General features: G+C 44.1%; 42 protein-coding genes (2 of these 42 running past the window's edge). 27 read left to right on the top strand and 15 right to left on the bottom strand.

Annotated elements, in window-relative coordinates; translation table 11 throughout:
* The 13 genes from nosZ to G9Q97_RS09935 form a co-directional block, all read left to right on the top strand.
* Positions 1–299: the 3' portion of a Sec-dependent nitrous-oxide reductase gene (nosZ, locus tag G9Q97_RS09995; RefSeq protein ID WP_222851968.1), read on the top strand. 1,687 nt of this gene lie to the left of the window's left edge; only the last 299 of its 1,986 coding nucleotides appear in the window; its start codon lies beyond the left edge, outside the window; it ends in the stop codon at positions 297–299.
* Positions 300–379: 80 nt separating this feature from the next.
* Positions 380–964 carry a hypothetical protein gene (locus tag G9Q97_RS09990; RefSeq protein WP_222851961.1) on the top strand — a complete coding sequence of 195 codons (585 nt, stop codon included), beginning with the start codon at positions 380–382 and terminating at the stop codon, positions 962–964.
* 17 nt (positions 965–981) lie between these two features.
* Positions 982–1,434: a nitrous oxide reductase accessory protein NosL gene (locus tag G9Q97_RS09985; protein WP_166146365.1), complete on the top strand. Its 453-nt coding sequence runs from the start codon at positions 982–984 to the stop codon at positions 1,432–1,434.
* The gene (gene nosD / locus G9Q97_RS09980; RefSeq protein ID WP_166146363.1) at positions 1,431–2,681 is read left to right on the top strand and encodes a nitrous oxide reductase family maturation protein NosD; all 1,251 of its coding nucleotides are present in this window, start codon (positions 1,431–1,433) and stop codon (positions 2,679–2,681) included. Before G9Q97_RS09985 ends, nosD begins: the two co-directional genes overlap by 4 nt.
* Positions 2,674–3,390 (top strand): ABC transporter ATP-binding protein, encoded by a 717-nt coding sequence (locus tag G9Q97_RS09975; protein ID WP_166146361.1) that lies wholly within the window; start codon positions 2,674–2,676, stop codon positions 3,388–3,390. The genes nosD and G9Q97_RS09975 overlap by 8 nt, the downstream gene beginning before the upstream one ends.
* Positions 3,383–4,150, top strand: coding sequence for an ABC transporter permease subunit (locus G9Q97_RS09970; protein ID WP_166146359.1), 768 nt, complete (start codon positions 3,383–3,385; stop codon positions 4,148–4,150). The genes G9Q97_RS09975 and G9Q97_RS09970 overlap by 8 nt, the downstream gene beginning before the upstream one ends.
* Positions 4,151–4,900: 750 nt before the next feature.
* Positions 4,901–5,311, top strand: a complete 411-nt coding sequence (locus G9Q97_RS09965) for an HYC_CC_PP family protein (protein ID WP_166146357.1) — start codon at positions 4,901–4,903, stop codon at positions 5,309–5,311.
* A gap of 124 nt (positions 5,312–5,435) precedes the next feature.
* Positions 5,436–9,260, top strand: a complete 3,825-nt coding sequence (locus G9Q97_RS09960; RefSeq protein ID WP_166146355.1) for an efflux RND transporter permease subunit — start codon at positions 5,436–5,438, stop codon at positions 9,258–9,260.
* A 31-nt stretch (positions 9,261–9,291) separates the two neighbouring features.
* A complete protein-coding gene (locus G9Q97_RS09955) occupies positions 9,292–10,692 on the top strand; it encodes a TolC family protein (RefSeq protein WP_166146353.1) in 1,401 nt (466 codons plus the stop codon).
* A gap of 130 nt (positions 10,693–10,822) precedes the next feature.
* The gene (locus G9Q97_RS09950) at positions 10,823–11,176 is read left to right on the top strand and encodes a four helix bundle protein (protein WP_166146351.1); all 354 of its coding nucleotides are present in this window, start codon (positions 10,823–10,825) and stop codon (positions 11,174–11,176) included.
* Complete coding sequence (locus G9Q97_RS09945; RefSeq protein WP_166146349.1) at positions 11,173–12,963, top strand: efflux RND transporter periplasmic adaptor subunit; 1,791 nt, start codon at positions 11,173–11,175, stop codon at positions 12,961–12,963. The genes G9Q97_RS09950 and G9Q97_RS09945 overlap by 4 nt, the downstream gene beginning before the upstream one ends.
* 51 nt (positions 12,964–13,014) lie before the next feature.
* Entirely contained in the window at positions 13,015–15,063 is a 2,049-nt protein-coding gene (locus G9Q97_RS09940) for a copper-translocating P-type ATPase (protein ID WP_166146347.1), read from the top strand.
* Positions 15,064–15,075: 12 nt separating this feature from the next.
* The gene (locus G9Q97_RS09935) at positions 15,076–15,516 is read left to right on the top strand and encodes a DoxX family protein (RefSeq protein ID WP_187357719.1); all 441 of its coding nucleotides are present in this window, start codon (positions 15,076–15,078) and stop codon (positions 15,514–15,516) included.
* A gap of 9 nt (positions 15,517–15,525) precedes the next feature.
* Here the strand turns inward: G9Q97_RS09935 and G9Q97_RS09930 are convergent, their stop codons facing one another.
* The 6 genes from G9Q97_RS09930 to G9Q97_RS09905 form a co-directional block, all read right to left on the bottom strand.
* Entirely contained in the window at positions 15,526–16,593 is a 1,068-nt protein-coding gene (locus G9Q97_RS09930) for a DUF6340 family protein (RefSeq protein WP_166146345.1), read from the bottom strand.
* Positions 16,594–16,732: 139 nt separating this feature from the next.
* Positions 16,733–18,391, bottom strand: a complete 1,659-nt coding sequence (locus tag G9Q97_RS09925; protein ID WP_166146343.1) for a SusD/RagB family nutrient-binding outer membrane lipoprotein — start codon at positions 18,389–18,391, stop codon at positions 16,733–16,735.
* A gap of 31 nt (positions 18,392–18,422) precedes the next feature.
* Positions 18,423–21,854 (bottom strand): SusC/RagA family TonB-linked outer membrane protein, encoded by a 3,432-nt coding sequence (locus tag G9Q97_RS09920; RefSeq protein WP_166146341.1) that lies wholly within the window; start codon positions 21,852–21,854, stop codon positions 18,423–18,425.
* 239 nt (positions 21,855–22,093) lie between these two features.
* Positions 22,094–23,110 (bottom strand): DUF4421 domain-containing protein, encoded by a 1,017-nt coding sequence (locus G9Q97_RS09915; protein ID WP_166146339.1) that lies wholly within the window; start codon positions 23,108–23,110, stop codon positions 22,094–22,096.
* 659 nt (positions 23,111–23,769) lie between these two features.
* On the bottom strand, positions 23,770–24,486 hold the full coding sequence (locus G9Q97_RS09910; RefSeq protein WP_317168745.1) for a glycosyltransferase: 717 nt from the start codon (positions 24,484–24,486) through the stop codon (positions 23,770–23,772).
* A gap of 165 nt (positions 24,487–24,651) precedes the next feature.
* Entirely contained in the window at positions 24,652–25,854 is a 1,203-nt protein-coding gene (locus tag G9Q97_RS09905) for a pyridoxal phosphate-dependent aminotransferase (protein WP_166146337.1), read from the bottom strand.
* A 239-nt stretch (positions 25,855–26,093) separates the two neighbouring features.
* Between G9Q97_RS09905 and G9Q97_RS09900 the strand changes: the two genes are divergently transcribed.
* The gene (locus G9Q97_RS09900) at positions 26,094–26,945 is read left to right on the top strand and encodes a toxin-antitoxin system YwqK family antitoxin (protein WP_166146335.1); all 852 of its coding nucleotides are present in this window, start codon (positions 26,094–26,096) and stop codon (positions 26,943–26,945) included.
* Here the strand turns inward: G9Q97_RS09900 and G9Q97_RS09895 are convergent, their stop codons facing one another.
* Entirely contained in the window at positions 26,946–27,302 is a 357-nt protein-coding gene (locus G9Q97_RS09895) for a YraN family protein (protein WP_166146333.1), read from the bottom strand.
* A 40-nt stretch (positions 27,303–27,342) separates the two neighbouring features.
* Here G9Q97_RS09895 and lipB point away from each other — a divergent pair, with 40 nt between their 5' ends.
* From lipB to G9Q97_RS09870, 5 genes are all read left to right on the top strand, one after another.
* A complete protein-coding gene (gene lipB / locus G9Q97_RS09890; RefSeq protein WP_166146518.1) occupies positions 27,343–28,089 on the top strand; it encodes a lipoyl(octanoyl) transferase LipB in 747 nt (248 codons plus the stop codon).
* A gap of 128 nt (positions 28,090–28,217) precedes the next feature.
* Positions 28,218–28,955 carry a 3'-5' exonuclease gene (locus tag G9Q97_RS09885; RefSeq protein ID WP_166146330.1) on the top strand — a complete coding sequence of 246 codons (738 nt, stop codon included), beginning with the start codon at positions 28,218–28,220 and terminating at the stop codon, positions 28,953–28,955.
* A gap of 58 nt (positions 28,956–29,013) precedes the next feature.
* Positions 29,014–31,191, top strand: coding sequence for a ribonuclease R (gene rnr, locus G9Q97_RS09880; protein WP_166146327.1), 2,178 nt, complete (start codon positions 29,014–29,016; stop codon positions 31,189–31,191).
* Positions 31,181–32,167 carry a polyprenyl synthetase family protein gene (locus G9Q97_RS09875; RefSeq protein ID WP_166146324.1) on the top strand — a complete coding sequence of 329 codons (987 nt, stop codon included), beginning with the start codon at positions 31,181–31,183 and terminating at the stop codon, positions 32,165–32,167. Before rnr ends, G9Q97_RS09875 begins: the two co-directional genes overlap by 11 nt.
* 6 nt (positions 32,168–32,173) lie before the next feature.
* Positions 32,174–32,803 carry a rhomboid family intramembrane serine protease gene (locus tag G9Q97_RS09870; protein WP_166146321.1) on the top strand — a complete coding sequence of 210 codons (630 nt, stop codon included), beginning with the start codon at positions 32,174–32,176 and terminating at the stop codon, positions 32,801–32,803.
* 25 nt (positions 32,804–32,828) lie between these two features.
* Here G9Q97_RS09870 and G9Q97_RS09865 read toward each other — a convergent pair whose 3' ends face one another.
* The 3 genes from G9Q97_RS09865 to rplU all read right to left on the bottom strand — a co-directional run bounded on the left by G9Q97_RS09865 (position 32,829) and on the right by rplU (position 33,886).
* Positions 32,829–33,137, bottom strand: a complete 309-nt coding sequence (locus G9Q97_RS09865; protein WP_166146318.1) for an HPF/RaiA family ribosome-associated protein — start codon at positions 33,135–33,137, stop codon at positions 32,829–32,831.
* A gap of 142 nt (positions 33,138–33,279) precedes the next feature.
* The gene (gene rpmA / locus G9Q97_RS09860) at positions 33,280–33,540 is read right to left on the bottom strand and encodes a 50S ribosomal protein L27 (RefSeq protein WP_166146315.1); all 261 of its coding nucleotides are present in this window, start codon (positions 33,538–33,540) and stop codon (positions 33,280–33,282) included.
* Between the two features lie 34 nt (positions 33,541–33,574).
* Complete coding sequence (rplU, locus tag G9Q97_RS09855) at positions 33,575–33,886, bottom strand: 50S ribosomal protein L21 (RefSeq protein WP_163377741.1); 312 nt, start codon at positions 33,884–33,886, stop codon at positions 33,575–33,577.
* 573 nt (positions 33,887–34,459) lie between these two features.
* Between rplU and G9Q97_RS09850 the strand changes: the two genes are divergently transcribed.
* The 3 genes from G9Q97_RS09850 (at position 34,460) to katG (ending at position 40,733) form a co-directional block, all read left to right on the top strand.
* Positions 34,460–35,446: a ribonucleotide-diphosphate reductase subunit beta gene (locus G9Q97_RS09850; protein WP_166146516.1), complete on the top strand. Its 987-nt coding sequence runs from the start codon at positions 34,460–34,462 to the stop codon at positions 35,444–35,446.
* 32 nt (positions 35,447–35,478) lie between these two features.
* Positions 35,479–37,875, top strand: coding sequence for a ribonucleoside-diphosphate reductase subunit alpha (locus G9Q97_RS09845; RefSeq protein ID WP_166146312.1), 2,397 nt, complete (start codon positions 35,479–35,481; stop codon positions 37,873–37,875).
* 614 nt (positions 37,876–38,489) lie between these two features.
* Positions 38,490–40,733 carry a catalase/peroxidase HPI gene (katG, locus tag G9Q97_RS09840; protein ID WP_166146309.1) on the top strand — a complete coding sequence of 748 codons (2,244 nt, stop codon included), beginning with the start codon at positions 38,490–38,492 and terminating at the stop codon, positions 40,731–40,733.
* A 961-nt stretch (positions 40,734–41,694) separates the two neighbouring features.
* On the opposite strand, the gene G9Q97_RS09835 is transcribed toward katG, so the two are convergent.
* On the bottom strand, positions 41,695–42,699 hold the full coding sequence (locus tag G9Q97_RS09835; RefSeq protein WP_166146306.1) for a glycosyltransferase family 4 protein: 1,005 nt from the start codon (positions 42,697–42,699) through the stop codon (positions 41,695–41,697).
* 10 nt (positions 42,700–42,709) lie between these two features.
* Positions 42,710–43,840, bottom strand: coding sequence for a glycosyltransferase (locus G9Q97_RS09830; protein ID WP_166146303.1), 1,131 nt, complete (start codon positions 43,838–43,840; stop codon positions 42,710–42,712).
* 511 nt (positions 43,841–44,351) lie between these two features.
* Between G9Q97_RS09830 and G9Q97_RS09825 the strand changes: the two genes are divergently transcribed.
* The 3 genes from G9Q97_RS09825 to G9Q97_RS09815 all read left to right on the top strand — a co-directional run bounded on the left by G9Q97_RS09825 (position 44,352) and on the right by G9Q97_RS09815 (position 48,605).
* The gene (locus tag G9Q97_RS09825; RefSeq protein WP_166146300.1) at positions 44,352–45,266 is read left to right on the top strand and encodes a heparin lyase I family protein; all 915 of its coding nucleotides are present in this window, start codon (positions 44,352–44,354) and stop codon (positions 45,264–45,266) included.
* 431 nt (positions 45,267–45,697) lie between these two features.
* A complete protein-coding gene (gene asnB, locus G9Q97_RS09820; RefSeq protein ID WP_166146297.1) occupies positions 45,698–47,530 on the top strand; it encodes an asparagine synthase (glutamine-hydrolyzing) in 1,833 nt (610 codons plus the stop codon).
* 64 nt (positions 47,531–47,594) lie between these two features.
* The gene (locus G9Q97_RS09815) at positions 47,595–48,605 is read left to right on the top strand and encodes a DUF354 domain-containing protein (RefSeq protein WP_166146294.1); all 1,011 of its coding nucleotides are present in this window, start codon (positions 47,595–47,597) and stop codon (positions 48,603–48,605) included.
* A 442-nt stretch (positions 48,606–49,047) separates the two neighbouring features.
* On the opposite strand, the gene G9Q97_RS09810 is transcribed toward G9Q97_RS09815, so the two are convergent.
* The gene (locus G9Q97_RS09810) at positions 49,048–51,525 is read right to left on the bottom strand and encodes a YbcC family protein (RefSeq protein ID WP_166146291.1); all 2,478 of its coding nucleotides are present in this window, start codon (positions 51,523–51,525) and stop codon (positions 49,048–49,050) included.
* Positions 51,526–51,614: 89 nt separating this feature from the next.
* Positions 51,615–53,222 (bottom strand): proton-conducting transporter transmembrane domain-containing protein, encoded by a 1,608-nt coding sequence (locus tag G9Q97_RS09805; RefSeq protein ID WP_166146288.1) that lies wholly within the window; start codon positions 53,220–53,222, stop codon positions 51,615–51,617.
* A gap of 486 nt (positions 53,223–53,708) precedes the next feature.
* Here G9Q97_RS09805 and G9Q97_RS09800 point away from each other — a divergent pair, with 486 nt between their 5' ends.
* Positions 53,709–53,870, top strand: coding sequence for a hypothetical protein (locus G9Q97_RS09800; RefSeq protein WP_166146285.1), 162 nt, complete (start codon positions 53,709–53,711; stop codon positions 53,868–53,870).
* Positions 53,871–54,043: 173 nt separating this feature from the next.
* Here the strand turns inward: G9Q97_RS09800 and G9Q97_RS09795 are convergent, their stop codons facing one another.
* Entirely contained in the window at positions 54,044–55,270 is a 1,227-nt protein-coding gene (locus tag G9Q97_RS09795; protein ID WP_166146282.1) for a glycoside hydrolase family 18 protein, read from the bottom strand.
* 514 nt (positions 55,271–55,784) lie between these two features.
* Between G9Q97_RS09795 and G9Q97_RS09790 the strand changes: the two genes are divergently transcribed.
* Positions 55,785–57,671, top strand: the beginning of a protein-coding gene (locus tag G9Q97_RS09790; protein ID WP_166146279.1) for a non-ribosomal peptide synthetase. The gene runs 7,317 nt beyond the window's last position; only the first 1,887 of its 9,204 coding nucleotides appear in the window; the start codon lies at positions 55,785–55,787; its stop codon lies off the right edge, out of view.

The raw sequence follows: 57,671 nt of genomic DNA, 5'->3' as shown, positions 1-57,671 counted from the left end.
TAGAGCAGGACTGGGATGTGCCCCATGGTTTTGCCATGCAGGGAGCTACCAATGCTGAGCTCCTGGTCATGCCCGGGCAAACCAGGACCTTGCTTTGGGAACCTAAAAAACCAGGGGTTTTTGCCTTCTACTGCACCGACTTCTGTTCCGCCCTGCACCAGGAGATGTCGGGATATGCAAGGGTTTCCGCCGAGGGCTCCAATGTTCCGCTAAAATGGGGGCTGAACGAAGAATTAAGAGAAAACCAGGAAGCGGCAAATTCCTTCTATGAGCAGGCCAAAACCCGGGCATCAAAGTAATTTTCAGGCTGCTGCCGGTACAACACCCTGGCAGCAGCCTTTTCTAAATTCAGCCTTCAGGCCAGAAAAACTGTTTCTCTATGAAAAAATTACCCAGTCCCAAAATCCTAATGCTTCTGGCGGTAGTCAGTCTGGCAGCATTGTTCTTTTTCCCTTTATGGCAAATACGCCTGGATGCAGCTCAATTCCCGGGAGGATTACAATTGCACATCTGGATCAATAAAGTCTCCGGAACTGACAAGAACATCATCCAGAACATCAATATCCTGAACCACTATATTGGGATGCAGGCCATTCATCCGGATTCCATTCCGGAATTGAAATACTTCCCCCTGATCAATTACCTCATGATCACCCTGGGGCTGATCTTTGCCTGGATTAATAAAAGTGCGGGATTCTTAAGCTGGACCATCATCCTGCTACTATTGGGGATTTTGGGGCTTTACGATTTTTACCTCTGGCTCTATGATTATGGTCATAACCTGGATCCCAAAGCACCCATCAAAGTGGAAGGCATGACCTATATGCCTCCTTTATTGGGAAAAAAGGATTTGCTAAACTTTAAGGTACAATCCTATCCCCATTGGGGTGGGCTGTTTTTGGGTTTGGCAACGCTTTTAGGAGGACTGGCATTTATAAAAAGTAAATTTGGTAAAGAAAAATAGCTTCAAAAGTCCGGTAAATGATGCATACCAATTCAATCGTAGATATCCACATGGCCTTTATCCTGCTGCTAATACCGGTTTTACTCTCGGCTTGCAGCACAGATCCTGAACCCATTGCATTTGGAAAGGACCAATGCAGCTATTGCAAAATGACCATATCAGACCCCAGGTTCGGAGGAGAACTGGTAACCACCAAGGGAAAAGTATATAAATTTGATGCCATGGAATGCCTAATACCTTACAAGAAAGAAAATGAGGAACATGATTTTGCCCACATTTTAGGCATTGCCTATGATGAGCCAGGCAAATTGATTGCCGTTCAACAGCTCAATTTTATCATTTCGGAGCAATACCAAAGCCCTATGGGAGCCCATCTGGCAGGGTTTGGGGATAAGCCCTCCGGCACCATTGAATCCCTGACCTGGAAAACGCTGCAAAATCAACTTTCCTCATTCAATCCGGGAAAATGAGAATACGCTTATACTTCCTTTTTCTGGTACCATTGGTTTCAGTGCTTCACTTCGGCCTTGAAGCAGGTTCCTTGCATGTAAGAAAAGGAACGCAGTTGGATACCATTAAGGAGGCCATTGCCCTGGCAGGTAAAGGGGACACCATTTTCGTACACGAAGGCACTTACCTGGAAAACCAAATGGAAATCAACAAACCCATGGCAATCATAGGGGTAAATAAGCCGGTGATCGATAGCCAGGGGGGCGATGAAATCTTCATTGTAAAGGCGGATCAGGTTCTGATTCAGGGATTGACCCTTCAGAACATAGGTGTAAGCCATTTGAAGGACAGGGCAGCCATAAGGGTGGTTGAAGCAAGGAATGTCATCATCGACAACAATTTGCTACTCAACACCTTTTTTGGAATTTACCTGCAAAATGCCTCCCGCTGCAGGGTACTGAATAATACCATTCGGGGAGAAGCCTATGATGAAATGAATGCAGGCAATGCCATCCATATCTGGAAAGGTAGCCAAATGGAAGTAATCAACAATCACCTGAGCCAACACCGGGACGGGATTTATTTTGAGTTTGTCGATCAAAGCCTGATCCGGGGCAACACCAGCCAGGACAATATGCGCTATGGTCTGCATTTTATGTTCTCCAATTACGATACTTATGAAAAAAACATCTTCCGGAGAAATGGAGCAGGCGTGGCTGTGATGTTCAGCAAGCAGATCAGAATGATAAAAAACACCTTTGAAGAGAATTGGGGTGGTTCTTCCTATGGCATTTTGCTTAAGGAAATCAGCGATGGCCTCATGGTCCAAAACACCTTTATTCGCAATACAATAGGCGTATACGCCGAAGGAGCCAATAGGATAAAAATTGAAAAAAATGATTTCATCAATAATGGGAAAGCCATGGACATCAAGGGAAACTGTATTGACAATGAAATCCTGTCCAATAATTTCATCGGAAACACTTTTGAGGTGCTGACCAATTCACGATCCAACTTGAATCATTTTGAAGGAAACTACTGGGCACAATACAAGGGTTATGACTTGAATAAGGACGGAATAGGTGATTTTCCCCATCGACCGGTCAACCTCTTTGCCCTGATCACGGACAAAATCCCGGCTGCCAACATGCTCCTGCACAGTTTTCTGGTCGATGCATTGGACATGGCCGAACGGATGTTTCCTGAAATCATTCCCGAGCACCTGTCTGATGAGCGTCCCCGAATAAAGCCATATACCTATGATTAAACTAGACCATATTTACAAATCCTTTGGCAGGATCCCAGTCCTGAAAGACATTTTCCTGGACTATGGACAAAACCAGGCCATTGGCTTAATCGGCCCAAACGGCTCTGGTAAATCCACCCTGATCAAGATCATCCTGGGAATGGTTTTACCTCAAAAGGGAGAAGTCACCTTTGATGGCAAGCCAATAACCGGTCAAAGCCAATACCGGCGGCATATAGGATACATGCCACAAATGAGCCGTTTTCCTGCCAACATGACCGTCAGCCAGCTCTTCCACATGATGAAGAAGTTGCGGAAGGATGAAAAGCAGAGAGACCTGGACCTTTATCATGCTTTCGAAATAGAACAAATGGGATCCAAACGATTGGAAATTCTGTCCGGGGGCATGAAACAAAAAGTGAGTGCCGCCCTGGCTTTCCTTTTTGACCCTAAGGTATTGGTATTGGATGAGCCCACGGCGGGCCTGGACCCCATTGCCAATGAAATCCTTAAAGAGAAGCTACAGAAATCCCTGGGAAACGACCGCCTGATATTGATCAGTTCACATATTTTGAATGACCTGGACGACATCATTACCCATGTCTGCTATCTGATGGAAGGAGAAGTAAAATTCTTTAAGCCTTTGGAACAACTCAGGGCCGAGACGGCAGAAAACCGGTTGAACCGGATCATTGCCCAGGTATTAAAACAGGAAAAAAACCATGTTTAAAATTGCGAAATTTATTATTTCAGACCTGATCAAAAACTGGATCATTTTGCTTTATGCGTTTTTTCTGCTACTGGCCACCATTGGCTTTTTTTTACTGCAGGGACAGGGAGATAAAGCCATTCTGGGCGTATTAAACCTTACACTGATGCTGGTGCCCATGATCACGGTGATTTTTTCTACCATTTATTATTACAATATGTATGAATTCATGGTCCTTCTGATGGCACAACCGCTAAAGCGAGGCAGTATCATAGGAAGCTTTTATTTGGGCCTGTTGGTTTCCCTCGGCCTGGCCATAGTGGCAGGTTTGGGATTGCCTTTATGGCTGATGCATCCTCACTGGGTATCCCTGGTACTATCGGGCGTTGCCCTGTTGCTGAGCGGAATTTTCATTGGCCTTGCCCTTCTTGTAGCCGTATGGGTGAGGGACAAGGCCAGAGGAATGGGTTTTGCCTTGTTCCTTTGGGTCTATTTTGTACTGATTTTCGATGGCTTGGTACTTTTGATGATGTACAATTTTAGTGATTACCCCATTGAAAAAGTGGTGCTTTACATTACTTTTCTCAATCCTGTGGACCTGGGCAGAATCATGGTGCTCATGCAGACCGAAGCCGCTGCACTGATGGGTTACAGTGGGGCAATATTCCAGCAGTTTTTCAGCGAATGGTGGGGACTTATCGCTAGCCTGCTCATCATGCTGGCCTGGGCTTTCATTCCGGTAGCTTTTTCCTTTCGGATGTTTCGAGACAAGGACTTATAAAATGGAATACTTCCTCTCCCTGAAAAATCAATGGTACTGAGGATTTGTGTTAACCTTTTAAAACAACCTGCCCATAGGAAAATACAAACCAGAAACGCTCCTGTCAACCTCAGAAATACAAAATCCCCCTTTAAAAATAGTTTTTTTTGCCATAAAAAGATCAGTGCTGGGTGAAGTATGCCATTTCACCTCGTTATTTTCGGAATCATAAACAAGTAAGATCCGCCAAAAAGCCATTTGTAATGGCATAACGGGAGCGTTTGAAAGATCGATTTTCTTTATGGTTGGTCTTTGGTTTCCGGCATTACAAATGCCTCGTCTACGTTACTCATCGGATAAAAGGGATGTAGTTGCAAACCCAGAGAGGGTGTCGGACAGTTTTAGGGATTACAAATCCCCCTTATCTGAACCACGGAATTACAAATTCCGAGGAGCATGGCTGTTCGACATTTGCAATGTCGAACTCCCGATGAAAAGGATTTGCAATCCTGGTTTCTTAAACAAATAGATAATTTGTGTTTTTCAAACTCACCTGATACGAGTCAAAAAAGTCTGTTATGAAGTAAACGAGTAAACCCCTGCTAGCGCAAACCATCTCAAGTTATAAATATTGATAAAAATTATATAAAACCTTTGAAAGTGAATTATTTACTTTTGTACACGCAGCCTTAAAGGGCTTTCCACCATAAAACCTGCTTTTGGTCAATAATCAGAAAAATATTGTAACTTTGTAATGCGTTTAATTACAGCATGAAGGCCTTTAAAAAAATAGCGACGCTTTTTCTTTCCCTGATCGTACTGCTCAGCTCGATGAGCTTTACCTTGAACAGGCACTTGTGCATGGGTGAAATTGAGAAAGTGTCCCTATTCAAGGAAGTGGAAGCCTGCAAGATGCACGCCAAATCCTGCCATGATGATACAAATGAAAGCAGCAAGGAAGATTGCTGTGAAAATGAACAACTTGTCGTTCAGGGTCAGGATGAGCTGACCAAAGCATCCATTTTTAAGCAGCCCCAGCCGGAGATGTCTGCAGTGCTTTACCTGCTTGTAGCCTATTTCACTGTCAATACTTTTCAGCCGGATGTAGTACCCCATCAACACTATGCGCCTCCCCTGATCCGACAGGATATACCTGTGCTCATTCAATCCTTTTTGATATAATAATTTGATGCTTTCGGTAGACACCATGGTAGATCCATGCTAAGCTGTCTGCAGGTCAATGCCTATGCCCTATCCACACAGGGCTTGCCCCGGTATTTGCTTTCCATCATCAAATTATTGAAAAATGCTCAATCGAATCATCAAATTCTTTTTAGAGAACAAGCTGGTCACTGTACTGCTATTGTTGCTCATTGTCACCTGGGGTATCGCTACTGCCCCATTTAATTGGGAACTGGATTTTATCCCCCGGGATCCGGTACCGGTGGATGCTATACCCGATATTGGTGAAAACCAGCAAATTGTTTTTACCGAATGGATGGGAAGGTCACCACAGGATGTGGAAGACCAGATTACCTATCCCCTCACTTCTGCTCTTTTGGGGCTGCCGGGTGTAAACAGTGTCCGAAGTAGCTCGGCTTTTGGTTTTTCCAGCATCTACATCATTTTTGATGAGGACGTGGAATTTTACTGGAGCCGATCCAGGGTTTTGGAAAAACTCAGCTCCCTACCCGCAGGATTGCTTCCTGATGATGTTCAGCCAAGGCTTGGGCCGGATGCCACTGCTTTGGGACAGGTATTTTGGTACACGCTGGAGGGAAGGGACCAGGATGGTGAGCCTGCCGGAGGATGGGACCTGCATGAATTGCGCTCCATCCAGGATTATTATGTACGCTATGCCTTAAGCAGTGTACCTGGCGTTGCAGAAGTGGCTTCTGTAGGTGGATATATCCAGGAATACCAAATCGACGTGGATCCTGTTGCCTTAAAAGCCCACGGGGTCAGCCTGATGAATGTGGTGGAAGCCATCAGAAACAGCAATATAGATGTGGGGGCCAATACCATTGAGATCAACAAGGTAGATTACTTTGTCAGGGGACTTGGTTATGTGGAAGAACTCAATGACCTGGACCGTGCCGTAGTAAAGGTAACCGACAATGTACCCCTTTTGGTCAAAGATGTAGCCAGGGTAAATATAGGTCCACAACCCAGGAATATGGGAGGCATCCTGGACAAGGCAGGTGCTGAAGCCGTTGGCGGAGTGGTCATTGCCCGCTATGGAGAAAATCCACTGGCCGTCATTGATGCCGTAAAGGAAGAAATTGAACAACTATCAGGAGGCTTACCCAGCAAAACCCTGGAAGACGGCAGGGTCTCCAAAGTGAGTATTGTTCCCTTCTATGATAGAACAGGCCTAATCTATGAAACCCTGGGCACCCTCTACCAGGCCATCAGCCTTCAGGTATTGATCACCATCATCGTGATCATGGTAATGGTGTTTAATTTACGTGCTTCATTATTGATTTCCTCCCTTTTGCCGCTGGCAGTACTGATGTGCTTTATTTTTATGAAGTACTTTGGGGTAGATGCCAATATCGTGGCCCTTTCGGGCATTGCCATTGCCATTGGCACCATGGTGGATTTGGGGATTATCCTGAATGAAAATATCCTCCGCCATCTGGAAGAGGCGCCAGCCGACAAACCCAGGATCAAAATCATCTTTGAAGCCACTACGGAAGTAGCTTCTGCTATTTTGACAGCTGTCAGCACCACCATTATCAGCTTTCTGCCTGTATTCACCCTTCAGGCTGCCGAGGGCAAACTCTTTGGCCCACTGGCTTATACCAAAACCTTTGCCCTGATAGCAGCGGTCATATTTACCCTGATCATCATGCCTACCTTTTCCCATTGGATATTTTCCATCAGGAAAAGTACTAAGCGAACAGGCTTGATCTGGAATTACATCCTGTTGGTATCAGGAATAATCATTTCCCTAACTGTCTGGACCTGGGCCGGCATTATACTCATAGGTTTTGGCCTGATCAACCTCTCCCTGCAATATTTTCCCGAAAGGATGGAACCAAACCGCAACCGCATGAAAGTAGGCTTTACGGTTGTAGCTGTGGCCTGGTTGCTGGCCATGGAATGGGTGCCTTTGGGTGTTGCCAACAGCCTGCTGGTCAATTTTCTTTTCATTGTGGTGATCATAGGCATGGTCCTGGGGATTTTTATTGCTTTCTACAGGAATTATTCCAAAATGTTGCTTTGGACCCTTGATCACAAAGGGGTGTTTTTAATAATTCCGGCTGTGATCATCCTCCTCGGACTTAACATTTGGTTAGGCTTCGCGCGGGTTTTTTCCTTTGTTCCCCAGGCTACCGAAAAAGTGGGATGGGATTTAAAAAACAATGGCGCCTGGACTGCCCTCTCCCAAACCTTTCCTGGCTTGGGTGAGGAGTTCATGCCCTCTCTGGACGAAGGTTCCTTTCTTTTGATGCCTACCTCCATGCCTCATTCGGGAGTGGAAGCCAACAGGGAAATCCTGCAAAAACTGGACATGCTGGTGTATGCCATCCCGGAGGTAGACCTGGTGGTGGGCAAAGCAGGAAGGGCTGAAACGGCCATTGACCCTGCACCCATGTCCATGTTTGAAAACACCATTCATTACAAAAGTGAATATGCATCGGATATGGATGGGAACAAGCTCAGGTTTAAAGTCAATGAGGATGGGCATTTCCTGCTGGCAAACGGAGAAAGCTATGATCCGGCATCCAATGAGCCTGAGAAAATCAGCAGGGAACAATTGGTCCCGGATCCCGGAGGGAATTATTTCCGGCAGTGGCGGGAGCATATCAAAAGTCCGGATGACATCTGGAATGAAATCATCGGACTGGTCAACCTGCCGGGAGTGACCTCCTCGCCAAAGTTACAACCCATAGAAACCCGTTTGGTCATGTTGCAAACCGGTATGCGGGCGCCCATGGGCATCAAGGTGTTTGGTCCGGACCTGAAATCCATTGAAGCCTTTGGCTTTGAATTGGAAAAATACCTGAAAGAGGTCCCCTCCGTCAAGGAGCAGGCGGTATTTGCGGACCGCATCGTAGGCAAGCCCTATTTGGAAATAGACATCGACAGGGATAAAATAAGCCGCTATGGTTTGAACATCCGGGATGTGCAGGATTTTGTGGAAACAGCTATCGGAGGCATGTCCGTCAGTACCACGGTGGAAGGAAGGGAACGCTTTCCCATCCGCGTGCGCTATGCCAGGGAATACCGGGATGACCCTGCCAGTATAGAAAACATGTTGGTCCCAATGCCGGGTGGAGAGTTTATTCCCCTGGGCCAATTGGCAGCCATTACCTACCGGCCCGGCCCGGACATGATCAAGTCTGAAGACAGCTTTCTGGTAGGCTATGTACTCCTGGATAAAATGCCGGGCTTTGCCGAAGTAACCGTGGTAGAAGATGCCCAACGCTACCTGAAAGAAAAAATCGAATCCGGAGAGCTGACCGTTCCTTCCGGTATACGCTACGAATTTTCAGGGAATTATGAAAATCAGGTAAGGGCAGAAAAAAGGCTGGCCGTAGTGGTACCTCTCTCCCTGATTGTCATATTTCTCATCCTGTACTTCCAGTTCCGATCGGCCTCGACTACTCTTTTTGTTTTCCTGGGTATTGCCATGGCCTTTGCCGGGGGCTTTCTGATGCTCTGGTTGTATGGTCAAAGCTGGTTTATGGATTTCTCTGTGATGGGTACCGAAATGCGGAATTTATTCCAGATGAAAACCTATAACCTGAGCGTGGCCGTTTGGGTGGGCTTTATTGCCTTGTTTGGTATTGCCACGGATGACGGGGTGGTGATGGCCACCTACCTGGGCCAGAGTTTTGAAAAGAACCGCCCTAAAAACAGGAAAGAAGTAAGAAATGCCGTATTGGCAGCAGGGCAAAAAAGAATACTACCCTGCCTGATGACCACTTCCACCACCATTTTAGCCCTCTTGCCCATACTGACTTCATCCGGAAGGGGTTCCGACATCATGATCCCCATGGCCATACCGGCTTTTGGAGGAATGGTCATCGCCCTGGTCACCCTTTTTCTGGTACCGGTAATGTATAGCTGGTGGGCGGAGCGTAAAGTGAAACGTGATGCTGAGGTATATCTGGATGCTTAATTGGAAAGATGATCACAAACTTGCATAAAGAATGGAAAAGCAATATTTAGAAAAGTCGGAAGCTGGAAGTCGTAGGGCGGAAGGCAAAATTTGGATACGGGAAGTCGGAAGTTGGAAGTTGGAAGTTAGCTATTGGAGGGGTATGGCTTCCCGGGTCCACTTGCTTAGTTGGATGTTATTGGTTGTGCTTTCTATCCTCCAATTTCCAACCTCTATTATCCAGGCCCAGACGCTGGATGACCATCTTCTGACTGCCACTGAAAACAATCCCGAAATTCAGGCCTATTTCAGTGATTACCTGGCGGCTCTGGAGCGGATTCCGCAAGCTGGTACTTTACCTGATCCTGAATTGAGCCTGGGTCTTTTTGTACGACCAATGGAACGTTTTATGGGAAACCAACATGCCGATCTGCAACTCATGCAAATGTTTCCCTGGTTTGGCAGCCTGGGCATCCGAAAAGATGAAGCCAGTAAAATGGCCCGGGCCAGGTATGAAGCTTTCAGAATGGTAAAAAATGAGCTGCTATTCCAGGTAAAAGTGGCCTGGTACGAACTCTCTCGCTTAAATGAAGAAATAAAAATCAGCAAGGCGCACCTCAATATCCTGGAAAAATACGAAAGATTGGCATTGGTCAGGTACCAAAGCAGCAACAGGGAGATGAATCGGTCAAACGCCTCGTCCAATCAGGGAATGGAGGATGTATTGCGGATCCGGATGGAAATGAATGAATTGGAAAATACCATCTCCCTTTTAGAAGATACGCAGGAAGCTTTGGTTGCTGAATTTAATGCGCTTTTGAACCGGAATCCTGAGGAGACCCTGGCCATCCCCGACAAGCTACCTGATGAACCCTTACCCATGAACCGACTGGAATTGCTGGACAGCATCAAAACATTCAACCCTCGTCTGAGAATGCTGGATGCTGAGGGTGCAGCCTATGCCTCCCAGAAAAAGATGGCAGAGCTGGAAGGCAGACCCATGATGGGAGCGGGGGTCAACTATATGGCTTTTAGTCCGAGAACAGAAAACGGCATGAACATGGGCGGCAACAACATGGTCATGCCCATGTTTAAAATCACCCTGCCCATTTACAGGAAAAAATTCAAATCCATGGAAAAAGCAGCTGCACTCAATCAGCAAGCCAGCTTACAGCGAATGGAAAATACAGTCAATCAACTTTCTACCCAGTGGCGCAATGCACTCAGGGATTGGGATGATGCCAATCGGAGGGTAGATCTGTACCAGAAACAAACCAAACTGGCGCAACAGACCCTGGATTTACTCATGACCGCCTATGCCAGTGATGGAAAAGCCTTTGAGGACCTGCTGAAAGTACAACAGCAGTTGCTGGACTACCAGCTGAAGCGCATCATGGCGATTGTGGACAAAAACAATAGCCTGGCCCAACTCGAAAACCTGGCGGGGATTTGATGATCTGATTATTTGATGATATGATGATGTGGTGATTTGGTGATTTGGTAATGTAATGTTTTAATGGCGTAATGATTAGATTAGATAATATAATAATTCAAAATTTATTATTAATTAAAAGAAAGTAATCATGGAAAAACGAAATGAAATTTTAGAGCTAAGTTTTGATTTTGCATTGAAAATCATAGAGTATACAGAGATTCTTGAAGAAAAAAGAAAGTATGTTATTGCCCGGCAATTATTAAAAAGCGGTACTTCCATAGGTTCCAACATCAGGGAAGCACAAAATGCACACAGCCGCAAAGATTTTGTTGCAAAATGCATTATTGCCATGAAAGAAGCAGATGAGACTGAATATTGGTTAATGTTATGCCTGAGAAGTAAAAGTTATCCTGATCCTGAATCACTATTACCAGAAGTATTATCTCTGAAAAAAATCCTTTCCAAGATCATTGCCTCCAACATCAAAAATATGAAATCATGAATAGGATCAATCGGTCAAATTTGACCATTCTGATAGGCACATTATTAATCGGTGGATTCTTAGGTTGGATCATCAAACCATCAAACCATGAAACCATTGGATCATCAGACCATCAAACCGTCGAATCATCAGACCATCAGCACAGCGAAACCTGGACCTGCTCCATGCACCCACAGGTAAGGCAACCCGAACCGGGGCAGTGCCCCATTTGTGGCATGGACCTGATTCCTGCAGCATCCAAAAGTGCCGGTTCATCCAATGATCCGATGGTTTTCGAAATGAGCAACAATGCTGTGGCCCTGGCCAATATCGCCACGTCCAGGGTAAAAGAAGGGTTTTCCAAAGGTGAATTGCTGCTCAGCGGAAAAGTGAAGCCCGATGAAGGCAATATCTCCTCCATCACGGCCAAATTCCCGGGAAGAATAGAAAAATTATTCATCAATTTTACCGGGCAGGCGATCAGTCGGGGAGAAAAACTCGCCACTGTTTATTCACCGGAACTGGTCAATGCCCAGCGGGAACTCAAGGAAGCCGCTGCCAGTAAGGCTGATTTCCCGGAAATATATGCTGCTGCCAAAGAAAAGTTAAGGCTGTGGAAATTAACGAATGAACAAATCAGGAATATTGAAAATCAGGAAGAAATATTGGAGCATTTCGAAGTACTGGCCGAACAGACCGGCATTGTCAGCCAAAGGAATGTTGCTGTGGGAGACTATATAGGTACTGGCTCCGTACTTTTTGAAGTCGTGGACCTGAGCAGTGTCTGGATCATGCTGGATGCCTACGAAACGGATTTATCCGCTATCAGCAAAGGGAATGCCCTCTCCTTCACCGTTGCAGGGATTCCCGGCGAGGTATTTGAAGCAAAAGTAGCCTACATAGACCCTATCCTCGATCCCCAAACCAGGACCGTTAAAATCCGGGCAGTAGCCAATAATGCAAAGGGCCTGCTCAGGCCGGAAATGTTTGTCAATGCAAAAATTACAACAAGCGGGCAGGGGGATCAGGCCAGTGTCCCTATCCCAAGGACCGCCCTGCTCTGGTCTGGCAGGCGGTCGGTAGTATATGTCAAGGTTCCAAATGCGGAATACCCTGCCTATGAAATGCGGGAAGTAACCGTTGGTTCCCGTGTAGGAGACGTGTACCCGGTGCTAGAAGGTCTGAAGGCAGGTGAAGAAATTGTAACCAACGGGGTATTTGCCATAGATGCAGCTGCCCAGCTCGCCGGAAATTACAGCATGATGTCACGTCCTGAATCCAAAACCATGGAGGTTTCCCAGGACTTTCGCAAACAATTGACAGCATTAGCAGAGGCCTATTTTGACCTGAAAAATGAATTGGTTGCGGATGACGCCCCAGGAGCGCGGGAGGCCGGCAAACAGGTAACAGCTGCATTGAATAAGGTGGACATGTCCCTGGTGGAAGGAGCCGCACACGACCAATGGATGGAATTGAAAAAAGAAATAGAAGAAGCCCTTCAGGGCATGCAGGAAGCGGAAAACATTGAATCGGTCAGAAAGCAATTCATGTGGCTATCGGAAAGCATGCTGGAAATCACGGAATCCTTTGGCCTTGAAAAGGACAAAGTCTACCGACAGTATTGCCCCATGGCCTTTGGTGATGAAGGTGCTTATTGGTTGAGTGAAAAGGAGGAAATATTCAATCCCTATTTTGGAGAAAGCATGCTCCGCTGTGGAGAAGTAAGGGAGACCTATCAAAAAGGAGAGGCGGTAATGCAAGATAAAAGCGATTCCGGCTCCCGGGATATGGCGGGGCATAATCACTAAAAGCGCCCACCGGTTTCCCCATATCAATACGTATAAAAACCCAGAGAAATCATGAAAGAAAAAGAAGAACATAAACAACTCCATGATCAGCATGAATCAGGTCATGACAAACATTCTCAGCACAAGAACCATGGTTCCGGTCATGAAAATCATTCCCACCATGATCACCATGCGGTGATGATACAGGATTTTAAAAAGCGGTTTTGGGTCTCCCTGGTATTAACCGTTCCCATCCTGGCCCTTTCTGAAATGATCCAGCAGTGGTTTGGATTTGAACTGACATTTAATGGGGATAAGTACCTTTTATTTGGCCTTGCTTCCATCTTGTTTTTTTATGGAGGGTGGCCCTTTCTCAAAGGTCTGGCAGATGAACTCAAGGAAAAAAATCCGGGGATGATGACCCTGATCGCCGTGGCCATTACCGTGGCTTATGCCTACAGTTCTGCCGTAGTCTTTGGATTGGAAGGAATGGACTTTTTCTGGGAGCTGGCCACGCTGATTGTGGTCATGCTACTGGGGCATTGGATCGAAATGAAATCCGTAATGGGTGCCTCCAGGTCCCTGGAACTGCTGGTAAAAATGATGCCTGCGGAAGCGCACCTGCTGGAAGGAGAGCAGGTGAAAGAAGTAAAGGTTTCAGCATTGAAAAAAGGGGATGTGATCCTGGTAAAAGCGAGTGAAAAAATCCCTGCAGATGGTATTATAGTGGAAGGGGAAAGTCACCTGGATGAAAGTATGATTTCAGGTGAAAGCAAGCCGGTGAGCAAAGCCAAAGGGGATGAGGTCATCGGTGGTGCGGTCAATGGCAACCATTCCCTTAAAGTGAAAGTTGAAAAGACAGGTGAAGAAAGTTACCTTAACAAGGTAATTGGCCTGGTGAAAGAAGCCCAGGAAGCAAAATCCAAAACCCAAAACCTGGCCAATTTGGCTGCTCGCTGGCTGACGTTTATCGCTTTGGGTGCCGGAACCATCACCCTGCTGGTATGGATCAGTTTAGGCAAACCCTGGGATTTTGCCCTGGAGCGGATGGTGACTGTAATGGTAATTTCCTGTCCCCATGCCCTGGGGCTTGCCATACCATTGGTTGTAGCCATATCCACCTCAGTTTCCGCAGGAAAAGGCTTGTTGATCCGAAACCGGACCGCCTTTGAAAATGCAAGAAAAATTACGGCCATGGTTTTTGACAAAACCGGAACCCTGACTGAGGGCAACTTCGGTGTTTCCCGGTATGAAAGTTTATCTGATGATTTGGATAAAAAAGAGCTGCTTGCTCACACGGCCTCCCTGGAACAGGAGTCCGAACATCCCATAGCCATGGGCATTGTAAAAAAAGCCAAAGAAAAGGAACTTGGTCTCCTTACTGTCAAAGCCTTTGAAGCCCTTACGGGAAAAGGAATACAAGGTAAAATTGATGGTGAATTGTGGAAAGTGGTGAGCCCGGGATATCTGGAGGAAAACAACATTTCTATTCCAGAAAAAAGCCAGGGGAATGAGGCCGAAACCATTGTATTTGTGCTCAGGGGAGAAGACCTTGTCGGATTCGTGGCCCTTTCGGACAAAATCAGGGAAGACAGCTATGCAGCCATCAAAACCCTTAGGGAAAAGGGGATGAAAATGTTTATGGCTACCGGGGACAATGAAAAAACCGCCAAAGCAGTCAGTGAAGCATTGGAACTGGACGGTTACTACAGTGGGGTGTTGCCGGATGCAAAGGTGGACATTGTAAAAAAATTGCAAAAGGATGGCTACTTTGTGGCCATGACCGGGGACGGGGTCAATGATGCCCCGGCACTGGCCCAGGCCGATGTAGGGATAGCGGTGGGTTCCGGAACCGATGTGGCAGCAGAAACGGCCGACATCATCCTGGTCAACAGCAACCCCAAAGACATCGCCAAACTGGTTCTTTTCGGCAGAGCTACTTACCAAAAGATGATCCAGAACCTGATATGGGCTACCGGATACAATGCCATTGCCCTGCCCCTGGCCACCGGTTTTATTCCGGGATTGATCATTAGCCCTGCAATAGGAGCTGTTTTTATGAGCCTGAGTACCGTCATTGTGGCTGCAAATGCCCAGCTTCTTAAAAGAAGCATGAAATAGAAACCCTTTATAATGAACTGGAAACAAAAATTACTGTCACCCACCCATGAAAAATCTACTTTCCTTATCCGATTGATGGTAGGTATGGTATTCCTCTCGGAAGGCATCCAAAAGTTCCTTTTTCCAGCAATTCGGGGTGCTGGGAGGTTTGCAAAAATCGGACTTCCCGAACCGGAATTTCTGGGCTATTTTGTGGGTGGGTTTGAAGTATTTTGCGGGCTTTTGATCCTTCTGGGCCTGCTTACCAGATTGGCAGCCATCCCCACATTGATCATCATGCTCGTCGCCATTTCAACCACGAAAACCCAGGTTTTAGCGGATGAGGGCTTTTGGGCCATGATGCATGGCAGCCGTACGGATTGGGCCATGTTGCTGGGCAGCATTTTTCTGATCATAAGGGGAAGTGGCAAATGGGCCTTGGACCATTTACTTTTTCCTAAAAAAAGGTATTGAACTAAGGTGTCATTCAACGGCAGGTGCCAGTTGCTGCCGGACCATTTCCTCTTCCAGCATCCTCTGGTCGAGTTCCCTGGCATAGGTTCGCCCTCCTTTAAATCCATAAAGGGTATAGGCTTTTCCTGCCCAATCTTTGGCACTGAGCAGATCTCCCAGGACCTCATGGCCCAAAGCCACATTGTAACACAGTTTCCCGGAAGTTTTGGCATCGGATGGCAGGGACAATCCTTCCTCCCAGGCTTGGATGGCATTTTCCCATTCATTGACTTCAGCATATCTTGCGCCTACGCCCAGGGCTGGGTTTTTCTTGGATTTGGCATAGAAGGAACGGTTGATGTTCAAATACATCGGTGCCACCCTTCTGGCATAGGCCGCTCCAGCCAGCTGCCCCACGTACCTGGTGGCTTGTACTTTATCAATCAACAAAGCCAGGGCCTGGGTTTTGGTCTCTGCTTCAGCCGACCAGAGGTTGGTCTTTCCAAAGTCACCCTGATCCACGATATTTCTGTTCTGGGGATCATAGAGCCTGAACCCAACCTGCACAGAAGCTACTCCTTCAGCCTGGATGCCGGGCACCTCTATTGTTCTGGCATCATTGCCACTTCCCACTTCCTTTTTGATAGTCACCTTTTTTTCGGTCACCACAAAATCCGAACTGAATTTTTCCAAAGTCAAAACCCCATCTGCCTCATAGTTTCGGCAAAGGGTTTCTATTTGCTCCCAACTCAGGGGCTGCGGGAAGGTCTGTGCAAAAAGTCCGCCCTTCAAACGCTCCCTGGCCCGGATCACCTCATACCTGGGAGAGGTGTTGAGTTCCTGCTGTATGGTGGCCAAGGTAGCATCTATGGCGTTCTTTACCTCGAAAGGAGCTTCTCCGGTTAAAATCCCCTCGATAATGGCTACTCCCTGGCTTTCCGGTTGTGTTCTGTCCACAATCAGGAGCCGTTGCACATGATTGGGCACATTGATCTCAGCAGGTACCAATCGGGTGAGGGATACATTTTTTGTACAGGAAAAAAGTAAACTGAAAAACCCTGATAATATGATAACAGTCAATAACTTACGTACATGCATATACAAGCGAAATAAAAACCGCTACAATTTAGTGAAATGTTTTCAAATCAAAATCAATGCTCCCTGAAAAGTCAAACAGCCCCTGAAGAAAAATGCCAGATACCCTGGATCGCATCTGGCATTCTATATCAGTTTTGCTTTACCAGGGCTTCCCTGTCCCTTGTATGACCCAGGGTTTGGACCAGGCACTATTTTCACCATCTACCTCGGAAAAATTGGTAGTTTCCAGCCTGGCCATGGCCGCTTCTGTTTCTTCGGGGTTCAGGTTTCTCTCGTCGATCATGTAGTAAAAGCGAACGGGAAGCGCCGCCCGAATGGCAAATGGTCCCGCCTGAAGCTGTGGGAAACCGGTCCTTCTGTAGTCAAACCAGGATTCAGCTGCCGCCGTCCAGGAGGCGATCCACTTTTGTTCCATTAGTTGTTCCAGGCTACCCTCAAACCGGACTTCTTCTTCCTGCAAATATGCTGCAGCCTGATCTGACAGGCCCCAGGTGGCAAATGAAGCCATGATCGCAGCCTGATAGTAATTTTCAGCAGTATTGCCTACGGACCAGCCTTTCAAGGCCGCTTCCGCCAGTATAAAGTTTACTTCCGATGCGGATATCAACCTGGCCCTTAACAAAGGACCATTGGGTTCCCGGTAAATATCATTCAGCCAGGAAACGTGAGGGTTGAAGGCCGCCTGGTTGGCATCAGGGCTCAGGTTATATACTTGTGGCCCCGGTATGGCCGGTGGAATGCCCACATAATCGGAATTCTGGCTGATATCCTCCAGGTCCACATTTCGCTCTTCCAATACATCGGGGGAAAGCAATCTTTGGTTGTTTTCTATTCTATCAGTTCCCGGAGGTAAATTTTCGTCCACCACCAGAGGAATTTGTACCCTGTTGGCCCAGACTCCCAATCTGGGGTCATTTTTGGAACGCATGGCTTCTACCAGGGTTTGACACATCTTTATGCGGCGGTAGTTGCTTTCATTGGCATCAAACCTGGTGTTGTTGGGCCAGCTGGTACTGCTTGAGTTATCAGCAAAAGGCATGGTGGCATCGTCTTCCGGATCAGTGATGATGGGGTATTGCTCCGGGTTTGCCAATAGGGTTTCAATGCCCTCTTTTGCAAAATCAGGAAGCTTTTCCGACACACGCATATAATACCTCAATTTTAAGGAATTGGCCATTTTTCGCCATTTGGAGGGATCCCCATTGAAGTAAACATCGGCTCCTTCTATCGTACTGTTGTATTCTGCCAGTGGTTTTGAAAGCAACTGATTGGCCGTTTCCAAATCCTGGATGACCCCTCTGTATATATTTTCCTGGGTATCAAAGGCAGGAAAGGTGGCTTCCGGCGTGCCCTCAGCACCCCTTAAGGCCTGGGTATAGGGAGCATCCCCCCACAAATCAGTGATCAGCCCAAACATCATGGACTTCATCACCAGTGTGACCCCCTGCTGCAACTCCTGGTCCAGTTCCACTGCCCGCTCATTAACAAACTGGTTGTTTCTCAGGATACCATAGTAACCAGCCCAACTGTTGTTCCTGTTCCATTCATACAAGTTGTGTCCACCGGACCAACCATCCTTCTGGGTATGCTGCATGACCCCTGCAATATCCTGATAACCCAGGTTGACAATGGTTTTACCTGCCTCTGTCAACACCGTGGAAAGTACCAGGTTTGGGTTTGCCGTTTCTGGATTGGCACCATTGGGATTCACATTCATGTCTATCAGGTCCTCCTGACAGGAGAAAACACCAAAAGCTATTGTACTGATCAGGGCGATGATTTTTATATTTCTTTTCATTTCAAGTCTGTTTTAAGTAACACAAGATTTCCTAAAAAGTGGCATTCACCTTGAAACCAATTGGCATCACCCAGGGCATCACATTCCACCTTTCTATCCCCTGTTTGAACTGGCTTCCCGCCTGAACGCCTCCCTGAGGTTGAAAAGCCATTTCAGGGTCAACATTGATCTTGGCGGCTGTCCATAAAATGATATTTCTGCTGTAAACAGAGAAATTGAGGTTTTGCATCTTCAGCCTATTGGCCAGCCTGATAGGTACATCATATCCGAATGACACCTCTCTGAGTTTCACAAAAGAAGCATCGTACAAAAAGGCCCTGGCAAAGCTCCATGCGGTACTTCCGGCATAGGGCAGGGTAATGGTCCCTCCGGGTTGCCCGATATTCTCTCCCAGATTTTCTGCAAACTCCGTGGGATTGCCATCAGCATCAAAAGCCGTGGCATATACTCCCGGAATAAACACCCCGCCATAAGGCAGGGTAAAAGGGCCGAAAGTAAAGGGGTAACCATTGTATTCCGGTGTAGGGCCTCCTACCAATGGAAAATTGTTTCCATTGATGAGAATCATAGATTCCTTATTTGCAAGCAGGTAATCCTTTAATTCCTGACCTTCCATTTCCCCCGGGTTGATCAATTTATCCAGAAAGATCTGCGATCTGCCGTGTTCCTCCCCAAAGCGATAGGTTTGGGAAACAAAGTCTCCTCCATTTCTCCAGTCAAAAGTCAGGTTAAGGTGAAAATTCCGGTAGGACAAGGAGGTTTGCATGCCCATGATAAATTTGGGATTGAAATTACCAATTTTATTTCTGCTGTTTACCGCATCCACATCCTGCCATTTTCCGGTTTGATTCAATATGGGGAATCCAAAATAAGGAGACTCCGGATCTTCCACCGTGACCACCTGTGCATCGTAAATATCACCAATTTCTTCTCCTACATAGGTCCATGCACCTCCCCTGGCATCTGTCCAGAGCGTGTAGTAGGGCAGGTCATCTGCCAATTCCAGAATCCTGGTCCTGTTTCTGGTCAGGTTGAAGCTGGTGGTAAGGTTCCAGTTTTGGTTCTTTACCAGATCAGCTCCAAGCGTAAGCTCGATCCCTTTGCTTTGCAATAATCCCGCATTGATATTTTTGGAAGTGTAGCCGGTTGAAGGTGGAAGTCCAGTGCTGAAAATCTGGTTCCTGTTTTCCATTATATAATAGGTCCCGCTAAAACGTACACGGTTATCCAACAAATTCAAGTCCAACCCTGCCTCATAGGAGGTTGCAATCTCAGGTTTCAGAGAAGGGTTCAGCAAGGTACCAGGCAGGGACAGCCTGGGTAAATTGCCCCAGTTTCCTGCATTGGAAAGTGCTGCGATCAGCTGGTAGGGATTGGCATCGTTTCCCACGGAAGCATATCCGCCCCTCAACTTTACCATGCTGAACTGCCTGGGCATATCAATCATGTTATTGAGCAAAAGACTCAAAGAAGCTGAAGGATAGAAATAAGGTTCGGCTTCTGGCAGGGTACTGGACCAATCCGCCCTTCCCGTCAAATCCAGGTAAATCATATCTTTAAACCCCAAATTGGCCAGGCTATAGAGGCTGTTGATTCCCCGTTCAAACCTGGAATTGTTATACTGGATATTGTCCGGGGAGATGTTTTGAATGGTATAAACCCCCGGGGTAATCAATCCACCTCCCGGAGTGGTACCGGCAAAAAGGCTGCTTCCATTTTGGTACCTCATGTTTCCGCCAGCGGAAAGTGTTATCCCAAAATCGTTGATGTCCTCGTTGTAAGTAAGCAGGAAATCCGCATTGGTCTCCATGCCATGCAATTCCGTTATTCCGTAGGCACCCTGCGGTTCTTCACTGTAGCTTCTTGCAATCTTACTTTCTCTGGTCTCATTATACAGGTCCAGGGCATACCGGGCAAAGAAACTTACAGAAGGGGAGATTTGCCAATCTGCCTTGATATTACCAAAAACCCGGTCCCTGGTAAAGCTATTATTGACTTCATTGGCGAGAAAATAAGGATTATTGGTCACACGGGTAGGTTGGTCCGCATCGACCGTTTTCTGCTCCAACCCTTCCTGTCCAGGTAGCCAATAATCTTTCAAGTCAAGAATATTGACATGCGGGGAGGTTTCATAGGCCCATTGCAAGGGGTTTGTTCCCCGTTCTCCGGCCGGCCGGTTGTCCGAATTGTTCCTGCTCACATCTATATTCGTGCTGACCGAAAATTCATCACTGACTTTCATGGTCGAGTTGATATTGAGGGTGTTTCTGAAAAGATCTGAATTGGGGATGATTCCCCTGTTCTGCATGTTGGAGTAGGATATCCTGTAATTCATGGAATTGTTGCTGTTGGAAATGGAAAAACCATTGGATGTGGTAATCCCCGTCTGCATAAAATTCCGGACATTATTGGGGTAGGAAACCAGGGGAATTGGAATTCTGTTTCCATTTTCATCCACTGGACTGTTCCACTGTACTGCTTCATACCCTTTATCCAGTTCAGCTCCAAAAGCAGCATTTACATTTTCCTGGACCAATTGGCCAAAGGGGTTGGATAGTGGGGTACCGCTGATGTCTGGCGGTATGGCTGAAAATTGACCCGAGCCAAACTTGCTGTGCCATTTCAGGTATTTGAAAGGTACATCGAATACGGTATTCGAGGTGACATTCACGGTAAGCCGGTCCACCTGACCAGTTTTGGTGGTGATCAAAACCACGCCATTACCAGCCCTGGATCCATATAATGCGGCTGCACTGGGCCCTTTCAGGATGGTAACATTGGCGATATCATCCGGATTTAATCCCGATATGGCATTTCCGTAATCCACCCTGTTTTCTGATCCAACCGAGGATACATTGTTAAGGGTATTGGCAATGGGTACTCCATCCACTACAAACAGAGGTTGGTTGTCCGAACTCAGTGAAGTAGCACCCCTGATTACCATGCTGACGGAGGAGCCTGTACCTCCGGTAGTACTGATTGTAGCTCCTGCCACCTTTCCCGACATGGCGTTCAGAAAACTTTCCTGGGCCACCCGGGTCATTTCCTCACCAGCTACCCTTTCTATGGAATACCCCAATGAAATTTCTTCTCGTTTAATTCCCAGGGCGGTAACCACCACCTCGCCCAAATCAGAAGCGTCCGGGTTCATTTCAAGGTCAATTACAGATCTGTTGCCCACCTCTTCCGATACCGCCTGGAAACCTATATAGGAAAATACCAAAACGGTATTGTCTCCGGGTACCTGAATGGCATAATCTCCATTGATATCGGTAGCTGTTCCTGTCTGGCTTCCCTGAATCAAAACATTTACCCCTGGAATACCCAGGCCATCTTCAGAGGAGGTAACCTTTCCGGTAACCTGTCTACTTTGAGCCATGGCTGTCATGTTCCCGGTCATGACGATGAGCAGGAGCAAAACAAACACCTGCCTTAATCTAATAGTTGTAAAATGTAGCTCCATAAGTTTACCTTTATAGTTTTAAACCTAAATTACCTGTAATACTGTAAGTATCAAAAACATACCACTCTATACCTACTTTTTTATTGCAGGTTGAACAAAAACCCAAAAATTATTATAGGAACAAGCATTATGAAAATATGTCTGTACTGTTAAAAAAAAATAACAGTGAGCTTCTTTGGAATTTTAAGTTTAAAAAACACATCCATTAAACTGTCCAAAAGATAAATTCTCAACGAAAACTACCTTCCAAGCAGACTGGCCTTTAGGGCATCGATCCATTCCAGCCTGCGGGAAAGCCTAGGACCGGGACTAAAACGATAAATGAAGTTGACCCGGTAATTGCCGGTACCTGCATTTACTTTATATCCGGCTACCGGCGAAAGATTGACCTGGTTGTAGACATAATTGACATTAACAGACCACTTTTCGGAATTGTATCCCGTAAACCCCCTTAAAAAATAATTGGGCCGTATACCCCAACTGCTTCTTTGCCCATCAGGTTCAAATTGCATACTGGTACGCCCCAATGACAAACTGGATGTAGCTGAAAGGGTAATGAAAAAATGCTTCTTAATGATAAGGGAATAGGCATAGCCCAAATTAGGTCCAAATTCAAAAAATTTGATTTGATCGAAAAGCTCCGCCCGTTCATCAGGAGGAAGGAGGCCATTTTGGTTTAGGGCCTGGCCGCCATATACTTCAAATCCAAGCAAAAATGACCCGGCTGATTTTTGCTGCCATTCATTTTGAAGGAAAGCAGCCCGATAAGAAAATTTATCGCCATTGAACAAATATTGCACCGACGCACCCACTTTCCTCATTTTCATATCGGGAAATACTAAAGGACCTTCAGTGCCAAATTGATTCTGGGGCCGTTTTAAAAAATAACCGTTGTAAAACTGCCCAAAAAAATCGATTACCAGATTTTTAGGGTAGGCATGGGCCTGCAGATCCAGGTATTTTGAATCTCCCCTGCCCCTATCCGGATTTAAAAAACCAAATCCGGTAGCCAGATTCAAGGTCAGGTTCTGATAAGTCAGACCAGCACCCATATTGAGCGTGGAATTGGGCATGTACCATAACTTCTTCTCCCCCTTTTCCAGGCCCATCCCTGTGTATTTTCTTGAAAAATAAAACCTGCCTGTAAGTTTTTCGGGATAGGACAGGTAGTAGGCAGTGCTATCGGGATCGGATTGAGCAGAAACAGGTAGAGAAGAAAAGAAAGCCAAAGAAACTACTGCCAAAAGAATTTTCATGCATGTGCGTTAAAGATGGTTTACATAGAACTGTATTGTCTTAACGGGCTTGCAATAAGGAGAGGTTCCAAAGGAAAAGGGAGGTTAGTAAAAATCATTTCGAAATAACCTCCTTTTTAAATATAAGAAAAAGATAAGTACAAAAAGTTGCTTAATCACCCATAACAAAGGTAATCATTTTTGTCGCAATAAAACAAAAAATAATTCTTTGTATTTTTCGATATTATAAAGAAATAATCACAATGGACCTCATTCCCAGATTCCTTGCAAAAAGTGATTCTGCTTTTACGGGAAAAGAAAAATTAGCCTTTTCCCCCGGAAGCCCAATCGGTATTTAGAGGGAATCCAAATAAAACCCATTAATAAATTAAATTTTTTATGTATTTTTTTTAATAATTTCACTTTTTCAAAGTCGAATTTGTAAATATATTTATCTAGCCGAAATTTATGGCGGGCTATTTCCCTACAAATCAGATCAGACTGACCCATTATTCAAAAGCAGATTAAAATTAATTTTTTATTGAAATATTTATATGTAAATATTTATAATTCAGCCGGAACTTTAGTGAAAAATTATCCTTTCAAAAGCCGGAAAAAAGCAAAAAATTTCCATGCGGACTTATCGACTTTTTACCAAAACAAAAACAAAAAGGGGATTTTCAGATTTTATCCTTCCCTGAAAACCATTTTTTAAAATAGTACAAAATGGGATTTTTGTATTTCAATTGTTTCCATGGTCTGCTGCCGTGGGGCCTGTGCCAAACCGGCAGGTCCATGAGTACATGGTTTTCAAATCCCATTTCCAGGGATTTATAACTGATATGCGTATCGTACCAGTCTTTGCTTTTGTCCAGGTTACTGAAATCATATTTTTCCAGAAAGGGTCTGCTGATGAGGGTACAACAAAAACTCAAACTCCTGTCTGTCTTCACCGCAGCCTGGTTTTTATACCTATTAAATTTCAGGTAGGGGAAATTAACCTTTCCCTCCCCGTCATGGGTAATGGCTCCTACCAGCCCCGACTTAGGATTGGATTGCGCAAAAGTGATCAGCCTATCCAAAGTATCTTTCTGAACTTTTACATCAGATTCCACAATGATCAGAGGCAATCCTGCCTCCAATGCATTTTTTTGCGACAATTGCAGTACTGTTTTGTAATTGGGAGAGGGATTTTTGGTGAGCTCTTCCAGGTGCACCAACTGAAAACCCATTTTTTTTTGTGCCTTTTCCAGGGCCATTCTGGTTTTAGCAGTAGAATAATCATTGAAAACCCAATAGTGAAAGTTGCCTTTGGCATTTTGAATGGCCTCGATGGTCTCCAGGGTGGCGGACAAGGCATCTTTCACCGGGGTAACTACAATTGCCTGCATTTTCATAGGATTATAATTTTATTTTCAATGACCACCCCGATTAGTCGGGCCAGGCTTTGGAATCTTTGACGATTAAAATAATCATTGCCCTGTGTGTTTTATGTTGATTTTAATCGTGTCGATTTCATCTTAAAAAAAGGCCCCGGGATGATCCAGGGCCTGATGCTTATTTTATTTCACTTTTTCCAATGCGGTTTTCACCCTTTTCAGGGCTTCCTTCAGTTCATCCTCAGAAGCGGCATAAGAAAGCCTTACGGAATCAGGTGCTCCAAAGGCGGCCCCTGTTACCAACGAAACATGGGCTTCGTTCAAGAGGTACAGGCAAAAATCATCGGCGGTTTGAATTTTAAAATCTCCGGCAGATTTCCCAAAAAAAGCAGAAACATCAGGGAAGAAATAGAATGCTCCTTCAGGGACATGGGTTTTGATACCCGGTATCTCCCTAAGCAATTGCAAAACCAGGTCTCTTCTTTTCAGGTAGGCTGCTGCCATCTCTTCGGAGGGTTTCTGATCTCCGGTAAGTCCGGCCAATGCCGCCCTTTGGGCAATACCTGTACCGCCGGAGGTAAATTGCCCCTGAATCTTTTCACAAGCCTTGGCAATGGGCAGAGGCGCACAGATGTAACCTACCCGCCAGCCTGTCATGGCATAACCTTTGGAGAAACCATTGACCGTTATGGTACGCTCAAACATACCCGGAAAGGAAGCTATGCTTGCATGTTGTCCTGTAAAGTTGATCAGCTCATAAATTTCGTCCGCAATAACGATCAGGTCCTCTTTTGATTTGACCACTTCAGCAATGGCTTCTAATTCCTGCTTGCTAAAAACTGATCCGGATGGATTACAGGGAGAGGAATAAATGACCGCCTTGGTTTTATCAGTAATGGCCGCTTTCAGTTGTGCGGCGGTAGCTTTAAAATTATTTTCCAGATTGCCTTCAATCAGCACCGGCACTCCTCCTGCCAATTTGATAATCTCAGAATAGGACACCCAGTAAGGTGAAAAAATCACCACTTCATCCCCTTCATTGATCAGGCACATAAAAACATTGGCAATCGAGTGTTTGGCACCTGTGGAGACCACAATGTTTTCGGCTTTTGCCTGCGTTATTTTATTTTGTTCCCTTAATTTTTTGGCAATGGCTTCCCTGAGGTCCTGATACCCGGCCACGGGTGGATAAGAAAAATACTTTCCTTCGTCTATAGCTGCCTTTGCAGCCTCCTGAATATGTTTTGGGGTTTTGAAATCCGGTTCTCCCAGACTCAGGCCAATGATATCGATTCCCTGGCTTTTCAATTCTCTGGCAGTTTTTGCCATGGCCAGCGTTGCTGACTCTTCCATATTGTTGATGCGATCAGATAGGATGGAATTCATGTATGGTCTTTTTTGTTTGACAATCAGAAATGTATAAATTTATTTGTATCAAAATATAAAAAAAAGGCTGGGGACTTCCCCTCGCTTTTTTTAGTTTGCAAAATTAACCATAATGCCAATCTTTCCTAAATCTTTGGACAATTTTGAAGACTTGTGTAATCGATTACAGTAAATTTACATTTGCTTCAGAAAGGGATCTTTTAATAATAAAATTTGGGTAAAAACGTTTTTAAATTGTTATGAATAAGTTAGCCTATTTGCTGGTCGTTCTTCTGTTAGCTGTCACCATGCGGGCTCATGGACAGGAAGAGGAAAATGCCAGCGATCCTGACTCATCGGGTGTTGTCAGCAATCGCCTTTTACCATCTTCCACGCCGGTATTGCTTTTTTCCGATGCGGAAGATGACTTAAAGGAAGAAAAAAAATCCAAAAAGAAAAAACGAAAGAAGAACGTCTACTTCGGTGAAAAAACGAAAAAAACACTGATAAAAACAAGTTTCAGGGATCAGGTCACCTATCAGGTATTTCATTTTACCTTCAGCAAAAGGGAGCCTGACCCCTATATCCGGGATATTTACTGGTATGATTCCAAAAACAAAGCCATTAAAAACTCCGGTTTCATTGCTTCCAAAGGATACTTGCTGCACGGGCCCTATGAAAGGCGAATAGGTGAACAGGTAGTGGAGACAGGCATGTACTATTACGGCACCAAACATGGTCGATGGATGACCTTCGACGGGAAAAATATTTTGCAGGACAAGCGGCATTATGATGAAGGGTGGCCCAAGGATTCAAGAATTACCTATTACAACAGGGGAGAAAGAAAAATTGAAAAACTCACGCCGATAGAATATGATTTGGAAGAAGGAAATTTTTACCATTTCTATCCTGATGGGCAGGTGGCGGTCACAGGTGAATACAGCTTTGGCGAGAAGGTAGGATTGTGGACGGAATATTGGTCCACCGATAAGGATAAAACTGTTAAAAAACGAGAAATACAATACCAGTCAGAAGCATTCACCAATGGATACAAACCCTATATCCGGGCAGAATGGGATAGGGAAGGAAATTTGATTTACCGCAACAATTGATCAATAAAAGGCATCTTCAAAATGCCTGAAGGCAATGTGTCCATGCCTATCCCTGTAAACCCCTACAATATCAAAACGGATGTCATGGTGCCAGTCCTTAGCAAAAATATAATGGTCTGCCGCCCGGATGATCAATTGCCTTTTTCTGTAATCAACAAATTCCTCCGCATAGCCGTATCCAGTTCCACTTCGAAACTTGACCTCTACAAAAACCATAATCCCTTTATGGGTCATGATCAGGTCTATTTCAGCGTGTTTGTACCGGTAATTCGCTTCTACAAAGGTATACCCCTTGGTTTCAAGCCAACTTTTGGCAAGCTGTTCCGCCTCTCTTCCCAGGTCATTGTGTTCAGCCATTCTCTTTATTTGACTATATTTGAAAAAACAAAAAGATAAAGTGAATCAATTTATCAATAAAAAAGTATACTTTAAAGATTTAGGAAGAAAAGATTACCGGGAAACCTGGGACATGCAGGAGCAGCTTTTTGCCGACACCATCGCCATTAAAATCAACAACCGAAACCTGACGGTTTCTTCTCAACAAATCACCCAAAACTACCTGCTTTTTGTAGAGCACCCGCATGTATACACCCTGGGAAAAAGCGGCAAACCGGAAAATCTTTTACTGGATGAGGCCGGTTTAAAAAAGGTTGGAGCAAGCTATTATCCCATAAACCGGGGAGGAGACATCACCTATCATGGCCCCGGGCAACTGGTCGGGTATCCTGTGTTGGACCTGGATAACTTCTTTACAGACATTCACAAATACCTCAGGTTTCTGGAAGAGGCAGTCATTGCCACCCTGGAGGAATACGACATTGAAGCCGGGAGAATTGAGGGGCTTACCGGCGTTTGGATAGACCATATCCGGCAGGATAATCCAAGAAAAATATGTGCATTGGGCGTTAAATCAAGTCGCTGGGTGACCATGCATGGTTTTGCATTTAACCTGAATACAGACATTGCCTATTTTAATCATATCGTCCCCTGCGGCATCAGTGACAAAGCCGTCACCTCCATGCACCTGGAATTGGGACATCCGGTAGATGAGGCCGAAGTAAAAAATAAAGTCAAAGTGCACCTGGCAAGGCTTTTTGGTATGGACTTCGTAGAAAACCTTTTTTCCCCGGAAAAAAGTCATTGAATTGTCAGCCTTTCAAGGCATTCTGGATTAATTTTTTGATAAAAAGTTTATCTTTGTAAGGGCTAAACAGCCCAGCCATCCTTAATGATGTAGCAAATTGAATTTGCCAAAATATAGAACTCTTGTCTATGGCCAATTTTTTTGAACAACTGAACGATATTCTTTTTTTGGACCTGGAGACCATCTCCGGGGCAGAAACACTGGAAGAACTATCCCCCCGAATGCAGGAAGAATGGCGCAAAAAATCCCAGCAAATCCAGCAGCAGGGAGAAGATGGCAGCCCTTCGGAATTGTACTTTGAGAAGGCCGGAATATATGCTGAATTCGGCAAAATCATTTGTATAGGCGTGGGATATTTCACCTATCTCAGGGAAGATGATCTGCTTCAATACCGCACAAAGTCATTCTATGGAGAATCAGAACACGGCACACTATTGGAATTCCGTGAATTACTTTGCAAAAAACAATGGGTCATTTGTGCCCACAATGGCAAGGAATTTGACATACCCTACCTTTGCCGGAGGATGCTGATAAACAGGATCCCCCTTCCTGACGTTTTACAACTGGCAGGCAAGAGACCCTGGGAAATCAGGCATCTGGACACCCTGGAGCTCTGGAAATTCGGGGACTACAAACATTACACAAGACTTGATTTACTGGCTTCGGTATTTGATATTCCGAGTTCTAAAGAGGGCATCGACGGGAGCATGGTGAATTCGGTATATTACAAAGAAAATGGCCTGGACAATATCCGGAAATATTGTCTGCGGGATGTGGAAGTAACCGCAAGGATATATCTTGCCTATCAGGGGCTTCCGGGAGATTTGGAATTTGAAATCATCAACCTGGATGAAGCAGGTGCTTAGAAGCAGCTGAATTAATTTCAAATAAATATGTTTACCTTTAATGTATTAATAAATTTTTATGGGAAGAAATTCAGGAAGAAAAAAATCAGGATTCAAAAATAAAGGGGGTAAAACCTCAGATTTGTCACGGTTGAAATACCAGTTGACGCAATTTTTTGACAGCAATTTCGGAGAAGAGTTTGCTGAAAAACAACTTATCAAAAAGCTATCTCTCAGAGATGCTGCTACAAAAAGCTTATTGTCGGATGCCCTTCAGGAGCTCATGGCAGAAGGCAACATATCAAAAAACCCGAGAAACCTGTACTCCTCTGCTGCCGATCCCGATTTCATCGTAGGAGAAGTGGATTACGTAAATGCCCGTTTTGCTTTTATTATCCCCGAAGACAAGGAAAAGAAGGAAGACGATATCATGGTTAAGGAGGCCCATCTTAAAACGGCACTGGATGGGGACAAGGTACGGGTAATGGTTTTGCCGCAAAAAGGTAGAGGTGGAAAACGAGAAGGCAAAGTACTTGAAATCATAGAACGCAGCAGGGACGAATTTGTAGGCCGGGTGGAAATCTCCCCCAGGTTTGCCTTTGTCGTGCCTGATTTTAAAAAAATGCACCACGACATTTTCGTGAAAAAATCAGATCTGGCCGGAGCACAACACAATCAGAAAGTCGTGGTCAAGCTTACCGGCTGGAAGGAAGGGGACAAAAGCCCTATTGGTACAATCATACGGGTATTGGGAGAAGCAGGGGATCATGAAGTGGAAATACACTCCATCATGGCCGAATTTGGTCTGCCTTTTGAATATCCGGAAGATGCCATTGCCGAAGCAGAGACCATCTCAGAAAACATTCCCTCCTCAGAATTGAAAAACAGGAAGGATTTCAGAGATATCAGCACCTTTACCATAGATCCAGCAGATGCCAAAGATTTCGATGATGCCATTTCTTTCCGTTACCTGGACAATGGAAATATGGAGATCGGCGTACACATTGCGGACGTGAGTCATTATGTGAAACCCAAAACCATTATGGAAAAAGAGGCCTATGACAGGGCTACCTCCGTTTATTTGGTAGACCGTACCATACCCATGCTGCCTGAAAGATTGAGCAATGGATTGTGTTCACTCCGGCCAAAGGAAGACAAGCTGACTTTTTCATGTGTTTTTGAAATGGATGAGCAGGCCCAGGTCAAAAATTTCTGGATAGGAAGAACCGCCATTCATTCTGACCGCAGGTTTTCCTATGAAGATGCCCAGGAAAACATGGATCAGGGCAAGGGGGAGTTTGCCTCCGAACTGGTAAAACTTAATGATCTGGCCCATAAGCTGAGAAAGGAAAGGTTCAAAAAAGGTGCGATTAATTTTGAGACCGTTGAGGTTAAATTCCGATTGGATGAAAAAGGAACACCTGTAGGCCTTATCATTAAGGAGCGCAAGGATGTGCACAAGCTGATAGAAGAATTCATGCTTTTGGCCAACAAGACAGTGGCGCAGTTTATATATGATAAAAATAAGGGAAAAAGTACCTTTGTCTACCGAACCCACGATTATCCAGACCTGGAAAAACTCACTACCTTTGCCAATTTTGCCAGAAAATTCGGACATGATTTACAGATAAGCGATGAAAAAAAGGTTTCCAACAGCTTAAACAAACTGATGGATGAGATTGCCGGTAAGCCTGAGCAGAATGTACTGGAGCAGCTGGCCATCAGGAGCATGGCCAAAGCCAAGTACACTACCGAACCCAAATTACATTTTGGGCTTGCCTTTCCACATTACACCCATTTTACTTCCCCAATCAGAAGGTATCCGGACCTGATGGTCCACCGGCTCCTGCAGCACTACCTGGATGGAGGTAAACCTCCCGAAAATCAGGCCTGGGAAGAAAAATGCCTGCATTCCTCTGAAAGAGAAAAGAGGGCATCGGATGCCGAAAGAGCCAGCATCAAGTACAAGCAAGTGGAATACATGAAGTTGGCTGAAGTGAAAGACTATGAAGGAATAGTTACCGGAGTTACGGAATGGGGCGTTTTTGTAGAAATCACCGAGACCAAATGCGAAGGAATGGTCCGGCTGCAGGACATGACTGACGATTACTACGATTTTGATGAAAAAAACATGCGGCTGATTGGGTCTAAAAACAAAAAGATGATCACCCTTGGAGACAAGGTCAAAGTCAGGGTTACACGTACGGATATTGACCGAAGAACCATAGATTTGGAATTTGCAAACGATGATAAATGAAAAAGAATTGGAGGAAATCAGGGATACCCTTGAAAAGCATATCCTCCAGCTTAATTTTGAAGGTGAACCAACGGAACTTTACGAGCCCATCAGCTATTTGATGCAGCTGGGTGGAAAAAGAATCAGGCCACTGTTAGCGCTTTTATCCTATGGCTTATTTAAGGAAGGTTACCAAAAAATACTTACTCCTGCCTCCTCTGTTGAAGTTTTTCATAATTTCACACTCATGCATGATGACATCATGGACAATGCCCCAATCCGCAGGGGCAGGCCAACGGTGCACGAAAAATGGGATGACAACACGGCCATTCTTTCAGGGGATGTCATGCTGGTCAAAGCCTATGAAATGCTTCTGGAAGTGGAGCCGGATAAGCTCAGGAATTGCCTGAAATTATTCAGTAAAACGGCGGCAGAAGTATGTGAAGGTCAGCAACTGGACATGAACTTCGAAAGCCTGAGCCTGGTAGCGGAGCAAGAATACCTCAACATGATCCGGTTAAAGACCGCCGTGCTCCTTGGATTTTCCCTTCAATTGGGGGCTACTCTGGCAGGAGCAAGCGAATCAGATGCCATTCATTTGTATGATTTTGGCGTAAATATCGGAATTGGCTTCCAATTGAAAGACGACCTTCTGGACGTTTATGCAGATAAAGAAAAGTTTGGCAAGCAGGTGGGTGGTGATATTTTGGCCAATAAAAAAACCTACCTCCTGATCAAAGCGATGGAACTTGCAAAAGGTGAAGATAAAAAGGAGCTGGAACATTGGCTTACAGCAAAAGAATTTGACCCGGCGGAAAAAATAATTGGGGTAAAGGCGATATATGACCGGCTGGAAATCAGGGAAAAAACAATGTCCCTTATGGCTGATTTTTTTGAAAAGGGATTTAACCAACTGGCCACAATAAAGGTGCAAAGACCGGAAGGCCTGAAAATCCTTTGGAGCCTCACCCACAAACTGGCTACGAGGGAGAATTAAAAAACTATGGAACTAAGCCTTACACTTATCACCATTATCCTTACTTCTCTGGCGTCTTATTATGCCTGGAAAAATCCAGACTTCATGGAACGAAGTCTGTTTACCCCCTATGTCATCAGCCGAAATGGGGAATATGGGAGATTTCTGCTATCCGGATTTATCCATAAAGACGGGACCCACCTGCTGTTCAATATGTTCACGTTTTACTTCTTCGGGAGTGTAGTGGAGCAGTACCTGATGTACACGTTTGGGCAAGGCATGGGAGCCCTGGCCTTTGTTGCCTTTTATCTGCTTGCGATTGTCATTGCAGATATTCCCACTTATCGAAAGGAAAAAGACAATCCTTCTTATCATGCCCTGGGGGCCTCAGGAGGAACCTCAGCCACCGTTTTTGCCAGTATTGTCCTCATGCCGCTTTCCGATATCTGTATTTTCGGCATATTTTGTCTTCCTGGCTTTATATTGGGAATACTATTTTTGGGATATGCCTACTATAAGGGAAAGATTGGGGATGACAACATTAACCATGATGCCCATTTATTTGGTGCCGTTTTTGGGATTGCCGTCATACTGCTCATATCCCCTCAGAATGCCATCTATTTTTGGGAGGAAATAAAAAGCTTCAGTCTATTTTAAAAACTGAAGCTTTTTGAAAAGTCACTTATTTGACTTTTTTAAGTTGTCTGACCAGTTTATCGACTACGTCCTTCAGTAATGGAACCCAATGTTCTCCTTTCTCCTCTGCAAAAACATCCGGTCCGGGGATCCCAACACGCATCCCTACTACGCTGACTGCTGTCCCTCCTGACCCTTCATTTTTGAAGTAGACATCAACGGCATTGATATTTGAGGTAAACTTTGATAATTTGTCAATGGAAGACCTGATCTCCCCTTGTATACCTTCATTGAGATCCAGGTGTACAGATTGTACATCCACCTTTATCCCTTTATAATTTTCTGTATAATTCATAAATCAAACAACTTTCTCCCGATCATCGGGGAGATATCTTTTTAAGGACAGTTAAAATATTATTGAATAAAGTCTATCCACAGGCACAACACAAAAAGGCCTTTAAATAATAAAGGCCTTTTCATTTCCCTATGGAAAAATATTATGCTTCGGCAGGTAAAACGCTTACGTAAGATCTACCATCGTGTTTTTTCCTGAAAGCTACTTTTCCGGGTACCAAAGCAAAGATGGTATGGTCTTTACCTAGTCCTACATTATCTCCCGGATGATGCTTTGTGCCTCTTTGCCTCACTATTATGTTTCCGGCAATCACTGATTCACCACCGAATTTTTTTACACCAAGTCTTTTGCTTTCAGACTCTCTACCGTTTCTGGAACTACCTACACCTTTTTTATGTGCCATAACTTAATTTATTTTAGTGTTTCCTTGCGGAAGCTTACAATACTATATCTTCAATCAAAACTTTGGTAAACTGCTGTCTGTGACCGTTCTTCTTCTTGTAACCTTTTCTTCTTTTTTTCTTGAAGACAATCACCTTGTCGCCTTTTACATGATCAAGAATTTTTCCTGATACCTTTGCCCCATCGAGTAAAGGAGCGCCTACCGATACTGTACCGTTGTCATCTGCCAACAGCACCTGATCGAATTCTACGGAAGCGTCAACTTCACCTTGCATTTTTGGTGCAAAAATGTGTTGATCTTTTGTTACTTTGAACTGCTTACCGGAAATGTTAACTATTGCGTACATAATGGTTTGATATATTTCAATTATCAAAATGAGGTGCAAATATAAGAAAAATACAGAAATACTTAAAATAAAAGTGAATTATTAATTGACTTTCCAGCGATCACATGCCACTGATCATCTTCTTGATACCACCAAATACATCTTTTATGCAGCCATATTCAATTTTTATTCATTCAAATTACCAGGAAGCGCTCAATCGATTGATCTCCAACATATTGGGCAAACCATTTTTTTGTTTATTGACCATTGGTCAATTTTTGGTTCAAATTTCACCTGTTTTCAACATTTTGAAATATTTTGAAAAAAGTTCTATCCCCATATAGAGCGAATATTAGTTAAAGTATTAAATTATATTAAATGCCTTATTACACTTATTACTAATTATTTATAATGTATTGACTTTAGGTCAACTTTTTGAATTTTAACATCATTTTCGGCTTTTCTTTTCCAATTTTCTTGGCCATATTTGTTAAGGTTTTGTTATCAAAACCAAACTCAAGCTAGTATGGCCATCTATGAAGGTTTAAAAGCCGTTCACTAAAAGATATATTTCAAAAGATTAAACCAATAAAAATAATGAAGCCAGAACCTATTTTAGAGCAGGGAGACAACAGCCGATTTGTTTTATTCCCTATTCAGCACGACGACATTTGGGAATATTACAAGAAGGCCGAAGCGAGTTTTTGGACAGCAGAAGAGATTGATCTGGGACAGGATCTAAATGACTGGAAAAACTTAAGTGATGGAGAAAGGCATTTTATTTCTCACGTGTTGGCTTTCTTTGCTGCCAGTGATGGCATCGTCAATGAAAACCTGGCGGAACATTTTGTCTCAGAAGTACAGTATACTGAGGCCAAATTCTTCTATGGATTCCAGATTGCCATGGAAAATATCCATAGCGAAACCTACAGCCTGCTGATTGATACCTATATCAAAAACGCGGCAGAACGGGAGCGTTTGCTCAATGCCATAGAGCACCTGGACTGTGTCAAGAAAAAAGCGGAATGGGCATTGCGGTGGATTGACAACGGGAATTTTCAAGAACGGCTTATTGCCTTTGCGGCAGTGGAGGGTATTTTCTTTTCCGGTTCATTCTGTTCTATTTTCTGGTTGAAGAAAAGGGGGCTGATGCCTGGATTGACTTTTTCCAATGAGTTGATCTCACGAGATGAAGGCCTGCATTGCGATTTTGCCTGTCACTTGTATACAGATCATGTAATCAACAAGTTACCTGAAGAAACTGTTACGGGAATCATCAAAGATGCCGTAGAAATAGAAAAAGAATTTGTCACAGATGCGTTACCGGTAAGACTGATCGGAATGAACGCCACATTGATGTGTCAATATATTGAGTTTGTAGCGGATAGATTGCTGCAGGAATTGGGCTGTGCCAAGGTTTGGAACAGTACCAATCCATTTGATTTCATGGACATGATATCCCTTCAAGGAAAGACCAATTTCTTTGAGAAAAGGGTTGGGGATTATCAGAAAGCAGGCGTAATGAAAAATAAAGATGCTTCCAACGGTTCAGGGAAATTTTCGGTAGAAGAGGACTTTTAAACATTTTTTAACCACCTTAATAACTAATACGTATGTTAGTAATCAAAAGAGATGGCAGAAGAGAATCTGTCAGATTTGACAAAATCACCACAAGAATCGAAAACCTTTGTTATGGGCTGGATGCCCGGTACATCCAACCCATAGAAGTCGCCAAAAAAGTAATTGACGGCTTGTATGATGGGGTGACCACCACTGAACTGGATAACCTGGCGGCGGAGGTATGTGCTTCCCTGACAGTAAAGCATCCGGAATATGCTATTTTAGCGGCAAGAATTGCCATTTCAAACCTGCACAAAACAACCAGCCAGTCCTTTTCCAATACCATGAAAAGACTGTATACATACATCAATCCCAAAACAGATGAAAATGCAGCACTGATAGCACCTGATGTATACGGCATAGTCAAAAAGCATGCAGCCAAGCTGGACGAGGTAATCGACTACAGCAGGGACTTTGATTATGACTTTTTTGGATTCAAAACTCTGGAAAGAAGTTACCTGATCAAACTGGATGGAAAAGTAGTGGAACGTCCACAGCACATGCTGATGCGGGTATCCATAGGTATACACAAAGAGGATATAGATGCGGCCATCGAAACCTACCACCTGTTATCGCAGAAATGGTTTACCCATGCCACTCCCACCCTTTTTAATGCAGGGACACCAAAACCACAATTGTCATCCTGCTTCCTTTTGACCATGAAGGATGACAGCATAGATGGCATCTACGACACGCTTAAGCAGTGTGCCAAAATATCTCAATCCGCAGGAGGAATAGGTCTCTCTATACACAATGTGAGGGCCAAGGGCTCATACATTCGTGGTACGAATGGCGTCTCCAATGGAATCGTACCCATGTTGCGAAATTTTGACATGACAGCAAGGTATGTGGACCAGGGAGGCGGAAAAAGGAAAGGCAGTTTTGCCATTTACCTTGAACCCTGGCATGCCGATATCAAAGACTTTCTGGATTTGAAAAAGAACCATGGAAAAGATGAACTTAGAGCGAGGGATCTTTTCTATGCGGTTTGGGTTTCAGATCTATTTATGAAACGTGTTGAGGCAAATGAAGAATGGTCCTTGTTTTGTCCCCATGAAGCCCCCGGCCTGGCAGACTGCCATGGAGACGAATTTGAAAAGCTGTACGAGAAATACGAGAAAGAAGGCAGGGCCAGAGAAACGCTGAAAGCTCAGGAATTGTGGTTTGAAATCCTGGAGTCGCAGATAGAAACCGGCACCCCCTACATTTTATATAAGGATGCGGCCAATGGGAAATCCAACCAAAAAAACCTGGGCACCATCAAATCCTCCAATCTGTGTACGGAAATCATGGAATACACCTCTCCAGATGAGGTGGCGGTGTGCAACCTGGCCTCTATTGCCCTGCCTAAATTCGTGGTAACGGCAAAAGACGGCAAAAAATATTTTGACCATCAGAAGCTATATGAAATAACCAAAGTAGTGACCCGAAACCTGAATAAGGTAATTGATGTCAACTACTACCCGGTACCTGAAGCCAGAAAATCAAACTTCAGACACAGGCCCGTAGGTTTGGGCGTTCAGGGCCTGGCTGATGCCTTTATCCTGCTGCGCATGCCTTTTGATTCGGATGAAGCCAAAGGATTGAATGAAGACATTTTCGAAACCATGTATTTTGCAGCCATGGAAACATCCATGGAACTGGCCAAACTGAATGGCACCTATGAAACCTATGAAGGTTCTCCGGTTTCTCAGGGCTTTTTCCAGTTCGATTTGTGGGGTGTAAACCCAAAATCAGGGCGATGGAACTGGCAGGAGCTGAAACAAAAAGTGAACAAATATGGTATCCGCAATTCACTTTTGCTGGCTCCAATGCCTACAGCCTCTACTTCTCAGATATTGGGAAACAATGAATGCTTTGAACCTTATACTTCAAACATCTATACCCGAAGGACGCTTTCGGGGGAATTTGTGGTGGTCAACAAGCATTTGATGAAAGACCTGATCCGCTTGGGGTTATGGAATGATAACATGAAAAACAGGTTGATCGCAGCAAATGGTTCGGTACAGCAAATTCCGGAAATTCCACAAAACCTGAAAGATCTCTACAAAACTGTATGGGAAATCTCACAAAAAGTGATCATTGATATGGCTGCTGATCGCGGAGCCTATATTTGTCAGTCTCAAAGCATGAACCTGTTCTTGCAAGAGCCCAATTTTGGGAAATTGACTTCCATGCATTTTTATGCCTGGAAAAAAGGATTGAAAACAGGCATTTATTACCTGCGTTCGAAAGCTGCCAGCAGTGCCATTCAGTTTACCGTGGATAAATCCCAATTGGATAAAATACCAGCGTCAACTGCTGCTGAGCCGGATCCGAAAAAACAACAACAGGATGCCATAGCCTGTTCGCTTGACAATCCCGATGATTGCGAAATGTGCGGAAGTTAAGCATTGTTGCTTTTTAGTAAAAAGCAAAAGTGGCTGTTCACTGAGAACAGCCGCTTTTTTTTTGTCTTGTAACCCGAGGTCGATTTTAGGTAGCACTTATTTGACCGGAGAGCTATCTCAGCCTGTTGCGATGGTTCCAATTCAGCCTTAGACGAGTCATTTCAGCAAATCCCTCCGCCGCGGCGGAGGGCTAGGGGGATTCTAACGAGGACTTTATTTTTTAGCCCAATAATTTTCAAAAACCTGCCCCTGAAACACCATTTTTATCTTCCCAATCATCCATAAATGCCCCGATTTCCTGAAGAACAAAAGGCATCGATTTTCCATTTTCATAAAAATCCCCCCACCCCCTTGGTAAGGGGGATTTGGACACGGTTGATTGCTATGCACATTATTACCGAGGAGTTTTCTCAGCCCGTTTCAGGGTCACCTATTCAGCTTCAACAAGGCATCCCGGCAAATTACCGTCTCAAGGCCTCCAAAATAGCATACTAAATCCAATCATAGAGAACAGATAAGTCCCATAGATTTTTTCTATCGAAAAAAAATTTACATGCATAAAAAAATTGGTACATTGTAGAACCTAAAGCTCAAAAATAAATCGATTCTTAGTTATGGAAAAAAACACAAACCCAAATGCAAAGCTATCAGACTTCAATGATAGTATGGCAAAATGCCCCTTCCATGGAGGAGCATTGAAACAAAGTGCCGGTGGTGGAACAAGAAACCGCGATTGGTGGCCCAATCAGTTGAAGTTAAACATACTCAGACAACATTCATCCATGTCCAATCCTATGGGAGAAGACTTTGACTATGCAGCTGCTTTCAAGTCACTGGATCTGGCTGAGGTAAAAAAGGATCTGGAAGAAGTACTGACTACCTCCCAGGACTGGTGGCCTGCGGATTATGGTCATTATGGTCCCTTTATTATACGGATGGCCTGGCACAGTGCGGGTACTTACCGTATTTCTGACGGCCGGGGAGGCGGAGGAACGGGCAGTCAACGCTTCGCCCCTTTGAATAGCTGGCCGGATAACGCCAACCTGGATAAGGCCCGTTTGTTGCTTTGGCCTGTAAAGGAAAAATATGGAAAAAAACTTTCCTGGGCAGACCTGATGATTCTTGCAGGCAATGTTGCGCTGGAATCTATGGGACTTGAAACTTTTGGTTTTGCCGGTGGACGAGAAGATATATGGGAACCAGAGGAAGATGTATACTGGGGTTCAGAAGCCGAATGGCTGGGAGACAAAAGATATACGGGAGACCGGGAACTGGAAAACCCGCTGGGGGCGGTACAAATGGGTCTGATATATGTTAACCCCGAAGGCCCCAATGGCAAGCCGGATCCGGTAGCCGCAGCGCGTGACATCCGTGAAACCTTTGGCCGAATGGCCATGAATGATTACGAAACCGTTGCCCTGATCGCCGGTGGGCACACTTTCGGTAAAACCCACGGGGCGGGAGACCCCACCCAATATGTTGGTCCGGAACCTGCTGCGGCCGGTATAGAGGAGATGGGGCTGGGTTGGAAAACCACCCTTGGATCAGGTAACGGTAACAATACCATTACCAGTGGATTGGAGGGAGCCTGGACCACCACTCCCACCAAGTGGAGCAATAATTTCTTTGAAAACCTGTTTGGCTACGAATGGGAGTTATTTAAAAGCCCCGCTGGTGCCAATCAATGGCGACCAAAAGATGGGGCGGGTGCAGGTACTGTGCCTGACCCACACGATCCTTCAAAAAGTCATGCCCCCTTTATGCTGACTACTGACCTGGCACTTAGAATGGATCCGGAATACGAAAAGGTATCCAGGCACTTTTATGAAAACCCGGATGAGTTTGCCGATGCCTTTGCCAAGGCCTGGTTTAAACTGACCCACCGGGACATGGGGCCGAAGGCGCGCTACCTGGGACCTGAAGTACCGCAGGAAGACCTTATTTGGCAGGATCCTGTGCCCGCAGTGGATCACGAATTGATAGACAGTAAGGATATTGCCGGACTGAAAAAGAAAATTCTGGATACCGGGCTTACCGTTTCAGAACTGGCAGGAACCGCCTGGGCTTCTGCCTCCACTTTCCGTGGATCAGACAAAAGAGGGGGGGCCAATGGTGCCCGAATCCGGCTTGCCCCTCAAAAAGACTGGGAAGTTAACAACCCGGGTCAGTTGAGCAAAGTACTGGATAAACTGCAAAGCATACAGGAAACCTTCAACGGTTCCCAGTCAGGCAACAAAAAGGTTTCCCTGGCGGACCTTATAGTACTGGCAGGCTGTGCTGGAATAGAGCAGGCCGCCAAAGCTGCCGGACATGAGGTAGAAGTTCCATTTAGCCCCGGAAGAACGGATGCTTCTCAGGAACAGACCGATGTAGAATCCTTTTCCATTCTGGAACCTGCAGCAGATGGCTTCAGAAATTACCAGGCTTCCCTGCACCAGGTAGCTGCAGAGGAAATGCTGGTGGACCGTTCACAGTTGATGACGCTGACTGCACCGGAGATGACCGCCCTTGTGGGTGGCATGCGGGTGTTGAATACTAACTTTGACGGATCCAGCCACGGAGTTTTCACTACAAAGCCAGGCGTTCTTTCCAATGATTTCTTTATTAACTTACTGGATATGGGAACGAGCTGGAAAGCGGTAGACGACTCGGACAAGGTATTTGAAGGCAGGGACCGCAAAACCGGAGCCCTCAAATGGACCGGCACCCGTGTAGACCTTATCTTTGGTTCCAATTCAGAGTTGAGGGCCATCGCTGAAGTGTATGGCTGCAGTGACGGCAAGCAAAAATTTGTACGGGACTTTGTTGCCGCCTGGAATAAGGTCATGAACCTGGACCGATTCGATCTGAAAAACTAACCTTAATTTCTTTATTTAATTGTTTTAAAGGTGACCTGATATCGGGTCACCTTTATTTTTTAATGATTTTATTGGTAATACCCCCGGCCTGATTTATTTCTCTTCAATACCTCTTAGGCATTTAAGAACCTGAGTTCTATTGAATTTCGTTAAAAAACCATCATTCCGAAAATTAACATTCTTTAAACACAGAAATCGGGATGAGGGTATTTATTTATATCTATTTAAAATTCAACATATTATAAAATACATCATCGGTACACATACCGTCATCGCGAGCACAGCGGGCTTCGGCAGGCTCAGCCTAAAAAGCGATCTGATTCGGAGCGGCGGCATAAATCCATCGGGAAATGGGAATAGGATCGAAAGGTCGTCCACATACCCCCTCAGACTGCCGCGGGTGCATGGCTATTTTCGATTCCTTTTTATTCCCCTCTGCACCCTACCGATGACGAGTATATTAAAAAACTGTAAATCAATGTATTAAAGAATCAACACTATCATCCTGTTTGGTGTATTTTCTAAATGCTTAGCATACCGGTGAAGAAATTGAATCAGCTATTTTTGGTAAAGAAGAAACCCTAAAAAATCTGTTAAATAAAGAAGAGATAAATTTAATTACGCAAAGAGCGCTGGCCCGACAAAAAACCGGGGTGCGCAGGAGGCTTGTGGGAGGAAGGATTTTTTTGTCTTGATTTCCTGCCCTCCGGGAGGCGGGTTTGGTACTTTTTCATCAAGGAAAAAGTACAGAGAATAAGAGGTTTACCAGATGATGTTAAGATCTAATCCTGATAAAACCAACAATAACCTTATATCCCGTTTATTGCAAAATACCAATCGTCATCCCGATTTCTGCGTTTAAAAAAAGTTAAGTCTCGCAGTGACGATTCAATTGATTTTTATTGCCCATCTTAATTCGAATCCAGTTTAAGACCTTCCGAAGTACACTTCCGGGGTTCATTTACCCGGCGAGCGTCTTGTCTTTTGTTTTCAAATTGAGGGTGCTGTCCTTTGCCGTTAGCTCAGAATACCAGTGTGCCAACCTTTTCGCTACATGGTGACTGGTATATTGAATTTTTTTCAAAAAAGTTTCTCTGATAGGCGCATAATCCCCGAATAAAGTTGATTTTACCAATAGGGCCAATTCATCTTCATTATGGGAGGAGGCCACTTTACAATTTGGAATTCCGGAAAGCATTTCATGCACATCCCCCACTGGTACTGACACGATAGGAAGATCGCAATACAGGGCTTCTTTGATTACCTGGGGTGAGCCTTCAGAGATAGAAGTCATCAACAGGCAATCCGAATTTAACATGGTATCTCTCACCTGTTCTCTGCTCATTTTCTCCAGACATTGGTATTTGATATTTTTGACGCCTAGTTTTTTTAGGGAATCCATTACCTCCAAAAAAAGCGGGAAATTTTTCACCTCTATCTTTGGACTGCCAGGAAACACGATTAAAAATTCTTCCTTTCGCCTTTTTGAAAAGTTTAAGGGAGGAGCAAAAAATGATGGATTGATGCCACATGGCACTATTTCAACATTAGAATTGAAATTTTCAACCACCTTTTTCATTTTCTGGTTTTGAACATATACCAAATCAACTTTTCGGAGGATTTTTTTTGTTATCCAAACATGCCAGGAGTTGGAGCCCCAACTTTGGATATCACATCCATGTAAGGTCATGTATTTTTTAATTTTTGGTTTGAAAAACAACAAAAATATCCCGGATATCCCATAATGGATATGCACCGCATCGTAATTTTTGCTGGCCAATTTAAAAGGAATGGTGAAAATAGATTTCAGGTATTCCAACTTACCACGATGGGTTCCATCAATTAAATAAATATCCGCATCCAGATCCATTTCCTTCTGAACATCTTCAATTTGCTCCTTGATAAAAATCCCAAATGTAGGATAGTTTGGAGTAGGGTACATATTGGTAACAACCAGGATTTTCATGATTTGATGATTAGGTTAAAGGGATTGGGAGAACCTGACTTTTTTTAACCCTGTACAATGCCAATTTCATCAGGTAGGGTTTAAGGTTATCCTGAGCAATTCGTATCCATAGGTGGTTTTCCATTTCCTTTCTGATTGCTTCAGGTTGATAGCTCTCCATTCTATTTGCGAGAACCTGAAGCCCGGATAAAACAGCTTCTGGTTTGTCTTGAATCAAGACCCCGTTTTTTTCATTGATGGTTTTGATATTTTCGTTGGTAGCAGTAGCGATAACTGCCAGTCCCGAAAGCAGGTATTCATAGGTTTTTGTCGGAGGTTGGTCCTGGTAGTAGTCAGTAATTGGAATAAATGAAACACCTATATTACTTTTTTTAAAATAATGGTGCAACAGGTCATTATGAACGAAGCCCTCCATGGAAATGACATCCTGAAGTTGGTTCTTTTGAATATAGGCCCATATTTCCTCCTGTTCACCTCCGGAGCCGCTTCCCACAATGGTAAAATGGATGGGTTTGGCGTCCGGGTCGCTCATCAAGTCCAAATAAAACCGATGAAAGCCCTTTACAAAAATCATGATATCCCTGTTGTCCAATGAGCCAACATACAACAAATAAAGGCCATCCTTTTGGGTGTTTTCACCAGAAAAGCACTCCCCTCCCAAAGGCAGGTAGTGCGTATTCTTAAATCCCAAATTATGGGAAAGGCTTTGGCTAATGATACTGATATGCCTGAAAGTTTTGCACTCATTTACCAGCAATAGATCCCGCATTCGATTTCTAAGCGGGCTATTGGTAACGGTGCGGGACCGGATATCTACATTAAATGTCCTGGTTGGATGGAGCCTTCGAATAAGGGAACAACCCGGGAAATAAATCATAAAAACCAGTTCATAGGCATGGTTTCTGATTTCATTGTGGATAGCCCTTAAAAACCGAAAGTACCTTAATAGCTTAAATCCCCTTCTGGAAATATACTTTACTTCAATCCCATTCTGATGGATTTTATGCAGACCATAATCCCAGGATAAGTGGGTGATCTCGAAATCTTCTTTTAAATAAACACTGTATTTGTAAGGATCAACATGGTACCCAAATTGATCTTTATTTACTATTAAAAGTTTTAATTTAGATGAACGTTCCATAGGCTGTTAAAAATCAGCTAATACCACTTAAAAATTTTCCCCTCTGACGAGACAGCATAAAAGCCATTTAAAGCATATACTGATAACCGCTTTCCCATTATAAGAAGATCATATAATCATTCCTTATTAGCTACTGTTATTTCCAGGATTTCATTTACGTGTTGCCCTCTTTTTATAGAAAGGAAGCTAAAATGAAATCCAATTGAATTATTTTTTGATTTGACAAAAAGTCACAATGGTCACAACGCGTCAAATAAATGTAAATCATTTTTATTTATTTGAAATACATTTTTACAAATTTAAAATAATTAAACAGGTTTTTCAACAAATTCAGTTAAAATTATTTAATTTTAGTCAGACGCTTGCGGTAGCCTATTTCCCGGGGCCTGCCTCCAGCCTGTTGCGGGCAAAATTTCACAAGCTTTCCTGTATTGCCCTTGTATTTATTCGTTCTGACCCGGGGAGCTTCCGGGTCGCATCAAGCCGTACTTAAAATAAACCGGCAAGACCTATGGCACCAAATAAAAGCTTTTGTTTAAAGTTTTTCGTACCCGATAAAACGAACATTTTGTTCGTAATTTCGCTGTTTTCCTATTTTATTTTAGGAACAGCAATCAAAGCATGTGCCTTTGATATTCAGGAAGAGTTTCCAAAAATCACGCTAGGAAAGGAGCTGTGGACTGCCGGGCATGAAGGAGGAAGCCTGGCCGAATGGCATGCAGATGAAGGAGGCGGAGAATTCAATTCGGGCACCGGTAATAGCCATGTGAGTAGGGAGCAGGCTAGAACCGGAAAATACTCCCTGAAAATGTCCATTAATACCAAAAATGACGGGGGGCATGGTACAAGGAATTACCGCTGGAAGGAATTAGAAAACCACACCGATCTGATTTTTACGCAATATTTTTTTTTCCCGCATAGGATCGATTTGGACCCGAATAATGATTGGTTCAATCTGGTGCAAACAAAAGCTGTGAAATATGCCCCCGGAGGCCCCGATTCAGGGCCAGATCAAATAAATTCACCCCATTTTGTGTTGGGTTTGAAGGTGAGAGGTGATCCGGGAACTGCTGGTGCCAATTATTTGAGCTTGTCAGAATTACAAAAGTTTTGGGGGGGACAGTCTGATGTATTTTGGGAGGCAGCCCCGGGAATTGATCTACCCCTAAATAAATGGGTCAAGGTCCAGATACGGATTATTCAAGACCGGGGCGAGAAGGGTAGGATTTTGGTTTGGCAGGATGACTTGTTGATCATGGATACCGGATTTAGAAATACCTTAAGACCTGAAGCGGATGTAAATATGTACAGTATCAATGCCTACGCCGACAAAACCTTTCCAAGCACCAGCATTATATATGTTGATGATTTATCCATAAATTTACCAGGATCTCCGGAAGTACCTATACCTGTCATAGCTCCTTAGTCAATCATCCTAACGATGACCTATTTATTATCAAATTAGGTCGAACTTTTGTCAATACTAATAATGACCCACTTATCTCGAAAACAGGTCCAACTCAGGCTGTGCGGTTTGCCGATTTTAATTACTATTTAAATTTCCATCTTTATATTTCTTTTGTTTTTATATTTATCGTTAAATTTCATACATTAGCACTTTAATAACTATTTTTATGCTTTTCAAATAGAGTTATTTGTTAAACGTCAAAATTTTGTCTCTTGAGTAAATTCAAAAAGAACCTGTAATTACCAACTTATTCCCCTCTTGGAGGAAAAATTCCGTATCGCGTTAAAAAAATGACTAAATTATTATCTTTGGTTAACTAATGTTTTTTACGATTCCTGTTGAATTGGTAGGATTGAACAGGCGAAGCTGAAAAAAATAAAAAAAATAGCATGTGTGGAATACTAGGATCGATAGACATAAAATTGTCAGAGGAACAACTTGACTTAATAAAACACCGGGGGCCGGATGATTCAGGACTTATTTCAATTCCTGGACAGATGCACCGCCTATGGTTGGGTCATAGGCGATTATCAATCGTGGACCTTTCACCTGCTGGCCATCAGCCAATGAGCTCGGATTGTGGAAATTATACCTTAATTTTCAATGGGGAGATCTACAATCATGAAGAGATCCGAAAAACACTGAATCAACAACAGTTTAGAGGACATTCTGACACGGAGACAATTCTTTATGCACTTAAAGAAAATGGGATTAAGGCTGCCGAAAAGTTTAACGGAATCTTTGCTTTTGCATTTGTAGATCTTTTACAACAAAAACTACTTATTGCAAGAGACTTTTTCGGAGTAAAACCTTTGTATTACAGTTCAACCTCTGATGGGTTTCTGTTCTCTTCAGAACTAAGACCGATCAAATCAATAATAAAAAATATTTCCATAGACAGTAATAGTTTATCCACACTATTGAGATTACGCTATGTGCCATCTCCCTATACATTATATAAAAACATATACAAGGTAAGACCTGGCCATTTTATCGAAGTGGATTTATCAAAGGAACGAATAAATCCCAATGAGCAGGCACTAACCATTAATGATTCCAAATTATTTTCAGGCAGTTTTGATGATGCTGTTGATCAATATAACGAACTATTTTCAGCTTCAGTGAAAAGGCAATTGATGTCCGATGTAGAAATAGGCATCATGCTGAGTGGGGGTGTGGATTCGGCAATGGTTGCGTCCATTGCAGCCAAAAATGGCTCGCGGCAAACCAAGGCATTTACAGTAGGTTATGATGGAAAATATGCATCGGATGAAATTTCGGATGCGCAAGAAACTGCCAGGCTATTAAATCTCGAACACCATATTGTAAAAATTAGCAATAATGATTATCACGATTTATTTGCTCAATGTGTGGAAATTACAGAAGAGCCCACGGCTACGACATCCACAATTCCATTTTATTGTTTATCAAAACTGGCATCAGAGCATGTTAAGGTGGTTTTAACAGGTCAAGGGGCAGATGAACCACTGGGCGGGTATTTCAGGTATAAGGAAGAATTGCTGAGACAAAAATTACCAAACTTTGTATTGGATCCATTTTGTTCATTGGTAAATAATTTACCTATCAAAAGTGAAAAAATACGAAGAGCAACTCAAGCTTTGCCAATAAGGAATGATATTGAACGCTTTGATGAAGCCTATTCAATTTTCCCCTATACACAGATAGAAAAATTAATCGGGAAAAGCGACAACCGATCCCTAGAAGCCATCCAATACAATTATGACCTTTATAAAGCGAAGAATTTACCCCATTCTGCATTTAGAATGATGAAAATTGATGCAAGGATGAATTTAGCAGACGACCTCTTAAATTATACTGATAAAATTTCCATGCATTTTGCCCTGGAAACAAGAGTGCCTATTTTGGATACCGAATTGGTATCCTTTATTGAATCGTTACCTTTATCCTATAAAGTCAATCTCTTCAAAGGGAAAATAGCTCATAAAAAAAATGCAGAAAAAATACTGCCCGGGAATATAATCAATCGACCCAAAAAAGATTTTAAATCCCCAACCAACGAATGGTTTAGAAATGATATCGGAACAATTGGAGATTTACTGACACAGTCAAATACCAAATTCGCCTCATTTTTTGATCGTTTAGAAATCAATAGAACCCTCGAACTTCACAAAAAGGGATACAATATGGAAAAACAACTGTTTTTGTTGTTAAGCATCTATTATTGGCTTGAAAAAAGCTAAAATCCTCAGGTATGTCTCAAGAGGAAATTTTTCAAAAACATTGTAGAAATTTAATTATTTTCTAATGAAAATTTGGATTGACTTCATAAATACCCCCCAGGTTTCTTTTTGGGTACCCTTTATTAGAGCGTTTCAAATGGATAATCACGAATTGCTGTTGACCTGCAGGGATTCGGGAAACACCCTTGAACTCTTAAAATTAAACGGATTGGAATACCAGCTGATTGGGAAAAAGGTAGGAAAGGGCTTTTTTCAAAAATTGCTTTTTTTCCCAAAAAGGATTTATCTACTGTATTCCTTTATCATCAAGCACAAACCGGATGTAGCAGCAAGCCAAAGTAGTTTTTATCAGCCCATAGTGGCCCGAATTTTGGGTATTCCCTGCTTATACACCAATGACAATGAACACGCCCGGGGAAATTTATTCGGCTTCTACTTTGCTTCAAAGGTTATCCTACCCCTTCCCCTTAGCAATGAGGGTTTTGTAAAAAAATGGCCTTTGAAATCAAAGGTCTCCTTTTACCCAAGTGTAAAGGAAGCCATTTACTTGTCGCAGGATCCGGATTTAATTCAACTAATTCCAGGGAAGAAAACGACCATTTATTTCAGACCAGAACCCTGGTCTGCCCAATATTATAGTGGGCCATTAAATTTTTTCGATCAAACAATACTAAAAATCGCAACAAAACATAAGGTAATCATTCTTCCAAGAGACCCCAATCAAAGGGCCCACTATAAACAGGAAAAATTCAATCAGGTCTCCGTAGCTGTAAAACCATTAAAGTTAAAAGACATCCTTTCTAACTGCTTACTTTTTATAGGGGCAGGTGGATCCATGACCAGAGAATTGGCAGTTTTGGGTATTCCGGCCATATCTATCTATCAGGCAGAAACACTTTGCGTTGACAGGTATTTGGTGGATAAAGGTCGGATGAAAATTAATCCGACTATCAGCTATGCGGAAATCAATAAGGAATTGGATGATCGTAAAGACTCAGAAATAAACACAGCCATTCTTGACGAAGGAAAAAAGTCATTTCATAAAATTAAGGATTTGATTTTCGATTTAAAATGATGGAGTAGGCCTTTCGTCAAATGATATAGATTTGCTGTTTTAATTTGACCTTCCGGAGAGAGAGGGCCAAAAGTCTGGTCAGGGACCAGTGGCGCTATCGATGAGGGTCAGTACCGTCACTGCGAGAATTAACTTTTTTTAAACGCAGAAATCGGGAAGACGATGTGGTTTTTTATCATGTTGATTTTCGGCTAGTTAACAAACCCTACATCGGTTGAATCTTAGGGCAGGTATGTACGTGGGACCCCACGGTAAAACGAAACTTTCACACCAAATTGCACTCATATTACGGTTTGAAGTGACCATATAGCCTGTTTCTACGTATGTTTTTAACCCGAACTCCTATGTTACAATTGCCGGATTACTTGCTTTACAACAGGTGTGAGCAGGGTTTTTTGGGAAAAGGAATCCATCTGATACACCTAATGCAAACAGGTGCGCATCAAACCAGATCCCAATTCAGACCTCCCCCATACCGGTAAGCCACCTTGCCATCCTCATTTAGGGCCAATAAGTGTATCCATCCATTGTCACACAGATCTTTTACGGAGGGATGTTTTTCCAAAATGGCATTCATGGCATCGATTGGTGCTTCAATGATCACATTCAACCGTACCGGTTCATGCTGGTAGTTCTCCCCATCATGCAACGACTGCATGGGCAAGCCCACCCTTAGGTCACCTGAGTATCCTTCCAATACCCCCAGTCCGGAGGTAACGTTATGTAATGTTTTGTTGCCCGAACCAAAATTTTTGTTGTCAACGGTTGATCCGTAATACTGCAGATTGATCCAACTCGTCACAACCATTGGCGCGGTCATGATCAGTTCAAGGATAGCAAAATCCTGGTCCTTCCGCCAGTCGTAGGAATGCAGGAAGGATAGCCCCCCAAAGTTCAGGTTTTTGGTTCGCTCACGGGGAGCCACCACAAAGGTGTTGCAGCCCGCTAAACCCCACTCGGGACGAACCTGTGACCAATCCTTACTCCGGGCTAGGATCTCTTTATCCTGTTTTGTCACTATGGCCATTCGCAAGGCTCTCTCCGCACGTGCGGCGGTTCCGGCTTTTGCCAGTGAACTTTTCAATTCCTTAAACTCTTCGGCATAAGCAGGTGAGACCTCCTGCCCGTTGAATATGCTGATTTCATCTGTGGTCGTATCGTGAAGACAAGCCAAAAACACCGTGTCCTCAGGGATAAAGATATTTTCTTTCTTTAAATGTTTCCGGACGGCAATGTTATTAAGCACTGCTGCAGCTACTTTGGCATTGGGCTCCCCGGATCTTCCGCCACAGGCACCGCAATCAAGGCCGGTGGCATGGGGGTTATTTACGCTGGTAGCACCGTGTCCCACAATCAACACAAATCGGGCGAAATTTTCAGTGATCGACATGGCATTCAGGGCATTTTTTGCCATTTTAACCTGTTCTTCCAAAGGAATCCCTACCTTTTCGCCCTGGTGGGTGCTCTCATCCAGGCTGACACCCTTTTGCGTTAACATTTTTCCGCTCAACCCTATCTGATCAGGGTTTGGAACTGGCCGGGTCAATCCAAAGGAATCGGTAAACAATTTTGGCAGGTAAGACAATCCCACCGGACTCACAAAACTAAAGCAGCTTACCGCCCCTGATTTGAAAGATTTCCAAACCTGAGAGACCTGATGATGGAAGATGCGGTTTTTGTAAGCCCTCTGGTTCCGGCTTTTGGCAGCAAATTCTTCCAGAATAGTAGGCCCGGTAGGAATTAATACCGGACATTGTGCCTCTCCCTTTTCGTGGGCAAGGGGTATAAAGCGAATGGGAAAAGCAAAAAATCCGGCAAAACCAAGGGTCTCTATGTTGGTATTGACCTGTTCCAGGTTTCGACGAAAAACTTCTGACCGTACATCAATGCAAAATATAGCCTGAGCAAGCGGTCTTGCTGGTTTCCTGGCCTGGCTCGTTTTTGCGACCTGAAATTTAGCTATGAGTTCCCGCTGAACGGACATCTCAAATGCTTCCTGTAAGACAAGCTTTTCTGACAAGTCTTTGTTGATTTCTTTATTTTCACCTGCTTCGGAAAGGCCCTTTTTTGCATTTATCCACATCAAATCAAGGTCCGGATGGCTCAGGCATTGGTACAAGCTGGCTTCAGCGCAAATGAGCACTGCAAGAAAGGCTGTTAATGCGCCCCCTTTCTTACCATATAATTCATTGTCCCAATCCAGTCGGGCCGCATAAGCCGACCAGCCGCCCACCCGGAGCAGCAGGCGGTGCAGGTAATTGGGTAGATCTTCCTCTGATAAAGCCAAAATATCCATAGCTTGCCCAGCCGCTTTCAAAGGCTCTTCGGAAAAGGACCTTACGTATTTTCGAAAGTTTTTAAGGCCGGATATCTCGAAGGTAAGATCAACGGTTGCTTCGGCCTTCCAGGCTTCGAAAACGCCGGAATGCTGATTGGCTGTTTTCCAAAGGGCCTGGCCGGTATCAAAATAAGAAGCAGCCCAAGTGGAAATTCTGGCCGTAAAAAACCGGTTCCAGTCTTGGTTCGTAAACCCGGTGGCAACATCTGTAAGTGTGGCAATGGCAGGACCTCCTGGTTTTACATCGGCCCCTTTTTCCAATTGACTGATAAAGGTAGCTACATCAACTTTAAAAGAAGATTTTTTATCAATAGCGGCACGCAGGTCCTTATGGGTAATTTTGCCTTCATGGATTTTTTTGAGGTAAAAAGAAACCGGCAAGGTCATTTGAATACCTCCCACTGCAGCCAATTGCTCTGCCACGGAGTCAAAATGCCTGTCGGTAAGCCCCAGGTAGGGGTTAACAGTTACAAAACTCTCCAGCGGCCAAACTGGCGCAATTTTTTTGCAAGCCTGCTGCATGTGTTTTGAAAGGGAGATTTTTTTATCTTTCTTGGATCGTGTTAAAACTTGTTCTTCCATTTTCTTTCATTCAGTTTGTTTTGAATCCTTAATTGGTCTGGGCAAATTGTTAATGGACTGGATTTATGGCACCGGTGGCGATCATTGCACTATCGAAGACCTGAAAGCTGCCTGTCATGGGGAGATAAAAGCTGTGTAGCACCGATCAGCCTGTCAAACCAGGCGTTGGCATAAAAGCCATTCCGAACATGAATGGCGAGTGATTGGTAATGTGGCTTATGGGACAATTGCGGAGCTAAGATTTGCACCAAAACGACCAAGAAAAAACCAAGCAATAACAAACCGGAGAGCAGTATGTTCACCAAAGCCGGGATGCGGATATCCGGTACCTGCATACCCAGCAGGAAGTCCGTTCCAGCTTCTAGGGTAAAGAAGGACAGGATGACCAATATGGCCAACAGGCCCGCACGGCTCATCAATCTTGCATTCCATTTTCGGGCAAAAGCTGCTGCAAATAAACGTGACAGGCCCATAACGATGACGGCTCCTACGAACATCAAGGGCAGTTCATTTAGGGGATCAATCCCCCAAAGCCAGGCAAAGCCAGTGAACAACAGCAAGGAAAGTAATATGCCCAAAACTACCTTCAGGGGACTTATTGTCCGGGTTTCATCCAGCACCTTCATGGCCCTTATCACATCGATCGTGCTTCCTGATGATAGAAATGCATGGGCTTTGTAAAAGGAGTGTGCGACCAGGTGCAACATGGCCGCCGGATATACTCCCAGCCCACAAACCATCAAACTAAAACCCATATGCCCAACACTGGAGTAGCCCAATGCTGTTTTTATAGAAGTTTGGGTGAGATAAGCCACGGAAGCAAACAGGGCGGTAAGCCCTCCAAGTACCAACAAAAGAATAGGTGCTACTGTAGAAGCATCCATCACCCAGGCCATCCGAATAATCAGGAACGGCCCTGCATTTAACAGTCCCGCATGCAATAGGGCCGATACCGGAGTAGGCGTTTCCATCACTTCGATCAACCAGCCATGGGTAGGAAATTGAGCTGATTTTAAAACAGCAGCCAGGGCCAGAAACAAAGCGGAAAGCTCCAGGGCCATTGAACCGTTACCGGAAGAAAAATCATTTTTGATGGCAGTAAACATGATTTCCAGGTTACCTGTGCCAAATGTGTTGTAAAGTAAACCTATGGCCAGCAACACAGCCGCATCTCCAAGTCTGGCCAGGATGAACTTCTTTTTGGCGGCAATTTGAGCTCCCGGTCTTTCGGGATAGAATACCAACAACCGGTGCAGGGATATACTGGTCAAAACCCAGGAAAAAAAGAGCAGGCCAATGTTTCCTGATAGCACAAGCAATTGCACCGAAGCGATGGTCGCCGCCAGCTTTCCCATAAAGGCCCCTTGTTTGGGGTCACCATCCAGGTAGTTACAACTGAATTTTACGATAACAAAGCCCAGCAAGGCAATCATCCCCAACATGATCAGGCTAAGCGAATCCAGTCGAATGCTAAATCCAATACCTTCCATTCCCCACAAAGTAGATTCTATTAACCCCCTCCTGCCAACTAAAAAACTGCCAAAGCCCACAATTAACAGACTTATCAGGGTTGCGACTTTGCTAAGCGTGATGATTTTTTTTGGTCTGCATCCAGGCTGAAACCAGGAGGCTACGGCTGTAGCAACAAATACCAGCGGAGAGAGCAGGACGATTAGTGAAAGTAAATTTTCTGACATGTGTATCTATTTTTTTTCCGCTGCAAAGTTTTGAAAAAAAATCCATAAGTTTTTATTTAGATTTCGTATGAAACCCATAAATAAATTTTATGATAAATAACAACTTTGCCTTAAATGAACGGTACTGATGGAAAGGGTCCTTAGGAAAAAATTGTCCCTCCAGGTATGCCAGGGGCTACGGATGACAGATTTTAAAAATCACGGGAGAGGGGCCGCTGGCATTAGCGAAAAGCTTGTTTCACTGTTGAGCTTACTGGCGGCTAATGCCCTACAAATGCCAACTCATCTACACCCCGGGCTGCACCTCCTGCGTCGGCTTACCCGGGGTTACAAAAATTGAACCCCATCGGGGTGCTGTATAATGTCATCCCGATTTCAGCGTTTTTTTTTTAAAATGTTAGTTCTACCGATGATGTATTTAAAACTGTTGTCTTAAAATTTTACCCCTGAAGAAATTTTATAGTAAAGAAGACCTATATATTAAATATGCAAAGAGCGCAGGCCCGACAAAAAACCGGGGGTGCGGCAGGTTTGTGGGAGGAAGGATTTTTTTGTCTTGATTTCCTGCCCTCCGGGAGGCGGGTTTGGTACTTTTTCATCAAAGCCTGTCCCGAGCAGCACAGCGAATCGGGAGAAAAAGTACAATAGAAACAAGCTAAATTACCATAAATAGCCTTTAACTCGCCATTATCTATTAAAGAATGAGAAGTTTATATTCCCATATAATGCGAAAAACATATCGTCATCCCGATTTCTGCGTTTTTTAAAAAGTTAATTCTCGCAATGACGGGACTTGTCGTCACTTTTTTATAGCATCCACACTACTCCTGTGCCGCTTTAAAAATCGCATCCAGCAAACTTCCTTCTTCCTTGGTATCATTGCCCAGTTCCCAAAACATGATGCCACCCAGCCCTTTCTCCCGGGCATATTTCGTTTTTGCACTCACAGAAACGGTATCGTCATAGGAAACCATCAGGCTGTCTGTGGCATTGTACATATAGGGTGCTTTGGCCATCTCGTCCCAATAGCGCTGAAAGCTACTGTCCGGTTCATACTTTTCACGGATTTGCTGATAAGCCATCCAGCCAATATGGATACCGCCACTGAGCTGGTAAAGGCCGTTGTTTTCAGGAGGAACGCCCTTCCAAACCCTGCCGTAGAACGCACTTCCAATGACTATTTGACCAGGATCAACACCTTCTTCAATCAGGAAGTCCACGATTTTTTCTGCAGATCTTGGATGGGGATCTAAATTGGATCCCTTCTGGTACAGGCTATCCAAATATGCATGAAATGGCGTACCTTCAATATCCCTACTGCTCACATCTCCAAGAGGGGTATGGTGCCCGGTATATTCGGAAACTCCGGATACCTGATCATAAGTCATTACATTGGTACAATCGGCATATTTCATTACCTGGTTCAGCTCTATGTGCTCGTAGTATCGCTTCCAACCCGCCGAAGCGAAGGTCAGCAGTTTAGGCGTATCGAAGCTGTCCAGCATCTCCCTCAAACCCTTCATCAGTGCGGTGAAATTTTGGGTATCTGCTTCACGGGCCTTGGTGCCGGCACCAGATATTCCCGGATATTCCCAATCCATATCCATACCGTCGAGCTCATAAGATTCGATGAATTCCGAAGCACTTTGGATAAATTTGGCACGGCTCTCCTCAGTTAGCGCCATATCTGAAAATCCATCCGCACCCCAGCCTCCACAGGCAATCATTACCTTGAGCTCGGGATTGCGCTCCTTTTGCTTCACCAAAGCCTGGAGCTTTGGACCTGCTTCCTCAGGGTTTCTGAATTTCATCTCCCCCTCAATCACATGGGTAAAGGAGTAAATAATATGGGTAAGCTTTTCGACGGGTATCTCCTCTGGCTTATAATCCCGCTCGGGCACATAATAGGCCATGATCACAGGTTTTCCCGATTCACCAGTAATTGATGGAGAAATCTCAACCTCCTTGTTTGACTGAGATGAACAAGCATACAAAAACAGTAACAACCAAAACTTGGGGAGAATTGTATTTTTTAATTTCAATGGCATGTTTTTTAGTTTTGAGCGAACAACAGGTGTATACTTATTAGTTTTATTTATTTCTAAAGCTAAAAAAACTAATTTTTTTTGTGAATGTAGAAACAATACCGTAAAAATATCAAAAACCTGCTCCTCTACCAATTCTCCGGACGATGTGTTCAGAGCAAAAGCCACCAAAGAAGTTCTGATTTCATTTTTAAACCAATTACCTCTCAGAAACTTGCCGATATAGTAAATTGTCTTTAGAGAATAGTTTTTCTATCCAAAAAATTGCAATCTCACTATTTTCAAAACCAGCACTTTTGGATTTTTACCCTGACATAAAAGGGCACTCGTTACAACCTCCGGTTTAAAATAATCGCAAATTTTTTCTGTAACTAATCTTTTATCGATTCCTGGGCCTTCAATCTGTAAATGATCCAATTGCACAGAATAGCTCGTATATGCCTAAAGTCATGCAGCTTTCGGTATTTTCGAAGGTAATTCCTTGTGCTTCAATACCTGTATTAAACAGTGATGCGGTTTGAGGAATCCAGCCCTGTTTGGCGATCTGCCGGTAACGATAGGAGGAAATAAAGTCATTGGAACGCCTGCAAAAATATTTACCCAACAACACCATTCAATTTTTAATATGAGTACATCCAACAATTACAACCTGACCGGGTGGCATCCTCTGCCGCGACAAAGTACCATTGCCCGGGAAAGCCAAAACAAGGGGAAAGGAAAAAATAAAGTTCAAACGAAGAAGGCCCATGTGCACGAATCAGTGGTCTTGTATCCGGACCGCCAAACCATAGTTGACCTATTTGAGCAGCAGGCCGAAAAAAATCCGGAGGCCCTTGCTGTAGTGGATGGGGAAAGGCAAATTACTTTCGGGGCCCTTAATGCAAGGGCCAATAAGCTGGCCTACCTGCTGCAGGAAAGGGGCGTGAAAAGTGAATCCCTGGTACCGGTGCTAATAAACCGGTCACTGGAATCGGTAATTGGAATAGTCTCCATCCTAAAGGCTGGTGGGGCGTATGTACCTATTGATCCCTCCTATCCGGAATCGAGAATCCAATATATCCTTGAGGATACCGAAGCCAGGATATTGTTGTTCAGCAGGGATAGTACAGGAAAATTACCTCAAAAGCCCGGACTGCATGCAATTGAAATCGATGGATTGCCCACAACCAACTTGCCTGAATGGAATAGAGAGACCAGGCCAGTTCCGGAGCAATTGGCTTATGTGATTTATACTTCCGGATCTTCGGGCAAACCCAAGGGCGTCATGATAGAACACCGGGCTTTACTGGATCACTGTTTTGGCATCATTGAGGCTGCCGGATTTTCGAATTGCCGGTCCTTTGCCCTAATGTCTCCGCTGGTATTCGATGCCGGGCATTCCCTGTTGCACAGCGCATTTATCCTTGGTGCTGCCCTACATATTATCGCTGATAAGGCAGTCAAAAATGGAAACGTCCTTGCGAACTATTTTAATGATCATGAAATCGATTGTGTAAAGGTGGTTCCCTCTCTATGGCTTAGCTACCTCCGGGATCATTACCTTCCGCTGGCTAGAACAGTGATGTTGTTTGGTGGAGAACCCTTCCCGCTGGCCATACATAAAGCCTTACACCAGGCAAAATACCAAGGCAGCGTTTACAATCATTACGGCCCCACAGAAGCAACCATAGGAAAGTGTATTTTCAAGGTAGATTTGGCTGAGAAATATGAAAAAATCCCAATAGGCAGGCCTTTCTCAAATACACAAGTTTACATTGTGGGAGAAAACCTGAATTTGATGGGTGAAGGAGAAACAGGTGAATTGTTAATCGCCGGGGACGGCCTGGCGCGAGGCTACCTGAATATGCCTCAATTGACCAGTGAAAGGTTCATTTCAAATCCATTTAGTGAAACGGAAAAAAAATGTTACCGCACGGGCGATCTGGTCCGTTGGTCTAAAGATGCTCAACTTGAATACCTGGGCCGGACGGATAACCAAATTAAAGTAAGGGGATTCCGCATTGAACCTGGGGAAATAGAAACGGAACTGGAAAAGCACGAATCGGTCCGGCAGGCGCAGGTGACTGCATATTCCACCGAAAACGGTCAGGAGCATATTGTTGCTTATGTTATTCCGAATGGAGCACTTTCTCCGTCCAAATTGACTGAGTTTCTGAAAAGTTCCTTGCCGCAGCATTTGGTGCCCACACTTTGGCATAGCCTGGATAAATTTCCCCTCACCATCAATGGAAAACTGGATAAAAAATCCCTTCCTGATCCGGTAACACAGTTTAAGCCCTCCAAAGAGCAGCTGGTAGCCCTATATCCATTAGAAAAAAAGTTACTCCGGATCTGGGAAAATCTAAGCGGTATCAAGGGAATCAGCATTGGGGATAACATTTTTGAAATGGGGGGAAACTCCCTG

This window comes from Cyclobacterium plantarum, assembly GCF_011290685.1.
GTDB lineage: Bacteria > Bacteroidota > Bacteroidia > Cytophagales > Cyclobacteriaceae > Cyclobacterium > Cyclobacterium plantarum.
Note: the sequence above shows the minus strand (reverse complement) of the source record. Positions and strands in the feature narration are given on the sequence as shown.

Excerpts from the sequence above, each read along its gene's own strand:
- G9Q97_RS09970 (WP_166146359.1), top strand. The coding sequence starts at position 3,383 with ATGTTTAAAATTGCGAAATTTATTATTTCAGACCTGATCAAAAACTGG.
- G9Q97_RS09930 (WP_166146345.1), bottom strand. The coding sequence starts at position 16,593 with ATGCATGTACGTAAGTTATTGACTGTTATCATATTATCAGGGTTTTTC.
- G9Q97_RS09985 (WP_166146365.1), top strand. The coding sequence starts at position 982 with ATGATGCATACCAATTCAATCGTAGATATCCACATGGCCTTTATCCTG.
- G9Q97_RS09950 (WP_166146351.1), top strand. The coding sequence starts at position 10,823 with ATGGAAAAACGAAATGAAATTTTAGAGCTAAGTTTTGATTTTGCATTG.
- katG (WP_166146309.1), top strand. The coding sequence starts at position 38,490 with ATGGAAAAAAACACAAACCCAAATGCAAAGCTATCAGACTTCAATGAT.
- G9Q97_RS09960 (WP_166146355.1), top strand. The coding sequence starts at position 5,436 with ATGCTCAATCGAATCATCAAATTCTTTTTAGAGAACAAGCTGGTCACT.
- G9Q97_RS09990 (WP_222851961.1), top strand. The coding sequence starts at position 380 with ATGAAAAAATTACCCAGTCCCAAAATCCTAATGCTTCTGGCGGTAGTC.
- G9Q97_RS09935 (WP_187357719.1), top strand. The coding sequence starts at position 15,076 with ATGAACTGGAAACAAAAATTACTGTCACCCACCCATGAAAAATCTACT.
- G9Q97_RS09955 (WP_166146353.1), top strand. The coding sequence starts at position 9,292 with ATGGAAAAGCAATATTTAGAAAAGTCGGAAGCTGGAAGTCGTAGGGCG.
- G9Q97_RS09795 (WP_166146282.1), bottom strand. The coding sequence starts at position 55,270 with ATGCCATTGAAATTAAAAAATACAATTCTCCCCAAGTTTTGGTTGTTA.
- G9Q97_RS09825 (WP_166146300.1), top strand. The coding sequence starts at position 44,352 with ATGGCACCAAATAAAAGCTTTTGTTTAAAGTTTTTCGTACCCGATAAA.
- G9Q97_RS09940 (WP_166146347.1), top strand. The coding sequence starts at position 13,015 with ATGAAAGAAAAAGAAGAACATAAACAACTCCATGATCAGCATGAATCA.
- G9Q97_RS09920 (WP_166146341.1), bottom strand. The coding sequence starts at position 21,854 with ATGGAGCTACATTTTACAACTATTAGATTAAGGCAGGTGTTTGTTTTG.
- G9Q97_RS09895 (WP_166146333.1), bottom strand. The coding sequence starts at position 27,302 with ATGGCTGAACACAATGACCTGGGAAGAGAGGCGGAACAGCTTGCCAAA.
- G9Q97_RS09905 (WP_166146337.1), bottom strand. The coding sequence starts at position 25,854 with ATGAATTCCATCCTATCTGATCGCATCAACAATATGGAAGAGTCAGCA.
- asnB (WP_166146297.1), top strand. The coding sequence starts at position 45,698 with ATGTGTGGAATACTAGGATCGATAGACATAAAATTGTCAGAGGAACAA.
- nosD (WP_166146363.1), top strand. The coding sequence starts at position 1,431 with ATGAGAATACGCTTATACTTCCTTTTTCTGGTACCATTGGTTTCAGTG.
- G9Q97_RS09910 (WP_317168745.1), bottom strand. The coding sequence starts at position 24,486 with ATGAAAATGCAGGCAATTGTAGTTACCCCGGTGAAAGATGCCTTGTCC.
- G9Q97_RS09810 (WP_166146291.1), bottom strand. The coding sequence starts at position 51,525 with ATGGAAGAACAAGTTTTAACACGATCCAAGAAAGATAAAAAAATCTCC.
- rpmA (WP_166146315.1), bottom strand. The coding sequence starts at position 33,540 with ATGGCACATAAAAAAGGTGTAGGTAGTTCCAGAAACGGTAGAGAGTCT.
- G9Q97_RS09835 (WP_166146306.1), bottom strand. The coding sequence starts at position 42,699 with ATGAAAATCCTGGTTGTTACCAATATGTACCCTACTCCAAACTATCCT.
- G9Q97_RS09805 (WP_166146288.1), bottom strand. The coding sequence starts at position 53,222 with ATGTCAGAAAATTTACTTTCACTAATCGTCCTGCTCTCTCCGCTGGTA.
- G9Q97_RS09975 (WP_166146361.1), top strand. The coding sequence starts at position 2,674 with ATGATTAAACTAGACCATATTTACAAATCCTTTGGCAGGATCCCAGTC.
- G9Q97_RS09845 (WP_166146312.1), top strand. The coding sequence starts at position 35,479 with ATGTTAGTAATCAAAAGAGATGGCAGAAGAGAATCTGTCAGATTTGAC.
- G9Q97_RS09915 (WP_166146339.1), bottom strand. The coding sequence starts at position 23,110 with ATGAAAATTCTTTTGGCAGTAGTTTCTTTGGCTTTCTTTTCTTCTCTA.
- G9Q97_RS09885 (WP_166146330.1), top strand. The coding sequence starts at position 28,218 with ATGGCCAATTTTTTTGAACAACTGAACGATATTCTTTTTTTGGACCTG.
- G9Q97_RS09965 (WP_166146357.1), top strand. The coding sequence starts at position 4,901 with ATGAAGGCCTTTAAAAAAATAGCGACGCTTTTTCTTTCCCTGATCGTA.
- G9Q97_RS09830 (WP_166146303.1), bottom strand. The coding sequence starts at position 43,840 with ATGGAACGTTCATCTAAATTAAAACTTTTAATAGTAAATAAAGATCAA.
- G9Q97_RS09815 (WP_166146294.1), top strand. The coding sequence starts at position 47,595 with ATGAAAATTTGGATTGACTTCATAAATACCCCCCAGGTTTCTTTTTGG.
- G9Q97_RS09925 (WP_166146343.1), bottom strand. The coding sequence starts at position 18,391 with ATGAAAAGAAATATAAAAATCATCGCCCTGATCAGTACAATAGCTTTT.
- G9Q97_RS09865 (WP_166146318.1), bottom strand. The coding sequence starts at position 33,137 with ATGAATTATACAGAAAATTATAAAGGGATAAAGGTGGATGTACAATCT.
- G9Q97_RS09875 (WP_166146324.1), top strand. The coding sequence starts at position 31,181 with ATGATAAATGAAAAAGAATTGGAGGAAATCAGGGATACCCTTGAAAAG.
- G9Q97_RS09900 (WP_166146335.1), top strand. The coding sequence starts at position 26,094 with ATGAATAAGTTAGCCTATTTGCTGGTCGTTCTTCTGTTAGCTGTCACC.
- G9Q97_RS09870 (WP_166146321.1), top strand. The coding sequence starts at position 32,174 with ATGGAACTAAGCCTTACACTTATCACCATTATCCTTACTTCTCTGGCG.
- rnr (WP_166146327.1), top strand. The coding sequence starts at position 29,014 with ATGGGAAGAAATTCAGGAAGAAAAAAATCAGGATTCAAAAATAAAGGG.
- G9Q97_RS09945 (WP_166146349.1), top strand. The coding sequence starts at position 11,173 with ATGAATAGGATCAATCGGTCAAATTTGACCATTCTGATAGGCACATTA.
- G9Q97_RS09800 (WP_166146285.1), top strand. The coding sequence starts at position 53,709 with ATGCAAAGAGCGCAGGCCCGACAAAAAACCGGGGGTGCGGCAGGTTTG.
- rplU (WP_163377741.1), bottom strand. The coding sequence starts at position 33,886 with ATGTACGCAATAGTTAACATTTCCGGTAAGCAGTTCAAAGTAACAAAA.